The 54,730-nt window shown below is 73.4% G+C and carries 60 protein-coding genes and 4 tRNA genes (1 of these 64 cut by a window edge); 15 read left to right on the top strand and 49 right to left on the bottom strand.

Translation table 11 applies throughout. The features are described 5' to 3' along the window. The 21 genes from secF to ACPOLA_RS13895 all read right to left on the bottom strand — a co-directional run. Positions 1-379, bottom strand: partial view of a protein translocase subunit SecF gene (gene secF, locus ACPOLA_RS13995; RefSeq protein ID WP_435771051.1) — the 5' end (the start) only. Its footprint begins 890 nt before the window's first position; the window shows 379 of its 1,269 coding nt (coding positions 1-379); its start codon is at positions 377-379; its stop codon lies beyond the left edge, outside the window. Further along, on the bottom strand, positions 379-2,169 hold the full coding sequence (gene secD, locus ACPOLA_RS13990) for a protein translocase subunit SecD (RefSeq protein ID WP_435771050.1): 1,791 nt from the start codon (positions 2,167-2,169) through the stop codon (positions 379-381). Before secD ends, secF begins: the two co-directional genes overlap by 1 nt. A 2-nt stretch (positions 2,170-2,171) precedes the next feature. Then, a complete protein-coding gene (gene yajC, locus ACPOLA_RS13985) occupies positions 2,172-2,537 on the bottom strand; it encodes a preprotein translocase subunit YajC (RefSeq protein WP_435771049.1) in 366 nt (121 codons plus the stop codon). 118 nt (positions 2,538-2,655) lie between these two features. Further along, entirely contained in the window at positions 2,656-3,747 is a 1,092-nt protein-coding gene (gene ruvB / locus ACPOLA_RS13980) for a Holliday junction branch migration DNA helicase RuvB (RefSeq protein WP_435771048.1), read from the bottom strand. Between the two features lie 2 nt (positions 3,748-3,749). Then, entirely contained in the window at positions 3,750-4,349 is a 600-nt protein-coding gene (gene ruvA / locus ACPOLA_RS13975) for a Holliday junction branch migration protein RuvA (protein ID WP_435771047.1), read from the bottom strand. Positions 4,350-4,359: 10 nt separating this feature from the next. After that, positions 4,360-4,884 (bottom strand): crossover junction endodeoxyribonuclease RuvC, encoded by a 525-nt coding sequence (gene ruvC, locus ACPOLA_RS13970; protein ID WP_435771046.1) that lies wholly within the window; start codon positions 4,882-4,884, stop codon positions 4,360-4,362. 90 nt (positions 4,885-4,974) lie between these two features. After that, positions 4,975-5,754 (bottom strand): YebC/PmpR family DNA-binding transcriptional regulator, encoded by a 780-nt coding sequence (locus tag ACPOLA_RS13965; RefSeq protein WP_435771045.1) that lies wholly within the window; start codon positions 5,752-5,754, stop codon positions 4,975-4,977. Positions 5,755-5,789: 35 nt separating this feature from the next. Continuing rightward, positions 5,790-6,365, bottom strand: coding sequence for a pyridoxal 5'-phosphate synthase glutaminase subunit PdxT (gene pdxT, locus ACPOLA_RS13960; RefSeq protein ID WP_435771044.1), 576 nt, complete (start codon positions 6,363-6,365; stop codon positions 5,790-5,792). 22 nt (positions 6,366-6,387) lie between these two features. Beyond that, the gene (locus ACPOLA_RS13955) at positions 6,388-7,380 is read right to left on the bottom strand and encodes a signal peptidase I (protein WP_435771043.1); all 993 of its coding nucleotides are present in this window, start codon (positions 7,378-7,380) and stop codon (positions 6,388-6,390) included. Then, positions 7,377-8,051: a SipW-dependent-type signal peptide-containing protein gene (locus ACPOLA_RS13950; protein ID WP_435771042.1), complete on the bottom strand. Its 675-nt coding sequence runs from the start codon at positions 8,049-8,051 to the stop codon at positions 7,377-7,379. Before ACPOLA_RS13950 ends, ACPOLA_RS13955 begins: the two co-directional genes overlap by 4 nt. Further along, positions 8,048-8,656: a hypothetical protein gene (locus tag ACPOLA_RS13945; protein ID WP_435771041.1), complete on the bottom strand. Its 609-nt coding sequence runs from the start codon at positions 8,654-8,656 to the stop codon at positions 8,048-8,050. Before ACPOLA_RS13945 ends, ACPOLA_RS13950 begins: the two co-directional genes overlap by 4 nt. Continuing rightward, positions 8,653-9,189 carry a signal peptidase I gene (locus ACPOLA_RS13940; RefSeq protein ID WP_435771076.1) on the bottom strand — a complete coding sequence of 179 codons (537 nt, stop codon included), beginning with the start codon at positions 9,187-9,189 and terminating at the stop codon, positions 8,653-8,655. The genes ACPOLA_RS13945 and ACPOLA_RS13940 overlap by 4 nt, the downstream gene beginning before the upstream one ends. A 40-nt stretch (positions 9,190-9,229) precedes the next feature. After that, positions 9,230-9,799 (bottom strand): alternate-type signal peptide domain-containing protein, encoded by a 570-nt coding sequence (locus ACPOLA_RS13935; protein WP_435771040.1) that lies wholly within the window; start codon positions 9,797-9,799, stop codon positions 9,230-9,232. Between the two features lie 166 nt (positions 9,800-9,965). Further along, positions 9,966-10,871, bottom strand: a complete 906-nt coding sequence (gene pdxS / locus ACPOLA_RS13930) for a pyridoxal 5'-phosphate synthase lyase subunit PdxS (protein ID WP_435771039.1) — start codon at positions 10,869-10,871, stop codon at positions 9,966-9,968. A 43-nt stretch (positions 10,872-10,914) separates the two neighbouring features. Next, positions 10,915-11,565 carry a phosphatidylinositol phosphate synthase gene (gene pgsA / locus ACPOLA_RS13925; protein ID WP_435771038.1) on the bottom strand — a complete coding sequence of 217 codons (651 nt, stop codon included), beginning with the start codon at positions 11,563-11,565 and terminating at the stop codon, positions 10,915-10,917. Between the two features lie 37 nt (positions 11,566-11,602). Beyond that, a complete protein-coding gene (locus tag ACPOLA_RS13920; protein ID WP_435771037.1) occupies positions 11,603-12,133 on the bottom strand; it encodes an HIT family protein in 531 nt (176 codons plus the stop codon). A 4-nt stretch (positions 12,134-12,137) separates the two neighbouring features. Continuing rightward, the gene (locus ACPOLA_RS13915) at positions 12,138-12,875 is read right to left on the bottom strand and encodes a TetR/AcrR family transcriptional regulator (protein WP_435771036.1); all 738 of its coding nucleotides are present in this window, start codon (positions 12,873-12,875) and stop codon (positions 12,138-12,140) included. A 52-nt stretch (positions 12,876-12,927) separates the two neighbouring features. Beyond that, positions 12,928-13,923: a glycoside hydrolase family 25 domain-containing protein gene (locus tag ACPOLA_RS13910; RefSeq protein ID WP_435771035.1), complete on the bottom strand. Its 996-nt coding sequence runs from the start codon at positions 13,921-13,923 to the stop codon at positions 12,928-12,930. 2 nt (positions 13,924-13,925) lie between these two features. Then, on the bottom strand, positions 13,926-15,911 hold the full coding sequence (thrS, locus tag ACPOLA_RS13905) for a threonine--tRNA ligase (protein ID WP_435771034.1): 1,986 nt from the start codon (positions 15,909-15,911) through the stop codon (positions 13,926-13,928). Between the two features lie 157 nt (positions 15,912-16,068). Then, positions 16,069-16,140, bottom strand: a tRNA-Val gene (locus ACPOLA_RS13900). Positions 16,141-16,213: 73 nt separating this feature from the next. After that, positions 16,214-17,041 carry an aminotransferase class IV gene (locus ACPOLA_RS13895; RefSeq protein ID WP_435771033.1) on the bottom strand — a complete coding sequence of 276 codons (828 nt, stop codon included), beginning with the start codon at positions 17,039-17,041 and terminating at the stop codon, positions 16,214-16,216. Between the two features lie 110 nt (positions 17,042-17,151). Here ACPOLA_RS13895 and ACPOLA_RS13890 point away from each other — a divergent pair. From ACPOLA_RS13890 to ACPOLA_RS13880, 3 genes are all read left to right on the top strand, one after another. Continuing rightward, positions 17,152-17,224 (top strand) — tRNA-Gly (locus tag ACPOLA_RS13890). 71 nt (positions 17,225-17,295) lie between these two features. Continuing rightward, positions 17,296-17,369: transfer RNA gene (locus ACPOLA_RS13885), tRNA-Cys, on the top strand. Between the two features lie 14 nt (positions 17,370-17,383). Further along, a tRNA-Val gene (locus ACPOLA_RS13880) sits at positions 17,384-17,458 on the top strand. A gap of 244 nt (positions 17,459-17,702) precedes the next feature. Here the strand turns inward: ACPOLA_RS13880 and ACPOLA_RS13875 are convergent. Further along, positions 17,703-18,023: a hypothetical protein gene (locus ACPOLA_RS13875; RefSeq protein ID WP_435771032.1), complete on the bottom strand. Its 321-nt coding sequence runs from the start codon at positions 18,021-18,023 to the stop codon at positions 17,703-17,705. After that, positions 18,020-18,445 carry a PadR family transcriptional regulator gene (locus tag ACPOLA_RS13870; RefSeq protein WP_435771031.1) on the bottom strand — a complete coding sequence of 142 codons (426 nt, stop codon included), beginning with the start codon at positions 18,443-18,445 and terminating at the stop codon, positions 18,020-18,022. Before ACPOLA_RS13870 ends, ACPOLA_RS13875 begins: the two co-directional genes overlap by 4 nt. Before the next feature lie 89 nt (positions 18,446-18,534). On the opposite strand from ACPOLA_RS13870, the gene ACPOLA_RS13865 reads away from it, so the two are divergent. The 4 genes from ACPOLA_RS13865 (at position 18,535) to ACPOLA_RS13850 (ending at position 20,952) form a co-directional block, all read left to right on the top strand. After that, complete coding sequence (locus ACPOLA_RS13865) at positions 18,535-19,026, top strand: hypothetical protein (protein ID WP_435771030.1); 492 nt, start codon at positions 18,535-18,537, stop codon at positions 19,024-19,026. Positions 19,027-19,033: 7 nt separating this feature from the next. Continuing rightward, a complete protein-coding gene (locus tag ACPOLA_RS13860; RefSeq protein WP_435771029.1) occupies positions 19,034-19,681 on the top strand; it encodes a hypothetical protein in 648 nt (215 codons plus the stop codon). Positions 19,682-19,837: 156 nt separating this feature from the next. After that, positions 19,838-20,251, top strand: coding sequence for a hypothetical protein (locus ACPOLA_RS13855; protein WP_435771028.1), 414 nt, complete (start codon positions 19,838-19,840; stop codon positions 20,249-20,251). Between the two features lie 152 nt (positions 20,252-20,403). Next, positions 20,404-20,952 (top strand): DUF5994 family protein, encoded by a 549-nt coding sequence (locus ACPOLA_RS13850; RefSeq protein WP_435771027.1) that lies wholly within the window; start codon positions 20,404-20,406, stop codon positions 20,950-20,952. Positions 20,953-20,972: 20 nt separating this feature from the next. On the opposite strand, the gene ACPOLA_RS13845 is transcribed toward ACPOLA_RS13850, so the two are convergent. From ACPOLA_RS13845 to ACPOLA_RS13820, 6 genes are all read right to left on the bottom strand, one after another. Continuing rightward, on the bottom strand, positions 20,973-21,179 hold the full coding sequence (locus tag ACPOLA_RS13845; RefSeq protein WP_435771026.1) for a hypothetical protein: 207 nt from the start codon (positions 21,177-21,179) through the stop codon (positions 20,973-20,975). 56 nt (positions 21,180-21,235) lie between these two features. Next, positions 21,236-21,769, bottom strand: coding sequence for a hypothetical protein (locus ACPOLA_RS13840; RefSeq protein WP_435771025.1), 534 nt, complete (start codon positions 21,767-21,769; stop codon positions 21,236-21,238). 92 nt (positions 21,770-21,861) lie between these two features. Next, a complete protein-coding gene (locus tag ACPOLA_RS13835; protein WP_435771024.1) occupies positions 21,862-22,032 on the bottom strand; it encodes a hypothetical protein in 171 nt (56 codons plus the stop codon). 157 nt (positions 22,033-22,189) lie between these two features. Continuing rightward, entirely contained in the window at positions 22,190-23,305 is a 1,116-nt protein-coding gene (locus ACPOLA_RS13830) for a potassium channel family protein (RefSeq protein ID WP_435771023.1), read from the bottom strand. Positions 23,306-23,315: 10 nt separating this feature from the next. Then, on the bottom strand, positions 23,316-24,299 hold the full coding sequence (locus ACPOLA_RS13825) for a YihY/virulence factor BrkB family protein (RefSeq protein ID WP_435771022.1): 984 nt from the start codon (positions 24,297-24,299) through the stop codon (positions 23,316-23,318). Positions 24,300-24,329: 30 nt separating this feature from the next. After that, positions 24,330-25,790: a glycine hydroxymethyltransferase gene (locus ACPOLA_RS13820; protein WP_435771021.1), complete on the bottom strand. Its 1,461-nt coding sequence runs from the start codon at positions 25,788-25,790 to the stop codon at positions 24,330-24,332. Positions 25,791-26,163: 373 nt separating this feature from the next. Between ACPOLA_RS13820 and ACPOLA_RS13815 the strand changes: the two genes are divergently transcribed. From ACPOLA_RS13815 to ACPOLA_RS13800, 4 genes are read left to right on the top strand one after another with little or no spacing between them, the layout of a single operon-like run. Beyond that, positions 26,164-27,903 carry a nitrite/sulfite reductase gene (locus tag ACPOLA_RS13815; protein WP_435771020.1) on the top strand — a complete coding sequence of 580 codons (1,740 nt, stop codon included), beginning with the start codon at positions 26,164-26,166 and terminating at the stop codon, positions 27,901-27,903. Further along, a complete protein-coding gene (locus ACPOLA_RS13810) occupies positions 27,900-28,079 on the top strand; it encodes a hypothetical protein (protein WP_435771019.1) in 180 nt (59 codons plus the stop codon). Before ACPOLA_RS13815 ends, ACPOLA_RS13810 begins: the two co-directional genes overlap by 4 nt. After that, positions 28,076-28,822 carry a phosphoadenylyl-sulfate reductase gene (locus ACPOLA_RS13805; protein WP_435771018.1) on the top strand — a complete coding sequence of 249 codons (747 nt, stop codon included), beginning with the start codon at positions 28,076-28,078 and terminating at the stop codon, positions 28,820-28,822. The genes ACPOLA_RS13810 and ACPOLA_RS13805 overlap by 4 nt, the downstream gene beginning before the upstream one ends. Positions 28,823-28,853: 31 nt before the next feature. Further along, a complete protein-coding gene (locus ACPOLA_RS13800) occupies positions 28,854-29,597 on the top strand; it encodes a sirohydrochlorin chelatase (RefSeq protein ID WP_435771017.1) in 744 nt (247 codons plus the stop codon). A gap of 115 nt (positions 29,598-29,712) precedes the next feature. On the opposite strand, the gene ACPOLA_RS13795 is transcribed toward ACPOLA_RS13800, so the two are convergent. The 16 genes from ACPOLA_RS13795 to hutH form a co-directional block, all read right to left on the bottom strand. After that, positions 29,713-30,123 carry a DUF3037 domain-containing protein gene (locus tag ACPOLA_RS13795; protein WP_435771016.1) on the bottom strand — a complete coding sequence of 137 codons (411 nt, stop codon included), beginning with the start codon at positions 30,121-30,123 and terminating at the stop codon, positions 29,713-29,715. Then, a complete protein-coding gene (locus tag ACPOLA_RS13790) occupies positions 30,120-30,890 on the bottom strand; it encodes a HipA family kinase (protein ID WP_435771015.1) in 771 nt (256 codons plus the stop codon). Before ACPOLA_RS13790 ends, ACPOLA_RS13795 begins: the two co-directional genes overlap by 4 nt. Before the next feature lie 13 nt (positions 30,891-30,903). Beyond that, positions 30,904-31,770 carry a PPK2 family polyphosphate kinase gene (locus ACPOLA_RS13785; protein WP_435771014.1) on the bottom strand — a complete coding sequence of 289 codons (867 nt, stop codon included), beginning with the start codon at positions 31,768-31,770 and terminating at the stop codon, positions 30,904-30,906. 46 nt (positions 31,771-31,816) lie between these two features. Further along, complete coding sequence (locus ACPOLA_RS13780; protein ID WP_435771013.1) at positions 31,817-32,356, bottom strand: regulatory protein RecX; 540 nt, start codon at positions 32,354-32,356, stop codon at positions 31,817-31,819. Next, the gene (recA, locus tag ACPOLA_RS13775; RefSeq protein ID WP_435771012.1) at positions 32,356-33,405 is read right to left on the bottom strand and encodes a recombinase RecA; all 1,050 of its coding nucleotides are present in this window, start codon (positions 33,403-33,405) and stop codon (positions 32,356-32,358) included. The genes ACPOLA_RS13780 and recA overlap by 1 nt, the downstream gene beginning before the upstream one ends. 230 nt (positions 33,406-33,635) lie before the next feature. Next, positions 33,636-34,169, bottom strand: coding sequence for a hypothetical protein (locus ACPOLA_RS13770; protein ID WP_435771011.1), 534 nt, complete (start codon positions 34,167-34,169; stop codon positions 33,636-33,638). Between the two features lie 65 nt (positions 34,170-34,234). Next, entirely contained in the window at positions 34,235-35,497 is a 1,263-nt protein-coding gene (locus ACPOLA_RS13765) for an MFS transporter (RefSeq protein ID WP_435771010.1), read from the bottom strand. After that, positions 35,494-35,688 carry a DUF3046 domain-containing protein gene (locus tag ACPOLA_RS13760; protein WP_435771009.1) on the bottom strand — a complete coding sequence of 65 codons (195 nt, stop codon included), beginning with the start codon at positions 35,686-35,688 and terminating at the stop codon, positions 35,494-35,496. Before ACPOLA_RS13760 ends, ACPOLA_RS13765 begins: the two co-directional genes overlap by 4 nt. Beyond that, the gene (locus tag ACPOLA_RS13755; protein WP_435771008.1) at positions 35,685-36,233 is read right to left on the bottom strand and encodes a DinB family protein; all 549 of its coding nucleotides are present in this window, start codon (positions 36,231-36,233) and stop codon (positions 35,685-35,687) included. The genes ACPOLA_RS13760 and ACPOLA_RS13755 overlap by 4 nt, the downstream gene beginning before the upstream one ends. 249 nt (positions 36,234-36,482) lie before the next feature. Next, complete coding sequence (locus ACPOLA_RS13750; RefSeq protein WP_435771007.1) at positions 36,483-39,245, bottom strand: AAA family ATPase; 2,763 nt, start codon at positions 39,243-39,245, stop codon at positions 36,483-36,485. Between the two features lie 29 nt (positions 39,246-39,274). Next, positions 39,275-39,838 (bottom strand): DM13 domain-containing protein, encoded by a 564-nt coding sequence (locus ACPOLA_RS13745; RefSeq protein ID WP_435771006.1) that lies wholly within the window; start codon positions 39,836-39,838, stop codon positions 39,275-39,277. A 24-nt stretch (positions 39,839-39,862) separates the two neighbouring features. Beyond that, complete coding sequence (hutI, locus tag ACPOLA_RS13740) at positions 39,863-41,065, bottom strand: imidazolonepropionase (protein ID WP_435771005.1); 1,203 nt, start codon at positions 41,063-41,065, stop codon at positions 39,863-39,865. Further along, positions 41,062-42,366 carry a formimidoylglutamate deiminase gene (locus ACPOLA_RS13735; protein WP_435771004.1) on the bottom strand — a complete coding sequence of 435 codons (1,305 nt, stop codon included), beginning with the start codon at positions 42,364-42,366 and terminating at the stop codon, positions 41,062-41,064. The genes hutI and ACPOLA_RS13735 overlap by 4 nt, the downstream gene beginning before the upstream one ends. Beyond that, on the bottom strand, positions 42,363-43,547 hold the full coding sequence (locus tag ACPOLA_RS13730; protein ID WP_435771003.1) for an allantoate amidohydrolase: 1,185 nt from the start codon (positions 43,545-43,547) through the stop codon (positions 42,363-42,365). Before ACPOLA_RS13730 ends, ACPOLA_RS13735 begins: the two co-directional genes overlap by 4 nt. Beyond that, positions 43,544-45,187 (bottom strand): urocanate hydratase, encoded by a 1,644-nt coding sequence (gene hutU, locus ACPOLA_RS13725; protein WP_435771002.1) that lies wholly within the window; start codon positions 45,185-45,187, stop codon positions 43,544-43,546. The genes ACPOLA_RS13730 and hutU overlap by 4 nt, the downstream gene beginning before the upstream one ends. Continuing rightward, entirely contained in the window at positions 45,184-46,731 is a 1,548-nt protein-coding gene (gene hutH / locus ACPOLA_RS13720; protein ID WP_435771001.1) for a histidine ammonia-lyase, read from the bottom strand. The genes hutU and hutH overlap by 4 nt, the downstream gene beginning before the upstream one ends. A gap of 100 nt (positions 46,732-46,831) precedes the next feature. Here hutH and ACPOLA_RS13715 point away from each other — a divergent pair, with 100 nt between their 5' ends. Continuing rightward, the gene (locus tag ACPOLA_RS13715) at positions 46,832-47,581 is read left to right on the top strand and encodes an IclR family transcriptional regulator (protein ID WP_435771000.1); all 750 of its coding nucleotides are present in this window, start codon (positions 46,832-46,834) and stop codon (positions 47,579-47,581) included. A gap of 20 nt (positions 47,582-47,601) precedes the next feature. Here the strand turns inward: ACPOLA_RS13715 and ACPOLA_RS13710 are convergent, their stop codons facing one another. The 4 genes from ACPOLA_RS13710 to ACPOLA_RS13695 are packed head-to-tail and all read right to left on the bottom strand — an operon-like array spanning position 47,602 to position 51,710. Continuing rightward, positions 47,602-48,420 carry an ABC transporter permease gene (locus ACPOLA_RS13710; RefSeq protein WP_435770999.1) on the bottom strand — a complete coding sequence of 273 codons (819 nt, stop codon included), beginning with the start codon at positions 48,418-48,420 and terminating at the stop codon, positions 47,602-47,604. Continuing rightward, on the bottom strand, positions 48,417-49,271 hold the full coding sequence (locus ACPOLA_RS13705; RefSeq protein WP_435770998.1) for an ABC transporter permease: 855 nt from the start codon (positions 49,269-49,271) through the stop codon (positions 48,417-48,419). The genes ACPOLA_RS13710 and ACPOLA_RS13705 overlap by 4 nt, the downstream gene beginning before the upstream one ends. Beyond that, complete coding sequence (locus ACPOLA_RS13700; protein WP_435770997.1) at positions 49,271-50,209, bottom strand: ABC transporter ATP-binding protein; 939 nt, start codon at positions 50,207-50,209, stop codon at positions 49,271-49,273. The genes ACPOLA_RS13705 and ACPOLA_RS13700 overlap by 1 nt, the downstream gene beginning before the upstream one ends. A 10-nt stretch (positions 50,210-50,219) precedes the next feature. Further along, complete coding sequence (locus ACPOLA_RS13695) at positions 50,220-51,710, bottom strand: HsdM family class I SAM-dependent methyltransferase (RefSeq protein WP_435770996.1); 1,491 nt, start codon at positions 51,708-51,710, stop codon at positions 50,220-50,222. Positions 51,711-51,828: 118 nt separating this feature from the next. Between ACPOLA_RS13695 and ACPOLA_RS13690 the strand changes: the two genes are divergently transcribed. The 3 genes from ACPOLA_RS13690 to ACPOLA_RS13680 form a co-directional block, all read left to right on the top strand. Beyond that, positions 51,829-53,745 (top strand): nicotinate phosphoribosyltransferase, encoded by a 1,917-nt coding sequence (locus ACPOLA_RS13690; protein ID WP_435770995.1) that lies wholly within the window; start codon positions 51,829-51,831, stop codon positions 53,743-53,745. Next, positions 53,742-54,455 carry an NUDIX hydrolase gene (locus ACPOLA_RS13685; RefSeq protein WP_435770994.1) on the top strand — a complete coding sequence of 238 codons (714 nt, stop codon included), beginning with the start codon at positions 53,742-53,744 and terminating at the stop codon, positions 54,453-54,455. Before ACPOLA_RS13690 ends, ACPOLA_RS13685 begins: the two co-directional genes overlap by 4 nt. 70 nt (positions 54,456-54,525) lie before the next feature. Further along, the coding region (locus tag ACPOLA_RS13680; protein ID WP_435770993.1) for an ArsR/SmtB family transcription factor at positions 54,526-54,730 on the top strand (205 nt) is incomplete at its 3' end.

The following is a 54,730-nucleotide window of genomic DNA, read 5'->3' as shown; positions in this document are numbered from 1 at the left end:
CGTCGGGGAACGTCTCCAGGATCACGGCGGTGACCGCGCTCGACTGCTCCGGACTGAGGTCCTCGGTGGTCAACGTGAGGGCACGGTCACCCTCCGTGGTCACGGTCGGGTTCTCGGCGTTCTCGATTGCCGCGTCGCCGACCGCCTCGCGCAGCTCGTCGGCGTTGTCCTGGGTGGCGTTGCCGGCCCCGACAGAGACCGTGAAGGTCGTGCCGCCCGTGAACTCCACACCCATGTTGAGCGGCTTGAGGTACAGGGTGACCATCGCCGCGCCCACGAGGACGGCGGAGATCAGGTACCACAGCCACGGCTTGCCGACGAAGTTGATCGACCGGCGGCCGTGGTAGAGCTCGTTGCCGAGCCGGGACATCCTGCCCATCAGGCGTCACCTCCCGAGGTGGCGGTACGACGCGACGTCGGCAGGTCCATGCCCAGCGTCTCCTTGCTGAGGCCCGACAGCTTGTGGCCGGAGTTGAAGAGCTTGAACTGCGCCAGCCAGGACACCATCGGCTTGGTGAACCAGAACAGCACCGCGAGGTCGATCAGGGTGGTCAGGCCGAGGGCGAACCCGAAGCCCTTCACCGCGCCGGTGGCGAAGATGTAGAGCACGGCGGCGGAGAGCAGCTGCACGGTGTTGGCCGCGACGCGGGTCACCCGCGCCCGGGCCCAGCCCGTCTCGACTGCAACCCGCATCGACTTGCCCTCGCGCATCTCGTCGCGGATCCGCTCGAAGAAGATGACGAACGAGTCGGCCGTGACGCCGACCGCGATGATCAGCCCGGCGATGCCCGGAAGGGTCAGCGCGAACCCGGCCGTCTCGCTGAGCAGCAGCACCATCGCGTAGGTGACCGCCGCGGCGACGAACAGCGAGCTCACCACGACCAGGCCCAACCCGCGGTAGTAGAGGACGCAGTAGAGCATGACCAGGCCGAGCCCGATGCCGCCCGCGAGCAGGCCGGCCGAGAGCTGGTTGCCGGCCAACGACGGGCCGATCTCCTCGACGGAGGTCCCCTCGTCGTCGAACTCGATCGGGAGCGCACCGAACTTCAGGCTGTTGGCCAGGTTGATGGCCTCCTGCTCGGTGAAGTCGCCCTCGATCTGCGAGCGCCCGTCAGTGATGACCGAGGTCATCACCGGGTCTGAGAGCACGACGCCGTCGAGCACGATCGCGAACTGCTCGTCGGTGCCGGCGAAGGCGCGCGAGACGGCCTCGAAGTCGTCACTGGCACCGGCCGAGCCCGGCGGGATCGCCTTGTCCTTGTCGTTGCCCATCTCGATGCTGACGACCCAGCCGACGCCCTGCGGGGGCGTGCCGGCGCTGGCGTCCTCGAGCTCGGTGCCCTCGATGACCGAGCGGCTGAGGAGGTACTTCAGCGACTGCCCCTCCTCGGGCTCGCCGCAGGCCACCAGCGGCTTCTCCGGCACGTCCGGCAGGTCGGCGGGCTCGCCCTCCTGGGTGAGCAGCACGCCCTCGGGGCTGCAGGTGTGGGCGTTGTAGATCGAGATCCACTCCTGGTCGGGGCTGCGCGACCACGCGATGGAGTCCTCGACCGTCCACTTCTTGCCGTTGCCGGCCGGGTCGGCCGGCGTGGGGGCACCGCCCTCGGCGGGGACGTCGGTGCCCTCCTCGGCGGGCGCCTCGGCGCCGTCCTCGGCGGGGGCGTCGGTCGCCGTCTCCTCGCCGGCCGGGCTCTCGCCGTCGGTCGGCTCGGCGGCGAGGTCGAGCGGCGCGCGGCCGAGCCCGCCCTCGAGGCCGGTCGGCGCGGCGCAGGGGCCGCTCGGGTTGCGCTCGGAGCAGGCGACCAGGCGGAAGCGCAGCTGCGCCTGTCGCTTGACGGTCTCCTCGAGCTCGTCGCGGTTGCTCGTGTCGCCGGGGACCTCCACGACGATGTTGCTGTCGCCCTGGGTGGTGACGGCCGCCTCGGCCACACCCGAGCCGTTGACCCGCTGGTCGATGATCCGGCGCGCCTCCTCGAGGTTCTCGGCCGTCGGCTCCTCCTCCGCGCTGAGCGTGATCCGGGTGCCGCCCTGCAGGTCCAGCCCGAGGGTCGGCTTCCAGGTCGAGCCGGTGGCGCCGCCACCGGCGAGGATGACCAGGCCGTAGCAGAGAGCGAGGCCGAGGAAGAAGATGACGAGGGTGCGCCCGGGGCGCGGTCGGCGCGCGGCCATGCTCAGCGCTCCCCGGACGGACCGGACGGACCTGCCGGGTCAGCCGGATCTGCGGGCCCGGCGGGATCGATCCGGTCGGTCCGGTCGACCTCGCCGGCCGTCTCGACCTCGTCGCGACGTACGGAGCCGATCGCACCGCGGACGACACGGATCACGACACCCGGCGCGATCTCGGCCGCGACGTGGTCGTCGGTGAGCTCGGTGATGGTGGCGAACACCCCGGACGTCAGGACGACGTCGTCACCGACGGACAGGGAGCTCTGCAGGGCAGCGATCTCCTTCTGCCGCTTCGACGCGGGGCGGATGATGAGCAGCCAGAAGATCAACGCGATAGCGGCGATCCACAGCCACGGGACGAGCTCCTTCACCGACAAACCTCTCCAGCGAGTGCGGGGTCTGGCACCGCTCAGAATGGGTAGGCGCGGGCCGACGGGCAAGTGTAGCCACGCCAACCCATCATTCCGTGATCGGCGGGCCGCAGTCCCCTCAGGGCACGGGGCCGTCGCCGAACAGCGTCTCGTCCCCGGCGTCGGCGGGTACGGCGGGCGCCGACAGCCCGAGGTGGGTCCAGGCGGCGGCGGTGGCGATCCGGCCGCGCGGAGTGCGCGCCAGGAAGCCGTTGCGCACGAGGAACGGCTCGGCGACCTCCTCGACCGTCTCGCGCTCCTCACCGACGGCGACGGCCAGCGTGGAGACGCCCACGGGACCGCCCCCGAACCGGCGGCAGAGCACGTCGATCACGGCGCGGTCGAGGCGGTCGAGCCCGAGCCGGTCGACCTCGTAGAGGTCGAGGGCGGCCTGGGCGACCTCCCGGGTCACCACGCCGTCCGCCCGGACCTGCGCGTAGTCGCGGACCCGCCGCAGGAGCCGGTTGGCGATCCGAGGCGTTCCGCGCGACCGGCCGGCGATCTCGGCGGACCCCTCGGGCGTGAGCGCCACGTCGAGCAGGCCTGCCGAACGGTGCACGATCAGGTCGAGCTCGTCGGGCTCGTAGAACTCCAGGTGCGCGGTGAAGCCGAACCGGTCGCGCAACGGGCCGGGCAGCAGACCGGCCCGGGTGGTGGCGCCGACGAGCGTGAAGGGCGGGATCTCCAGTGGGATCGCCGTCGCGCCCGGGCCCTTCCCGATCACGACGTCGACCCGGAAGTCCTCCATGGCGAGGTAGAGCATCTCCTCGGCCGGCCGGGACATCCGGTGGATCTCGTCGACGAACAGCACCTCGCCCTCGTTGAGGCCGGAGAGGATGGCCGCGAGGTCCCCCGCGTGGGTGATCGCCGGGCCGCTCGTGAGGCGCAGCGGGACGCCCATCTCGTGGGCGATGATCATCGACAGCGTCGTCTTGCCGAGCCCCGGCGGTCCGGACAGGAGCACGTGGTCGGGCGCGCGTCCGCGCTGACGGGCGGCCTCGAGGACGAGGCCGAGCTGGTCGCGCACCCGCGCCTGACCGACCACCTCGTCGAGGCTCCGCGGGCGGAGCGCTGCCTCGACCGCCCGCTCGTCGCCCTCGGCCTCGGCCGCGGTGAGCGAGCGGAGGTGGCCGTCCTCCGCCGCGTCGAGCTCGTCCTCGTGGAAGGGCATGGCTACGCCTTCGACAGGGTGCGGAGGGCGGCGCGGAGCAGAGCCCCGACGTCGGGAGCGGTGCCGTCGGCCCCGTCGGCGACCGCATCGACGGCCTTCTCGGCGTCCTTCGCGTTGTAGCCCAGACCGACGAGCCCCTGGTGGACCTGGTCGCGCCACGCGGCGGGCGCGGTCGCGACGGCGCCCGCGGTCGCGGCGGTCGGCGCCCCGACCCGGTCCTTGAGCTCCAGGATGATCCGCTGGGCTCCCTTCTGGCCGATGCCGGGCACCTTCGTCAGGGTGCGCACGTCGTCGGCGGCGATCGCACTGCGCACCCCGTCGGGCGACAGGACCGCGAGCATCGCCTGGGCGAGCTTCGGGCCGACGCCGGATGCGGTCTGCACCAGCTCGAACACCGCCTTCTCGTCCTCGTCGGCGAAGCCGTAGAGGGTCAGTGAGTCCTCGCGCACCACCATGCTGGTGGGCAGGGTGGCCTGCCGTCCGGTGCGGAGCTGGGCCAACGTCCCGGGCGTGCACATCAGCTCCAGGCCCACTCCCCCCACCTCGACGACCGCGCTGGACAGGGTCAGGGCAGCGACGTTGCCGCGCACGAACGCGATCATCGCGATCTCCTCATCGGTTCTTCCTCCCGGCGGCGGCGAGCGCGGCGTCGATCCGCGCCTGCGCGCCGCCGCGCCAGATGTGAGTGATGGCCAGGGCGAGCGCGTCGGCGGCGTCGGCGGGCCGCGGCGGGGCGTCCAGACGCAGGATCCGGGTGACCATGGCGCCCACCTGCGCCTTGTCGGCCCGGCCGTTGCCCGACACGGCGGCCTTCACCTCGCTGGGCGTGTGCAGCGCGATCGGCAGGCCACGACGGGCGGCGCACACCATCGCCAGCCCGGCCGCCTGGGCGGTGCCCATGATCGTGCTCACGTCGGAGCGGGCGAAGATCCGCTCCACCGCCACGGCGTCGGGCCGGTGCTCGTCGAGCCAGGCGTCGATGCCGCGCTCGATGGTGACCAGCCGCTCGGGCACCGGGACGTGGGAGGACGTGCGGACCACGCCCACGTCGACCAGCCCGAGGGGCCGGCCGACCGAGCCGTCCACCACGCCCATACCGCAGCGGGTCAGCCCCGGGTCGATCCCGAGCACGCGCACGTCGTACAACCTCTCGTCCGAACAGGTGTTCGGAGCCACGCTAACCGGCGCGCGTCCGGATCGGGCGCGGACACGCCCGGGGACGCCGGGTCAGGCGTCGATCGACTCCATCACGTCGTCGGGGATGTCGGCGTTGGTGAACACGTTCTGCACGTCGTCGAGGTCGTCGACGGCGTCGACGAGCCGGAAGACCTTCGTCGCGGCCTCGGGGTCCGCGACCGGGATGTCCATCGAGGCGACGAACTGCACGTCGGCGGAGTCGTAGTCGATGCCGGCGTCCTGCAGCGAGGTGCGTACGGCGACCACGTCGCCGGCCTCGGCCTGCACCTCGAAGGACTCACCGAGGTCGTTGACCTCCTCGGCCCCGGCGTCGAGCGTCGCCTCGAGCACCATGTCCTCGGTGACCTCGACGGTCGTGCCGTCCTTGTCCTGCTGCTTGGGCACGACCACCACGCCCTTGCGGTTGAACAGCCGCGACACCGAGCCCGGGTCGGCCATGGTGCCGCCGTTGCGGGTGACGGCGGTGCGCACCTCCATCGCGGCGCGGTTGCGGTTGTCGGTGAGGCACTCGACGAGCAGGGCGACGCCCTGGGGCCCGTAGACCTCGTACATGATCGTCTCGTAGTCGACGCCCCCGCCCTCGAGGCCGCCGCCGCGCTTGACCGCGGAGTCGATGTTCTTGTTGGGCACCGACTGCTTCTTCGCCTTCTGGATGGCGTCGTAGAGCGTCGGGTTGCCGGCCGGGTCGGGTCCGCCCATCTTGGCGGCGATCTCGATGTTCTTGATCAGCTTGGCGAACAGCTTGCCGCGCTTGGCGTCGATGACCGCCTTCTTGTGCTTGGTGGTCGCCCACTTGGAGTGGCCAGACATGAGTCCCTCTTCCCGATCGACAACAGCGGCGCAGTTTACCGCTGCACGAGGTCGAGGAAGAGCCGGTGCACCCGGCCGTCGCCGCCGACCTCGGGGTGGAACGACGTCGCCAGCAGCCCGCCCTGCCGTACGGCGACCGGGTGGCCCGCCGCCTCCGCCAGGACCTCGACGCCCGGGCCGGTGCGCTCAACCCACGGTGCGCGGATGAAGACGGCGTGCACCGGGTCGGCCAGACCGTCGAACGGCAGGTCGGCCTCGAAGGAGTCGACCTGGCGGCCGAACGCGTTGCGCCGGACGGTGACGTCGAGGCCGCCGAGGGTCTGCTGGCCCTCGGCTCCGTCGACGATCCGGTCGGCGAGCAGGATCATCCCGGCGCAGGTGCCGAAGGCGGGCATGCCCTCGGCGATCCGCTGGCGGAGCGGGTCGAGCAGGTCGAAGGTGCGGGCGAGCTTGGCCATCGTGGTGGACTCGCCGCCGGGCAGCACGATCGCGTCGCACCGCTCGAGCTCGGACGGGCGGCGTACCGGGATGGCGTGCGCACCCAGCGACGTCAGGGTCTGGAGGTGTTCGCGGACGTCGCCCTGGAGGGCGAAGACACCGATGGCGGGCACGGGTGGAGGGTAGTGGGCCGGGTCAGGCGTGCCCGCACCGGAAGGCCGTGCCGAGGATGAGGATGCTGGCCCGGCGCACGGGGGTGGTCGTGGTGGTGGCGGCGATCCAGCTGGTGGTGCTGGCGAGCCGCGCGCGCACCACGACGTTGTAGTTGGTGTCCACACCGACGAGGCCCGTCCACAGGTCGAGCGTGACCGTGCCGCCCTGGGCGACCCCGGCACCTACGGCCCCTGACGCCGCCAAGAAGCCGTTGTCGGCACGCCGCAGCTCCCAGTGGTACTCGTAGCGGCGGTCGACCTGCGCCCACGTGACCCGGGCGATGTTGCCGAGGATGAGCAGGCCGTTCACGTCCTGGCAGGCGGGCTGCGCCTGGCTGGCCACCAGGTGCGTCTGCAGCGGACCGGCCGTGACCGCGCCCACGTCGGTGAACCAGGCGCCGGTCGTCCCGGCGAGCACGGTCGCCAGTGCCCAGGGCAGCACGGCGGCGGCCCTCGCCACCCGCCTGCCGCCTGCCGCCACTCGGGAGTCGCGACGGAAGGCGAACACGACCAGGCCGCAGGCCCCGGCGCCGAGCAGGAGCAGCCCGCCCGGCGAGGAGAGCCAGGAGACGGGGTGCCCGAGGAGCGGGACGTGACCGCGCACCACCCCTACGGACTCCACGACGTACGGCTCGGGGTCCGGCGTCGCGTTGGCGTCGCCCTTGAGCCGGAGCGCGACCCGGTCGCCGGCGGGCTCGGCTGCGACGACCCGGTGCATCACCCGGCTGCCGTCCGCGCGCAGCACGGTGACCACGTCGCCGACCTCGACCTGGCCCGCGTCGGTGCTCCGGGCCAGCGCGAGGGACCCCGCTGGGATGGCCGGGCTCATCGAACCCGAGACCACGACCATCGGCCGCAGACCGAGGGCGAGGCAGCCTCCGACGAGCAGCAGGGTCGCCGTCCCGAGCACCGCCCCGCCCGTCAGCAGCCGGCTGCGGACCCGCGCCACCGCCGAGCCGTGCGCGCCGCGGCTCACGGTGCCCCCAGCTGCTCGGCGCCGAGGGTGACCTGGACGGACGTCGACCTGCCCTGGAGGCTGGTGGGGGCGGCGGTGTCGAGCCACGCGCGGACGCAGAGGCTGCGGGTGGCACCCGTCGCAGCCAGCGCCACGTCGGAGGGGAACACGTCGGCCGACGCAGTGGTCGAGAGGTAGCCGACGTAGACCTGCGACCCGTTGCACGTCCCACTCCGGTCGGCGCCGGCGAGGGTGCCGGTGTTGGTCGCGGTGGTGCCGTTGTCGTAGATCTGGAGCCGCAGCCCGGTGGAGCCGGCGGTCAGGTCGTTGGACGTGCTCCGCACGGTCGCGTTGAACCGCAGCGGCGCCGAGCCGGAGTTGCGCACCACGAAGGTGGCGGCGACGCTCTCGCCGGGCACCATGCTGCTGACCGCGAGCAGGGTCGACGTCCAGGTGTTCGGTCCCGGTCCGGTGAGCTGCTCGGATCCGGTCGTCGGCCCGGCGGTCAGGTCGAGCGTGCCCGTGGAGATGGTGCCGCCGTCGATCGTCGCCTCGTCGGTCCAGTACGCCGTGGTGCTGGTGACCGCCAGTCCGGCCAGCACGCCGAGGGTCAGCAGGGCGCGCGTGCGGCCGCGGCCGAACCAGCGGCGCGGGCCGTCCGCCCTCCTGCGGGGCACCGGACGGCGGCTCACCGGACCGCCTCCCGCCGCACCGCCATCGCGAGACCGCCGCCGACCAGCGCTGCACCCAGCAGCACCAGCCAGTGCGGCACGACCGAGCCGGCGGGCGGCAGCGACGAGCCGTCCCTGCCGCCGCTGCGGACGGCGGACTCCTCGACGAGGGTCACCTGGAGGTGCAGGGCCAGGCGACGGGCCTGCGAGCGGTTGGTCGCGGCGTCCCGTAGGGAGACGCGCACGTCGACGCCCACCTGCTCCCCCTGGCCGACGGTGCCGACTGGCAGTGCTCCCTCCCGACCGTTGGGGAGCGGCACCCAGCGGCCGCCCGCCACCCGCGCGCGGAGCACCACGGCGCCGGACGCCAGTGCCTGGCGCCCCGCCGCCGCCCGTACGGCCACGGTCAGCGAGGCGTCGCTCGCGCCGCGGTTGAGCACGTAGAAGTTGGCCGTGTCCGCGTCGCCCGGCACCCAGCGACGCTCCGCGGAAAACAGCGGCTCCGAGAGGACGGTCGCCCAGCTCCTGCCGTCCCAGCTCAGCGCGGTCTGGTCGCCCGCACGCGCCGGGGCCGCCGTCGCCGTCACGACGAAGGCGCACAGCACCGGCACCACGGCGCGGATCATGACGAGGCCGCCGGGTCCAGTGCGCGGGCGCGACCGGCCCGGCGGCGGTCGCGGGCCGCGCTGACGAGCGTCGCGCCGGCGTACACGACGAGGGCGCCGCCGACGCCGTAGGTCGCCAGCTGGCGCTGCTCGCCGGTGAGGGCGCTGTTGAGGCGCCCGAGGTGGGGCACCGAGTACCACACCCGACCCCGGACCTGGACCGCCCGCACCGACTCCCGGTCCGGCTGCTCGTTGGCGTCGCCCTGCGTGGTGAACCTCGTCTCGCCCCGCCCGTCGACGGTGACCGCGACAACGCGATGGGTGACCACCGCGCGCTCACCCGACTCCAGCTGGAACGTGACGACGTCGCCGATGCCGATCTCCTCGTGCTCCGCCGGCCGGACGACGACCAGGCTCCCCGGTGCGAGCTCGGGGCGCATCGACCCCGTGAGCACCGTGTACGGCGTCGCGCCGGTCACCCGCGGCACGGCGACAGCCACCACCAGGACCGCGGCCACTGCTAGGACCGCAGCCCAGACCAGCGTCCGTCCCACGACGCCGAGGACCCTGCGGGCGCGCGACACGGGTCCGCGCTCAGTCGTGGACCTGGGTCACCGTCAGCGCGATGTCGGCGAGCGCGCTGGTGATGTCCTGGGTGGTCGCCGGGTCCTGTGCCGCTGCACTGAAGGTGACCGTCGTGGTCACCCGCAGCGTGTCGCCGTCGTTGGCCTCGGTGACCTCCTGGGGCGAGAGCGTCACGAACGGCGTCACCCCGCCGTCCGATGACGCCGCCACCTGGGCGACGGCGAGGGTGAGCCCCGGCGTCGCGGTGAACAGGTCGGTGCTCGTGCCGGGTGTGGCCGTCACCGTCGCCCGCAGGTGCTCTCCGGCGGCCTCCAGCACGACGTCACAGGTCCGGCTGATCACGTCGCCCGGCACGAGGGTGTCGGTGGCCGGGTCGAAGGCCGCGCTCGCGGCGTCCTCGTCGGCGTCGAGCGTCCACCCGCTGCAGGTCTCCGCGTCCGTGATCCGCAGGTGACCGGTGGTGATGTCGCCGCCGTCCACCGTCGTCGTGTCGCTCCAGTAGGCCAGCGTGCCGGCCCCGCCCAGCAGCAGCAGGCCTCCGGCCCCCGCCGCCAGCGCACCCTTCGTCGTCTTCCTCATGGCTGCTCTCCCTCCCGCGCGCACCCACACGCAGGCTCCCCCGAGCCGGCCCCCTCCAGGCCGTACCAGCAGGGTCACACGTCTGCGACCCGGCCGTTCCCGAAATCGGCAAAAGTTGTCGCGGCCCCGCACCGGACGGTGCGGGGCCGCTGACAGCGTGCTGCGGCTACCAGCCGCGCTCGGCGAGCCGGTGGGGCTGCGGGATCTCCTCGACGTTGATGCCGACCATCGCCTCGCCGAGGCCGCGGGAGACCTTGGCGACCACGTCGGGGTCGTCGTAGAAGGTCGTGGCCTTGACGATCGCCTCGGCGCGCTGGGCCGGGTTGCCGGACTTGAAGATGCCGGAGCCGACGAAGACGCCCTCGGCACCGAGCTGCATCATCATCGCCGCGTCGGCCGGGGTGGCGATGCCGCCGGCGGTGAACAGCACGACCGGCAGCCTGCCGCTCCGGGCCACCTCGACGACCAGGTCGTACGGCGCCTGGAGCTCCTTGGCGGCGACGTAGAGCTCGTCGTCGGCGAGTGCACCGAGCCGGCGGATCTCGCCGCGGATGGTGCGCATGTGGGTCACGGCGTTGGAGACGTCGCCGGTGCCGGCCTCGCCCTTGGAGCGGATCATGGCCGCACCCTCGGTGATCCGGCGCAGCGCCTCACCGAGGTTGGTGGCGCCGCAGACGAAGGGCACCGTGAACGCCCACTTGTCGATGTGGTTGGCGTAGTCGGCCGGGGTGAGCACCTCGGACTCGTCGATGTAGTCGACGCCGAGCGACTGCAGCACCTGGGCCTCGGCGAAGTGGCCGATCCGTGCCTTCGCCATGACCGGGATGGACACCGCGTCGATGATGCCGTCGATCATGTCGGGGTCGCTCATCCGGGACACGCCGCCCTGGGCGCGGATGTCGGCGGGGACCCGCTCGAGCGCCATCACGGCCACGGCCCCGGCGTCCTCGGCGATCTTGGCCTGGTCGGGCGTGACGACGTCCATGATCACGCCGCCCTTCAGCATCTCGGCCATGCCGCGCTTGACCCGGGTGGTGCCGTGCACCGAAGTGGACTCAGCCTGCTCGCTCATGACCTCGATCCTAGGCCCGGGAGGCGTCGGCCCAGGCGTCGGCTCAAGCGTCGGGCTGGGCTTCGGTCTGGGCCTCGGGCTGGGCGTCGAGGGCGAGCGCCTGGCGTCGTACCTTCAGGACGCGGAACGCGACGGTGTAGGTGCTCGCCACGGCCAGCGCCCACAGGGTCACGTGCATCAGGACCGGCAGGTCGAACAGGGCGCCGAGACCGGTCATCACCAGGATCGAGACGAGCCGGTCGGCGCGCTCGGCGATGCCGCCCTTGGCGTCCATGCCGAGCGACTCCGCGCGGGCGCGGGCGTAGGAGGTCACCGACCCCATCACCAGGCACCAGAGCGTGACGCAGAGGTAGAGGTAGCTGTCGCCGGGACCGGCGAAGTAGAGCGCGAGACCGCCGAAGATCGCGCCGTCGCCGATCCGGTCGAGCGTGGAGTCCCAGAACGCGCCGAACCGCGACTGCCGGCCGAGCTCGCGCGCCATCCGGCCGTCGATGAGGTCGCTGAAGACGAAGGCGGTGATCACCAGCACCCCGAGGAGCAGCTCGCCGCGCGGGAAGAACGCGAGCGCACCGGCGGCGACGCCGATGGTGCCGACCAGCGTCACGGCGTCGGGGCTGATCCCGAGCCGGAGGAACAGGCGCACGAACGGGTGCAGGACGGTCCCTGCCCAGAACTCCTTGAAGCGGTCCAGCACGGGTCAGGAACCTATCAGCGACCGCCGACGCAGGCGGTCAGCCGGGCCAGGCCGCGGCCAGCAGGTCGCGGGTGTCCGAGAGCAGCTGCGGAAGGGTCTTCGTGCCGCCGACCACGGTCATGAAGTTGGCGTCGCCCGACCAGCGCGGCACCACGTGCTGGTGCAGGTGGCCCGACAGGGACCCGCCCGCCGCACCGCCGAGGTTGATGCCGACGTTGAAGGCGTGCGGCCGCGAGACCGAGCGGATGGTGCGCAGTGCCTGCTTGGTGAGCTCGGCGACCTCCGCGGTCTCCGCGTCGTCCAGATCGCCGTAGTCGGCGACGTGCCGGTAGGGCAGGACCATCAGGTGGCCGGGGTTGTACGGGTAGAGGTTGAGCACGACGTACGCCGTCGCCCCCCGCACGACGAGCAGCTCGTCGTCGGTCGACGTGGCGGGGTCCGCCGTGATCCTGCAGAAGGGACACGCGGGCTGTGGCTCGGCCCGGACCGGCTCCTGGTCGGAGTCGCCGCGCACGTACGCCATCCGGTGCGGCGTCCAGAGCCGCTCCAGGCCGTCGGGGTCGCTCATCGGCTCAGGCCTCCGCGGGACCGAGCGCCTGGAGCAGCTCGGTGAGGGGCAGGTCGGGCAGGTTGATGCCCCGGGAGCGGGCCATGCCGTCGATCTGCATCCACACCGTCGTGGACAGGAAGTCGACGAACGCCTCCGGTCGGGGCCGGCGGTCCGCGCGGCCCAGCCAGCGGCGGGTGGCGCCCATGACGCCCCCGATCATGCCGAACACCCACGGGTCGAGGCCCGCGCGGTCGTCCTCGGTCAGCGGCACACCGATGTGGTCCAGCACGGTCTCCATCAGCCCCTCGATCTGCGAGCCGACCACCTCGAGCGCCTCCCCCAGCGGGCTGGGTCCCCAACCGGCCAGGTCGCGCTCGGCGAACCAGAGCAGCGTCGGGTGTGCGCTCGCCCACGTCACGAACGCCTCGACGATGCCGTGGATGATCTCGTCGGGCCGGCCGTCGTACGACAGCGCGGGCAGCAGGCGACCGCCGAGGTCGGCGCAGATCTGCCACTGCACGGCGCGGTCGAGGTCGCTGCGGTCCGCGAAGTGGCGGTAGATCACCGTGCGGCTCATGGCGGCCTCGTCGGCCACGGCCTGCACCTGGACCTCCTCGCCCGGCGCCTGGCGCTCGAGGACCGCGATCGCGGCGTCGATGATCACCTGTCGCCTGGTCTGGTTGTGCTCCTGCCACCGCCGGCGGCGGCCGTCGAGCAGGTCGGGGCCCTCCTCGGTCGGCATCCCGGCTCCCGTCGTCACAACCCGCTCCTGCTCCACTCTCGCTGGCCCGAGGAAGGGTAGCCAACCGGCCTCAGTCGAAGCGGTGGAACCACAGGCCGAGGTCCTTGGCGATGCCCGGGCAGGTGATGTTCTGGTCGCGGCGTTGCTCGACCCACTGGCCCATCACCGCCTGGCCGCCCTGGATCGACCAGTCGGCACCGCACCGGTCGCGCGCCTCGGCCCGCGACGTCTGCCCGGCGGCCCGCCACTCGGGCACCCCGCCGAGGCTGTAGTCGCCGACCACGGCCTCGTAGAGGCTGGGCGTGGAGTAGACGCCGATCTTGAAGCCGGCGTCGACGTAGCCACGGGCCACCCCCTCGATGACCGCGGCGTTGGCCTTGACGTCGTCGCTCCACTCGAACACCGGCACCGGCTCGACGTCGATCCAGATGATCGGGCTGAGCAGGCCGACCTTGCCCATGGTGCCGATGTTGTAGCGGGCCTGCTGGTAGCCGACGTTCTTCAGCTGCCCGAGCCGGGAGGACGCGTCGTAGGGGCCGTCGGCGCCGTACTTCCGGAGCGTCCTGCTGTCGGGGAAGCTGCTCACGGCGTACACCGCGACGAGCACGTCGTTCTCCTTGGCCCAGGCCACCTGGTCGGCCAGGCACGGGTTGGGCGTGAACCCCGGGCCGTTGGTCAGGCCGATCACGACGTACTCCGCCTGCGGGAGCGGCATCGGCATGCCCTGCCCCTGCTTCTCGGGGATGCCCATGCCCTTCGGGCACTGGGGCCAGCTGATGTCGCCGCCGAGCACCTCGCCGTCGCGGGGCGCGATGTCGCTCTTCGGCTCGCCCAGCTGCCGGGCCTCCTTCTCGGCCTGTCGGGCGAGGTCGTCGACGTCGGCACCGAGGTCGCCCTCGTCGCCGCCGGGGGTCGCGCCGTCGGACACGTCCTCCGGCGCCGCCAGCGTGGTCGCCTCCGACGTGGGCTCGGCGGGGCCGGCGCCACTGCTGCCGCCGTCACCGGCGCACCCGGCGACGAGCAGCGCAAGCACGACGCCGGCGACCGCGGCGGCCCGGGCCCCCATGGTCAGACCTGTTCCCGGGCAGCGACCGCCGCGGCCACCCGCTCGATCGCCTCCGCCACCGGCACGCCGTTGTCCTGGCGCCCGTCGCGGTAGCGGAAGCTCACCGCGCCCGCCTCGACGTCCTGGTCGCCGGCGATCACCATGAACGGCACCTTCTGCAGCTGGGCGTTGCGGATCTTCTTCTGCATCCGGTCGTCGGAGACGTCGACCTCGACCCGGATGCCCCTCGCCCGCAGCTGCGCCGCCACGTCGAACAGGTAGTCGTGGTGACGCTCGGCGATCGGGATCGCCTGGACCTGCACGGGCGCGAGCCAGGGAGGGAAGGCGCCGGCGTAGTGCTCGGTGAGGACGCCCAGGAAGCGCTCGATGGACCCGAACTTCGCCGAGTGGATCATCACCGGCTGCTGCTTGGAGCCGTCGGCGGCGACGTACTCGAGGTTGAACCGGTCGGGCGAGGGCTGGTTGAAGTCGTACTGGACGGTGCCCATCTGCCAGGTGCGGCCGATGGCGTCGCGGGCCTGCACCGAGATCTTGGGGCCGTAGTACGCCGCGCCGCCGGGGTCGGGGACCAGCTCGAGCCCGGTCTCCTGCGCCACCTGCTCGAGCACCGCCGTCGCGGTGGCCCAGTCCTCGTCGGAGCCGATGAACTTGTCCTTGGACTCGTCGCGGGTCGACAGCTCGAGGTAGAAGTCGTCGAGACCGAAGTCGCGGAGCACGCTGAGCATGAAGCTCAGCAGGTGCTTGACCTCCTCCGGCGCCTGCTCGGGGGTGCAGTAGGAGTGCGAGTCGTCCTGTGCGAAGCCGCGCACGCGGGTGAGGCCGTGGACCACGCCCGACTTCTCGTGGCGGTAGACGCTGCCGAACTCGAAGAGCCGCAGCGGCAGCTCCCGGTAGGAGCGCTGCCGGGAGCGGTAGATGAGGTTGTGCATGGGGCAGTTCATCGCCTTGAGGCGGTAGTCCATGCCGTCGACGTCCAGCGCCGGGAACATCCCCTCGCCGTAGTAGGGCAGGTGGCCGGAGGTGTAGAACAGCCCCTCCTTGGCGATGTGCGGCGTGCCGACGTACTCGAAGCCCTCCTCGATGTGGCGCCGGCGGACGTAGTCCTCCATCTCCCGCTTGATCACCCCGCCCCTGGGGTGGAAGACGGGCAGGCCGGAGCCGATCTCGTCGGGGAAGCTGAACAGGTCGAGCTCGCGACCCAGCTTGCGGTGGTCGCGGCGCTCGGCCTCCTCCAGCCGGTGGAGGTAGTCGTCGAGCTCCTCCTTCGACGGCCAGGCGGTGCCGTAGATCCGCTGGAGCTGCTTGTTCTTCTCGTCGCCGCGCCAGTACGCCGCCGCGCTGCGCATCAGCTTGAAGGCGGGGATCCGCTTGGTGGTGGGCACGTGGGGGCCGCGGCACAGGTCCTTCCACGCCACCTCGCCGTTGCGGTTGAGGTTGTCGTAGATCGTCAGCTCGCCGGCGCCGACCTCGGCGGACGCGCCCTCGGCGGCCTCCCCCGCGTTGCCCTTCAGCCCGATCAGCTCGACCTTGTACGGCTCGTCGGCGAGCTCCTCGAGGGCGTCCTCGTCGGTGGTGACCCGGCGGGAGAACCGCTGGTTCTCCTTGATGATCTTGCGCATCGCCGTCTCGAGCCGCGCGAGGTCCTCGGGCACGAACGGCGTCGGCACGTCGAAGTCGTAGTAGAAGCCGTCGTTGATCGGCGGGCCGATCCCGAGCTTCGCCTCCGGGAACAGCTGCTGCACGGCCTGCGCGAGCACGTGGGCCGTGGAGTGCCGGAGGATGTCGAGCCCGTCCTGGCTGGACATGGCGACCGGCTCGACCTCGTCGCCGTCGGCGAGCTCGTAGGACAGGTCGCGGAGCTGCCCGCGGACGCGGGCCGCGATGACGTCCGGCTGCTCCTTGAACAGCTCCCACGCCTTGGTGCCCGTGGTGACGGTCGTGTCCTGGCGCGCGTCGGCGGACAGTACGACGACCTTGATGTCGGACACGAAGGGCTCCTCTGGTGGGGGTCGGCGGGCCGGATGGCCCGCGGCGGCGCGGAACCTCGATCGTACCGAGGGGGCCGGGCGGGCGCCGTACCTGCGTGGCGGGGTGGAAAACGTGACCGAGGCCGGCCCGTGCGGGCCGGCCTCGGTGCAGTCCGGGTGGGCGATACTGGGTTCGAACCAGTGACCTCTTCGGTGTGAACGAAGCGCGCTACCACTGCGCCAATCGCCCGGAGCGGCCTCGACGACCGCGGTCAGAGACTGTAACGCAACATGCCGCGGCATTCACATCGGGGCGGCGCCCCTCAGTGGTCGAGGCCGAGCAGGTCGGGCTCGCGCTCCTTCCAGGCCTGCATGGCGGCCTGGGTGACCGGGCCGGGTGCGGGGAGCTCACGGTCGTCCCAGCGGTGCACGCCCTGCACGTCGCGCGTGGTGGAGACGAGGAAGATCTCCTCGGCCGCGGCGCAGATCCCGATCGGCTCGTCGACCTCCCGGGCGCCGTACCACTCCAGGAGGAGGTCGCGGGTGACGCCGGCGAGGCACCCGCTCGCGAGCGTCGGGGTGCGCAGCTCGCCGTCGACGACGTAGAAGACGTTGGAGCCGGTGCCCTCGCAGAGGTGGCCGGCCAGGTTGGCGAAGACCGCCTCGGTCGCGCCGCGCTCCCGCGCCCTGGCGAGCGCCACCACGTTCTCGGCGTACGACGTCGTCTTGAGCCCAGCCAGCAGCCCCCGCTCGTTGCGCGGCCACTCCACCGTGACCACGGCCGTCGTCGCCGCAGCCGGCTCCATCGGGGCCGCGACCACGATCGAGGTGAGCGGCGAGTCGCCGCGACCCGAGCCGAGCGGCGCGTTGCCGCCGGTCACCGTGATCCGGAGCCGGCCCAGCGGGAGGTGCTCGGCCTCCAGCACGGCCGCGACGCCGCGTCGTACGTGGTCGACGTCGAGGCCGTCCAAACCCAGGCCAGCGGCCGACCGCTCGAGGCGAGCGAGGTGGCGGCCGAGCGCGAACGGCCTGCCGTCGACGACCTTGACCGCCTCGAACACCGCGTCGCCGACGGTGAGACCGTGGTCGGTGACCGGGACCGCCGGGGCAGTCGGGTCGGGCAGCAGCTGACCGTCGATCCACACGCGCATGCGCCCAGCCTAGGCCGCCCCGACCTGGGATCGCCGGGGGTGGTTTTGGTGCTGGTGAGGCGATCCGTTAGTGTTCTCACCGCGCCACAGGCCACGGCCGGAAGCGCAGTGCGGACATAGCTCAGTTGGTAGAGCGCAACCTTGCCAAGGTTGAGGTCGCGAGTTCGAGTCTCGTTGTCCGCTCGGAGAGGCCACGCCAGACCCACTGGCTGACCAGGTCAGGCCAGGCTGATCGGTTCTGGTCAGGCCTTCACGGTGGGTTGGCCGAGAGGCGAGGCAACGGACTGCAAATCCGTGTACACGGGTTCAAATCCCGTACCCACCTCCACCACAACTCCACACGGGCGATTGGCGCAGCGGTAGCGCGCTTCCTTGACACGGAAGAGGTCACTGGTTCAAACCCAGTATCGCCCACCACACCTGCGAGTAGCCCCACCTGCGGGAGGGTGCCTCGCCGAGCTCATCGTCGCCGAGGCCTCTGCCGAGTACCGGACACGCTCCCCCGCCTGACCGGTGCTCGTGTCGCCTACTGGCTGGAGGCTCAAGCCAACGGCCCGGGCTCGACCACGTCCGTTCCCTCGTCGTCGACCACTCCCCAAGGAGTGCCTCGGCTGGAGAGATACGTCGCCCAGCACGCGGTCGACAGGACGCAGTGGCCCTGTCACATGACGAGGAGCCCGACTCCGATAGCCAGCAGCATGGTCGCCAGCACGGCGACGATGACCACCTGGCGCTGGCTGGCGTTCGTGTGCTTCAGGGCGATGGCGAGTGGTCCGATGGGCCTGATGGGCATGCGGGCTCCTCCGTGGGGATGGATCGATGGGACGGCGCGCAACGCGCCGAAGGCAACGCCCGAGGGGGCGATGCCGGCCTCTGCCGCGCCTTCCAGGTCGGCGAGCCACTGCTCGCGCAGGCGCGGGCGGCTCTCGGCAGCGACGAGCAACGATGCCGCGAGGATCAACAGCCGCCAGATCCGGTTCATGCGAGGCGTCCGTGCGTTCGGGGAGCAGCGCGCTTGCGTGGCGTCCGTCGAGCGTCGCGTTCGGCGAGCAGCTCGACGGCCGCACGCGCACCGTCAGGGGTGAACTCGTAAAGACGCCGACGGGGTCCTGGGCGCGCATCGTCGCTCTCCCATGCAGACGTGATCCACCCCGCCCGCTCCAGGCGTTCGAGCACCGGGTACACGGTGCCGGGAGCTCGTCCGGACCTCTTGACGACCTGCAAGCCCCAGACGTGGCGGCCACTCTCGCGCAACGCGCGAAGGACATCGACGGTTGCGTCGGTGACACGTGACAAGGGCTCCACGGCGCTTACTCTAGCTATATCGAGATAGGCGGAGCAAGCGCCGGCAGGCGCGACCTGACCACTCCGTCGTCCACGTCGCAACCGTTGCTGGAGACCCATATCACGAGATCACGGGGAGTCATCCGCCACCGATCGGGCACCGCAATTGCATGACCAACGACAAAGCAACGGAAGCCCGAGAGGGACTGATGGGCAGCGTCGCAGGCAAGGCCAAGGAGGCCGTCGGCGCCGTGACCGGCAAGGACGACCTGGTGGAGGAGGGACAGATCCAGCAGGCGGAGGCGAAGCGGCGCAAGGAGGCCGTCGCCGACGAGGCGGTGGCTGACGCCAAGCGCGAGGAAGCCGCGCAGGAGATGCACGAGGCCAACAGGGAGGCCGCGCAGCAGAAGCGCGAGGCCCGCGCCCGAGCGCAGCGCGACGAGTCCGCCATCCAGCGGGAGCGAGCCACCGAGCACGCCGCCGCCGAGCGACAGGCCGACACCGTCGAGGCGGCGGGCGAGGCGGCCGCCGAGCAGCAGGCCGACGCTGTCGCGCAGTCCCGGCTGAACGAGGCCGCAGGTCTCGCCGAGGACGCCGGCAGCACCGAGCGGGAGGCCGCCGCCGAGCGGCTCCGTCTCGAGCGCGAGGCCGCTGCCGCCGAACAACGAGCCGCGCAGCTGCGCGCCGACGCCGAGAAGTGAGGACACCATGTTGAACACACTGATCACGCTCCCCTACAAGGTCGCCCGACTGCCCCTGACGGTCGTCGACAAGACGGTGGCCGGCCGGCTGCCCGAGAGCTCGCTGCCGCGGGTCGCTCTCGACCGGACGATCGGCTCGGCCGACAAGCTTGCCGGCACGCTGCTCGGCGACGCCGACATCACCCAGCGCGGCAGCGAGCGCGTGGAGCGCTCGCACAAGGTGGCCGGCGCCTCTCGGCTCGAGCAGGAGGCGGAGGCGCGCCGGAAGCAGGCAGCGCAGACGACCGCCTCGGCGCGCCAGGAGGCTGCCCGCAAGCGCGACGCCGCCGCGGAGCGCGCCGCCGCGGGAGTCGTCGAGGCCGAAGCCACGGAGGTGCGCGGCAAGCGGCAGGCCGAGGCCCAGGCCGAGCGCACCGAGTCGGCCAAGAAGGCCGCGGCCGACCAGCGGGCCGGCAGCCGCACGGCGACGGTCGAGCAGCGCAAGGACCGGGTGGAGTCCACCGCCGAGGCCCGCCGGAAGGGTACGGCGCGCGCCGCGAAGTCCGAGCTCGACGACGCCCGGGAGACGCGGCAGTCGGCCGCCGAGGCTCGCGCTGACGCCGAGCGCCTCGGCGACCTGACCGAGGCCAAGAAGCAGGGTCGCAAGCAGGACTGACCTCGCGCGCCATCGCTCGGGTCACCCTCGGCGCCCCGCCCCCGACACCCGTCGTGGGCGGGGCATGCCGCGTCGAAGACGCCCGACTGCCGGAGGCAGTGCCCAGCCACCGGATTTAACCTCGGCGCAGGGGGGCGTCGCGCGATACTGCCCGACATGTCCCCGACCGAGCTGCGCGCCGACGACCTGCCGCCGCCGCGCCGGGTGACGCCCGCGACCACGGTGACCGGGCACCGGATCACGGTCGACCCCGACGGCAGCGCCTGGTGCACCTGCCGCGCCGAGCCCGCCGCGGGCCAGGACCCCGAGGCGTGGCGCGACGAGCACCTCGCCCACGTCTGGCCGATCTTCGTCCCGCGCTCCCCCGACGAGTCCCTCGCGGAGTGGATCGCCCGGATCACCGCGGAGCTGCAGCGGGCGCAGAGCTACGAGGGCGACCTCGGCGGCCCGATGGTGGCGATCAGCGCCGATGGCGAGGACCTCGGCGTGAGCGTGGAGAGCCTGCTCATCGCCGGCCGGATCGCCGGCCTCCGGCGCGAGCTGGTCCTGGCGATGACCGCGCTGCACTGAGCGCTCGCCGCCGACCGCGCCCCGGGCCGGGCGCGCCGGGACATCGTGCCGCGAACCTCACTCCACGCCCGTCCGGTGTTACCGTGACCGGACAGTCGTCTCCAGCACGCCTCCTCAGGCACCGCGGTCGATCGGCGACTGGGAAGGCCGACATGGCCGTCACCGCATCACCGCCCCCTTCCCCCACAGCAGCGTCGTCGACGAGCCTGCGGCTCTCCACGAGCGGCGAGCCCGGCGCCGGCCGGCTCGACGGCGGGTGGTGGCCGCACAGCCGCGACCTCGCCGCCGAGCTCCGCCAGCTGGTCGAGGGCTTCCCGCCGGAGCTCGGACGCATCGTCCGCGCGCTCTACTCGCCGCCGGACTGGGACACGCCCGCACGCCGGATCCCGCTGCGCAACGGGTTCCTCAAGGTCGGCAGCTTCCCCGACGACGACACCCACGTCATCGTCCTCACCACCGCCGACCGCACCGTCCTCCGCTTCCTGGTGGTCCCGGCCGACTTCAACGATGCTCAAGGGGCGGAGGCGCTCCTCGCTGCGGCGACCCCGCGCTACGCCCATTCGGCGACCGAGCTGCTCCGGACGGTGACCGACGCCCACGCCGCCGATCCCGACGACGTCTGGCCCACCGACGGTGGCGAGTCGGCCGCCCGGATCCCACGGACGCGCGGCCGGCGGACGACTGCGGCCGGCAACCAGTAGCCCACATGCCGAAGACCGGCTCAGCCGTAGGCCGAGCCGGTCTGGGGCGTTGACTTGACCGGGCGCAGGTTGCCTGCGGGCAACCACTCGGTGACGATGCGGCCGTCCCGGTCGACATAGTTGACCAGGCCCTGCCAGCCCTCGTCGGTCGAGCGCCAGTCGAGGACGAGGCCGGGGAGCTCGACCGGCACGAACGCCGGTCTCACCCACACGTGCCGCACCCCCATGACGCCAGACTAGAACATACGTTCGAACCCGCGCCACGGGGCGGCGCGTGCAGGTGTCAGCTCATCCGGCCGTTCACGTGCGGCTCGGTGAGCGGGTCGGACGGGTCGCCGCCCTGCTGGGGGGTCTCGCTGGTCGGCGTGGTCATGCCGGACCCGGCGGTCGTCGTACCACCGCCGGTGCCGCCACCCGTGCCGGCGGAGCCGGACGTCGAGGCCTGGTGGCTGCCGCCGGATCCACCGAGCATCCCGGAGCGCCGGGCGGCGACGGCGATGACCGCGCCGAGCAGGCCGAGCAGCAGGAACTTCTTCTTGCCGCCCCGCCGCCGCTTGCCGGGCATCCGCTCGACGACGCTGTCGGGCATCCGGTCGAGGACGTCGTCGGGGATCCGCTCCGCGAGCAGCGTGCCCTTCTCCATCGCGACGGTCCGCCCGCGGTGGGCGACGTCACTGGCGACGGTGCGGCCCTTGTCGATCAGCGGCGGGGCCTTCTCGGCCACCGTGTTGACGGCGGACTCGACCCGGGGGGCGACGGCGTCGACCATCTGGTGCAGGTCGCGCTGCAGGTCGTGCTTTCCGCGCTTGTGGTGCATCTCGGCCTCCTCCTGGGAAACAGGTACGCCAAGTTCGGTACCCGATCGCCGGAAAGCAACCCGCATTCGCCGTCACGGTTTGTGCGGGAACCTCAGCTCGCTGCCTTGGTGAGGTCGCTGGCGCACTCGTTGCACTGGATCCGGTGCTCGCCGTGGTCGCTCGGACCGCCGAACAGGCGGTGCAGCCAGCGCGTCTGCTCGGTCCGCTTCGAGCAGCGCGGGCACCAGTCGTGTCGGACCCACGGTCCGTAGTCCTTCCCCATGGGCGGAATCCTGCCTGCTCCCCCGCCCCTTGTCCCGCACGGAACCGGTGTTTCGACCCGCCTGGGCGCAGGTCCGACCGATCGAGGAAGGCGCGGGTGGCTCCGACGGGCCAGCAGTCCCGGCACGGGTCCCAAGGCGGCGGGCAGGGGCCGGGCGTTAGTCCTCGTCGGCCGCGAACTCCTCGTTATGGGTGCCGGGACGCGGCGCCCACGGCAGCTCCTTGGCGGGCCGTACGACGATCAGCCGGTCGCCCCGCGCCAGCAGCGTCACCACGGGGTCGAAGTAGCGGTAGACCTTCTCGTCGCGGACCACCGCGATCACCTGGTCCGGCAGCGACTGGGGCGGCCGGCCGACCTCGCTGACCAGCAGCTCCCGCTCGGCGACCTCGAGCCCGTCGCCGTACGTCAGCAGGTCCTCCATCACCGTGCCGAGCGTCGGCGACAGCGTCGAGAGGCCCAGCAGCCGGCCGACGGCGTCGGAGGAGGTGATCACCGAGTCGGCGCCCGACTGCCGCATCAGCGGGGCGTTCTCCTGCTCGCTGACCGCCGCGACGATCCAGGCGTCGGGGTTCAGCTGGCGCACCGTCAGCGCGGCGAGCACGTTGGAGTCGTCGCGGTCGGTGGTGATGATGACCTGGTCGGCGTCGGCGACGCCGGCGCGGCGCAGCACGCCGCGGCGGGTCGCGTCGCCGGTGATCACCGCGAGCTGGTCGGCGTGCGCGTCGGCCAGGGCGACCGGACTGGGGTCGACCACCACGATGTTCTCGCGGTCCAGGCCGTTGTTCACGAGGGTCTCGACCGCGCTGCGGCCCTTGGTGCCGTAGCCGACGACCACCACGTGGTGTGCCATGTTCTTCCTCCATCGGGCGATCCGGAACATCTCGCGGCCGCGCTGGGCCAGCACCTCGAGCGTGGTGCCGATGAGCAGCACGAGGAAGGCGATGCGGGCGGGGGTGATGACGAACGCGTTGATCAACCTGGCGCCGTCGCTGACCGGCGAGATGTCGCCGTAGCCGGTGGTGCTCAGGGTGACGGTCGTGTAGTAGATCGCGTCGATCAGGGAGACGGTGCCGAGGGGGTTCTCCGCCGTCGCGTCGGCGGAGTCGCGGTAGCCCTCGCGGTCGAGGTAGACGAGCAGCACGGTGCCGACGAGGATCCCGAGCGCGGCCAGCACCCGGCGGCCGAGCTCCCACCACGGCGACCGCACCCGCTCGGGCAGCGCGACCCGCCCGGCGGACGGTGAGCTCGGCGGCCCTGCTGGAGTGTCGTCCACGCCGGCGAATCTAGTCGACCGGCTTGGGCGTACGGCGCAACAGGCGGGTCATCAGCTCCCGGCGCGCCCGCTGGGTGGTCTCCTGCGGGAACACCTCGTCGAACGCCGCGTTCACCCCGGCCCCGATCAGCACGGCGAGCGCGGCGATGTAGAGCCAGATCAGGATGGCAATCGGCGCCGCGAGCGGGCCGTAGATCGAGTGGGAGTCCTGGGCGGTCACCGTGAGCACCCAGCGCAGCAGGTAGGAGCCGAAGATCCAGGCCACGAGCGAGAACGCCGCACCCGGGAGGTTGAAGCTCCAGTTGGTCCGCACCGGCACGGAGACGTGGTAGAGCGTGGCGAGGAAGCAGATGCAGACCACGATCACCAGCGGCCAGTAGAAGCCGATGAGGAAGTCTGCGCGGTTCGGCAGCCAGGTGCGGACCAGGCGCGGGCCGGCGACGATGAGCGGCAAGGTGATCGCGCCGGTCACCACGGCGAGGATGTAGAGCACGAACGACAGCGCCCGGGTCTTCACGATCCCGCGGTGGCCGCCGAGTCCGTGCATGATCGTGATGGTGTCGACGAACACGTTCAGCGCCCGGGAGCCCGACCACAGGGCCAGCACGAAGCCGAGCGAGATCACGTCGAACCGACCGCCGCGCAGCACGTCGTTCATCGTCGGGCGGATCACGTTGTCGACCGCGGTGTCGGTGAGGAACCGCGAGGACAGGTCGAGCACGGCGCGTCGTACCTCCTCGACCTGCGCGGCGGTGAAGTGGTCGGTGACGTAGCCGACCCCGCCGGCCAGGGCGAAGATCAGCGGCGGCACCGACAGCACCGCGAAGAACGCGCCCTCTGCGGCGAGGCCGGTGACGCGGTAGCGCAGGCACGAGCTGACCGTCGTGACGAACAGCCGCCAGACCAGGTGGGCGGAGTGCCGGAACCGCTGCGGGAGCCGGTCACGCAGCGAGCGGCGGGTGGCCACGGACTCCTCCCCCGGTTGCTCCGCCATGCGCCCACGCTATCGGGCGGGCGCCCCGCCTCAGGCCAGGTCGAGACCGGGGTAGAGCGGGTGCTTGTCCAGCAGCTCCGCCGAGGCGTCCTTGACCTTGTCGGCCACGCCGTCGGCCAGGGTGTAGCTGGCCTTGGACGGCTCCCCCGCCTTCGTGGTGCCGGCCGAGGTGTTCTGCAGGACGTGGACGATGAGCTCGGCGACCGCGTCGAACTCCTCGGCCCCGAAGCCGCGGGAGGTCAGCGCCGGCGTACCGATCCGGATGCCGGAGGTGTACCAGGCGCCGTTGGGGTCCGAGGGCACCGAGTTGCGGTTGGTCACCACGCCGGCGTCGAGCAGCGCCGACTCCGCCTGGCGACCGGTGAGGCCGAAGGAGGTGACGTCGATGAGCACGATGTGGTTGTCGGTGCCGTCGGTCACCAGCTTCGCGCCCCGGCGCATCAGGCCCTCCGCGAGCGACTTGGCGTTGTCGGCGATCGCCTGCGCGTAGGTCTGGAACTCGGAGGTGCGGGCCTCGGCGAACGCCACCGCCTTGGCGGCCATCACGTGGGAGAGCGGACCGCCCAGCACCATCGGGCATCCGCGGTCGACGCTGGGGGCGTACTCCTCGGTGGCGAGGATGAAGCCGCCGCGCGGGCCGCGCAGCGACTTGTGCGAGGTGCTGGTGACGACGTGGGCGTGCGGCACCGGGTCCTCGTCGCCGGTGAAGACCTTGCCGGCCACCAGGCCGGCGAAGTGCGCCATGTCGACCATGAGGGTGGCGCCCACCTCGTCGGCGATCTCGCGCATCTTCGCGAAGTTCACCCGGCGCGGGTAGGCGGAGTAGCCGGCCACGATGATGAGCGGCTTGAACTCCCGGGCCTTGGCGCGGAGCGCGTCGTAGTCGAGCAGGCCGGTCTCGGGGTCGGTGCCGTACTGCTGCTGGTGGAACATCTTGCCGCTGATGTTGGGCCGGAAGCCGTGGGTGAGGTGGCCACCGGCGTCGAGGCTCATGCCGAGCAGGCGCTGGTTGCCCAGCTCCTTGCGCAGCCTCTCCCAGTCCGCGTCGGAGAGGTCGTTCATGTTCCGCACACCGGCGTCGGCGAGCCACGGCCCCTCGACGCGGTGCGCGAGGATCGCCCAGTACGCCGTGAGGTTGGCGTCGATGCCAGAGTGCGGCTGCACGTAGGCGTACTCGGCGCCGAACAGCTCGCGCGCGTGCTCGGCCGCGAGCGACTCGACCGTGTCGACGTTCTGGCAGCCGGCGTAGAAGCGGTGGCCGACCGTGCCCTCGGCGTACTTGTCGGAGAACCAGGTGCCCATGGTGAGCAGCACGGCGGGCGAGGCGTAGTTCTCGCTGGCGATCAGCTTGAGCGACGCGCGCTGGTCGGCGAGCTCCTGGCGGGTGGCCTCCGCGATCCGGGGCTCGACGGTGGAGATGACGTCGAGCGCCTGACGGTAGGCGCTGCTGACGAGCTCGCTGGAGGGGGCCTGCGCGGCGTTGTCGCTCATGGCGCCCAGCCTAGTGCCGCCGCCGGGTCCGAGGGTCGGAGCGCGTGCCCCCGGCCCTGAGCAGTCTCGAGACGGCCGTGGTCGGTTGTGACGTGCGTCGCAGGCCGACCGGTTCTGCGCGGGCTGGACCGGCTGACCGTCCGAACTGCGAGACGTCCGTCCGCATCATGAGATTGCGATTTGTGGTCGCCCGTCCGAGGAATGAGACTCGCCGCCATGGTCACTGCTGCAACCCATGCGCACCTCGTGGTACGTCGCCACGTGGACTTCGGGCGCACCCGCAGCATGATGTGTTGGCCCCGCTGATCGACGCCGACCACCTTTCGAGCCGCGCGCCGCTGCGCGCCCCATCAGCGAAGGACCTGCTCTCCGCATGCCCGATCTGCGCTTCAAGTCGAACCCGCCCCAGTTCACCGACGTCCCCCGGCCGCGCCGCGCCGAGGGCCAGTGGGCGTTCGGCTACACCGAGCCGCTCAACAAGAACGAGCAGTCCAAGAAGGACGACGACCCGCTGAACGTGCGGGACCGGATCCTCTACACCTACTCCAAGCGCGGCTTCGACTCCATCGACCCCGCCGACCTGCGCGGCCGGTTCCGCTGGATGGGCCTCTACACGCAGCGCAAGCCCGGCATCGACGGCGGCCGGACCGGAGCGCTCGAGGAGGAGGAGCTCGACGACCGCTACTTCATGATGCGGGTCCGCTCCGACGGCAAGCTGCTCTCCGCCGACGCCGTGCGGACGCTGGGCCGGATCGGCGTCGACTTCGCGCGGGACACCGCCGACATCACCGACCGGCAGAACATTCAGTACCACTGGATCGAGATCGAGAACGTGCCCGAGATCTGGGAGCGCCTCGAGGCGGTGGGCCTGCACTCCACGGAGGCCTGCGGCGACTCGCCGCGGCCGTTCCTCGGCTCGCCGGTCGCCGGCATCGCCGCCGACGAGATCATCGACGGCACGTCCGCGCTGGAGGAGATCGAGCGCCGCTACATCGGCGACAAGGCCTTCTCCAACCTGCCCCGCAAGTTCAAGACGGCCGTGACCGGGCACCCCAGCCACGACGTCTCCCCCGAGACCAACGACGTGTCCTTCGTCGGCACCGTCCACCCCGAGCACGGCCCCGGCTTCGACGTCTGGGTCGGCGGCGGCCTCTCCACCAACCCGATGTTCGCCCAGAAGTTCGGCGTATGGGTGCCGCTCGACAAGGTCCCGGACGTGTGGGCCGGCGTCGCCGGGATCTTCCGCGACTACGGCTACCGGCGGCTCCGCTCCCGCGCCCGGCTGAAGTTCCTGGTCGCCGACTGGGGCGCCGAGAAGTTCCGCGAGGTCCTCGAGAACGAGTACCTCGGCGAGAAGCTGGTGACCAACCCGTCGCCAGAGACGCCGGTCGCCCACCGCGACCACGTCGGCGTGCACGCCCAGAAGGACGGCCGGTTCTACATCGGCGTCGCGCCCACCGTCGGTCGGGTCTCCGGGACGCTGCTCACCCGGCTCGGCGACCTGATGGAGGAGTACGACGTCGCCGGCGCCCGGCTCACCGCCTACCAGAAGCTGGTGCTCATCGGCGTCGACGGCGAGCAGGTCGAGCCGCTCGTCGCCCGGCTGGACGAGATCGGCCTGGCGGCCCGGCCGTCGAACTGGCGGCAGAACACGATGGCCTGCACCGGCATCGAGTTCTGCAAGCTGGCGATCGTCGACACCAAGGAGCGGTCGCGCCGCCTCGTCGCGGAGCTCGAGCGCCGGTTCCCCGACCTCGACACCCCGATCACCGTCAATGTGAACGGCTGCCCCAACGCCTGCGCCCGCACGCAGGTCGCCGACTTCGGCCTCAAGGGCCAGCTCGTCACCGACGCCGCGGGCAACCAGGTCGAGGGCTTCCAGGTGCACCTCGGCGGGGCGACCGGCCTGCACGCCAACTTCGGTCGCAAGCTCCGCGCCCACAAGGTCACCAGCGCCGGCCTCGACGACTACGTCAGCAGCGTGGTGAGCAACTTCCTCGCCGACCGCACCGAGGGCGAGGCCTTCGTGGAGTGGGTGCACCGCGCCGACGAGGAGCTCCTCCGCGGCGAGAAGACGCTCGACGGCGACCGTCCGCTGGTGGGTGCGCCGTGACCGACGACGAGGGCGGAGCGGGCCGCGCGGCGCCGTACCACTGCCCGTACTGCAGCGAGACCGACCTCTGGCCGCACGAGCCCACCGGCTGGGAGTGCCGGGCGTGCCGCCGGGCGTTCACCGTCAAGCTGCTGGGCCTCGTCGACCGGACGCCCGGACCGGGTGGTGCGTCGTGACCGCCCCGGCCACCGCTCGCGCTCGGAGCTTCCGCGGCGCGCAGACCGAGGGCCGCTCCCCCGAGGAGCTGCGCGAGATCGTGTCCCACTGGGGCGCCGAGCTCGAGCTGGCGCCGGCCGAGGTGATCATCGAGTGGGCCGCCGCCACGTTCGGCGACCGCTTCTGCGTGACCTCCTCGATGGGTGACGCCGTCCTCGCCCACCTGGCCGCGAAGGTGGTCCCCGGCGTCGACGTGGTGTTCCTCGACACCGGCTACCACTTCGTGGAGACCATCGGCACGCGCGACGCCGTGGCGGCCACGATGGACGTCAACCTGATCACGATCACGCCGACCCAGAGCGTGGCCGAGCAGGACGCGGAGCACGGCAAGGACCTCTACAAGAGGGACCCCGACCTGTGCTGCGCGCTGCGCAAGGTGAAGCCGCTCGCCGAGTCGCTCGCCGGGTACGACGCGTGGGCGACCGGCCTGCGTCGTGCCGAGACCCACAATCGGGTGATCGCCCCGGTGATCGGCTGGGACGCCAAGAAGCAGAAGGTGAAGGTCTCCCCCATCGCCCGGTGGAGCGACGAGCAGGTCGAGCGCTACATCGCCGACAACGGCGTGCTCGTCAACCCGCTGGTGTACGACGGCTACCCGTCCATCGGCTGCGCCCCCTGCACCCGCCGGGTCGCGCCCGGCGAGGACCCGCGCAGCGGGCGCTGGGCCGGCACGGGCAAGACCGAGTGCGGGATCCACTCATGACCGACCAGACCGCCGAGAGGAGAAAGTCCTGATGCCCGCTCCGGCACTCATCGCCCTGGCTCACGGCAGCCGCGACCGGCGCTCCGCCGCGACCGTCACGGCCCTCGTCGAGGAGACGAAGGCGCTGCGCCCCGACCTCCGCATCGAGAAGGCGTTCCTCGAGCTCGCCAAGCCCGGGTTCCAGACCGTCGTCGACAAGCTGGTGCGGGCCGGCCACGACGAGATCGTGGTCGTACCGCTCCTGCTCGTCGAGGCGTTCCACGCCCAGGTCGACGTACCGCAGGCGATCGCGGAGGCGACCGCCCGGCACCCCGGCCTGCAGATCCGCACCACCGACGTGCTCGGCCTCGAGCCGCGGTTCCTCGAGGTGCTCGACGAGCGGATGCGCGACGCGCTGCGCGCCGCCCGCGTCCGCGAGCTCGACGCGCTGGTGCTCGCCGCGGCGGGCTCCTCCGACCCGCTGGCCAACCAGGCCGTGGCCCGGCTGGCGCGGCTGTGGGGCGCCCACCACAAGCTGCCCGTCACGGCGGCGTACGCCACGAGCGCGCCGCCGGCCACCGGCGAGGCGGTGCGGGCTTTCCGGGCGGAGGGCCGGCGGCACATCGCGGTGGCCTCGCTGTTCCTCGCCCCCGGCGAGCTGCCCGACCGGGCCGCCGAGCTGGCGCGGGAGGCCGGCGCGATCGCGGTCTCCGCACCGCTGGGCGCGCACCCGGAGATCGCTCGGACCGTGCTCGCGCGGTACGCCGTGGGCGCGGTCGAGCTGGTGCCCGTCTGACCGGATCCCGCCACCTCGTGGTGCGAGACGTGCCACCTCGTGGTGCGGAACCTCCCACTTCGTGGTGCAGAACCTGCCACCTCGTGGTGCAGAACCTGCCACCTCGTGGGGTGGGTCAGAGGACGAGGCGCTCCAGCAGGTGCTCGAGGGTGCGGGCGGGGTCGCCGGTGACGCCGCCGTGGACCGGGCCGGGCTGGAGGACGGTGCTGCGGGGAGCCTTGAGGAAGCCGAACCGGGTGCTGACGTCGTCGCGCGACTCGCGCACGCCGTAGGCGGTGGCGCGCAGCGCGGGGCCGAAGTCGGCGTGCGCCTCGCCCCGGCAGACCCGGTCGACGGCGTCGAGCGCGTGCTGCACGGCCGCGATGTCGACGGCCGGGTCGAGGGCCCGGAGCCGCGCCTCGTCGACGGCGCTGCGCACGCCGAGGAACTGCTCGTCGGGGCAGTAGAGCACCACGCCGACGTTGACGAACTCCTCGCGCTCGACGCGGGGGACGCAGCGGAGGGTGACGTACTGGTAGGGGTTCACGCCGGTCCCTCTCGCGGGAGCCAGGGCCGGCCGCCGTCGCGCCGGGCCCGGAGGAAGGCCAGGTAGCGCTCACGGAGAGCGGCGGGATCCTCCGCGCCCGGCACCGGGTCCAGCCAGTGGTCGGGCACGTCGTCCACGACGGCCCGCAGCGCGTCGTCGTCGAGCCGCGCGGCGAGTGCCGCGTCCTGCGCCCGTGCCTGGGCGGCATGGCCGCGGAGGATGTGCTCCGAGGCGTCGTACGGCTGGGCCGCGAAGCGCGCCGGATCTCCGGGTCCGCCCGGCCAGGAGTGGTGGAAGTAGAGCGACGCACCGTGGTCGATGGCGTAGAGCACTCCGCGCCAGACCAGCAGGTTGGGGTTGCGCCAGCTGCGGTCGACGTTGGCCGTGAACGCGTCCAGCCACAGCACCCGACCGGCCAGCTCGGGGTCCGGGTCTGTGGTGGGGTCGTAGCCGAAGGCGCCCGGCAGGAAGTCGATGCCGAGGTTGAGGCCGGCGCTCGCGTTGAGCAGGTCCTGGACCTCCTCGTCGGCCTCGTAGCGGGCGATCGCCGGGTCGACGTCGAGGACGACCTGGTCGGGCGTGGGGACGTCGAGCAGCCGGGCGAGGCCGGCGACCACGACCTCGGCCACCAGCACCCGCGGCCCTTGGCCGGCGCCGTGGAACTTGCACACGTAGGTGCCGAGGTCCTCGGCCTCCACCACGCCCGGCAGGCTGCCGCCCTCACGGAGCGGCGTGACGTAGCGGGTCACCCGAACCGTCGGCATCATGCGACCGATCCTGTCAGACCGGCGGGGTCTCCTCGGTCAGCAGGCGCTTCTGCTCCTCGACGTCGAAGTCGGCGGCGGGCCAGCCGAGATCCAGCGAGCTGAGCGCGTCGTGCAGCAGGGTGCCGACGGCGAGGTTGCGGTACCACTTCCTGTTCGCCGGTACGACGTGCCACGGGGCGACGTCGGTGTTGGTGCGCTCGATCGCGATCCGGTAGGCCTCCTGGTAGGCCGGCCAGCGCCTCCGCTCCGCGAGGTCGCCGGTGTTGTACTTCCAGTGCTTCTCCGGCTTCTCCAGCCGCGCGAGCAGCCGCTTCCTCTGCTCCTCCGCCGAGATGTGCAGCATGCACTTGACGATCGTGGTGCCGCTCGCCGCGAGGTCGGCCTCGAACTCGTTGATCGCGTCGTAGCGCCGCTCGATCTCCTCCGCTGGCGCGAGGTCGCGGACCCGGGCGATCAGCACGTCCTCGTAGTGCGAGCGGTCGAAGACGCCGACGAACCCGACGGGCGGCAGTGCCCGGGCGATCCGCCACAGGAAGTCCTGGGCGAGCTCCTCCTCGGTCGGCGCCTTGAACGAGGTGATTCGCACGCCCTGCGGGTCGACCAGGCCGACCGTCGAGCGGAGGGTGCCTCCCTTGCCCGAGGTGTCCATGCCCTGGAGCACCAGAAGGAGGTTGCGGGTGCCTCCGGCGACGCCCTCGGCGAAGAGACGCTCCTGGAGGTCGGCCAGCTCGGGCCCCATCGCGTACAGCGCCGCCTTCCCCGTCGCCTTGTCGCCGTCGAAGCCGGGCGTCGCGTCGGTGTCGATCGAGGCCAGGTCGACCGGCCCCTGCGGGACCCGGAGCAGGGAGGTGAGGTGGGAGGTCGGGAAGGGCGAGCTCATCCGGCCAGTGTGCCTGCCGGCGGATGCGGGCGGCCGGCGCGCCCGCTCAGGCCAGGTCGGTGGAGCCGGAGTCGTCGTCGACCATGCGGAGCTCGTCCTTCACCACCGCGAACGCCATCCCGGACGGGTAGCCCTTGCGGGCGAGCATGCCGACGAGTCGCCGTGCGGCGACCTGCTCCTCGAGGCCGCGCATGGAGCGGAGCTTCTTGCGCACCAGCCGTCGGGCGGCGGCCTCCTCGTCGCCGGGGTCGACCTCGGCGAGCACCGCGCGGGCCGTCTCGTCGGCGATGCCCTTGCGGCGCAGCTCCACGGCCAGGGCCGGGCGCGCGAGGCCGCGGGTGCGCTGCCGGCTGTCGACCCAGGCCCGGGCGAAGGCCTCGTCGTCGACCAGACCGACCTCCTCGAACCGGTCGAGCAGGGGGCCCGCCACGTCGTCGGGGACGTTGCGGCGGGCCAGCCGCTCCGCCAGCTCCTTGCGGCTGCGCGCCTGGCGGCTGAGCTGGTCGAGGAGGATGGTGCGGGCCACCGACTCGGGGTCGGCGTCCTCGGTCCAGCCGTCGTCGTCCGGCGGCTCAGCGCTGGGCATCAGAAGCTGTCGACGCCGATCGGCTCGTCGGAGAGGTCGTCGTCGCCGTCGACCTGCGGGGTGACGCCGAGCTTCTCGAGGATCTTCTTCTCGAGCTCGTTGGCGAGGTCGGGGTTGTCGCGGAGGAAGCCGCGCGCGTTCTCCTTGCCCTGGCCGAGCTGGTCGCCCTCGTAGGTGTACCAGGCGCCGGCCTTGCGGACGAGGCCCGCCTCGACGCCGACGTCGATCAGGCCGCCCTCGCGGCTGATGCCCTTGCCGTACATGATGTCGAACTCGGCCTGCTTGAACGGCGGGGCGACCTTGTTCTTCACGACCTTGACCCGGGTGCGGTTGCCGACCATGTCGGTACCGTCCTTGAGGGTCTCGATCCGGCGCACGTCGAGGCGCACCGAGGAGTAGAACTTCAGCGCCCGACCACCGGTGGTCGTCTCGGGCGAGCCGAACATCACGCCGATCTTCTCGCGGAGCTGGTTGATGAAGATCGCGGTCGTCTTGGAGTTGTTGAGCGCACCGGTCATCTTGCGCAGCGCCTGGCTCATCAGTCGCGCCTGGAGGCCGACGTGGCTGTCGCCCATCTCGCCCTCGATCTCGGCGCGCGGCACGAGCGCGGCCACCGAGTCGATGACGATCAGGTCGAGCGCGCCGGAGCGGATCAGCATGTCGGCGATCTCGAGGGCCTGCTCGCCGGAGTCGGGCTGGGAGACGAGCAGCGCGTCAGTGTCGACGCCGAGGGCCTTGGCGTACTCCGGGTCGAGGGCGTGCTCGGCGTCGACGAACGCCACGATCCCGCCCGCCGCCTGGGCGTTGGCCACGGCGTGCAGGGCGACGGTGGTCTTGCCGCTGGACTCCGGGCCGTAGACCTCCACCACCCGGCCCCGGGGCAGCCCGCCGATGCCGAGCGCCACGTCGAGGGCGATCGAGCCGGTCGGGATCACGTCGAGGGGCGCCCGGGTGTCGTCACCGAGCCTCATCACCGAGCCCTTGCCGTACTGCTTCTCGATGGTGAGCAGTGCGGCGTCGAGCGCCTTCATCCGGTCATCGCCAGCCATGTGCCTCAGTCCTTGTGTCGGGGTGGAGCCAGGTACATCGGCGACGCTAGGGCGAGGCTCCGACACAGCCTGGTCAGCCGTGTCGCCGTTGTGGACAGCCCGCCCCGGCGTCGTACCTGTGGACGGCCGGTGGCTTCCCCGGTCCGCCGTGGGCACCACCCTAGACGAACACGTGTTCGAAGTGCGCCACGCCGCGTCGGCGTGTCGGAGACGTCCCGCGCCGGTCCGGCTCAGGCCGGTCCGCAGGTGATGGCGTTGTCGCGCACCGCGACGTCCTCGTAGAGCCCGCCGGCGTTCGCGCCCGCCTCGCCGTAGGCGACGATCGTCCCGTGGCAGCGGACGCCGTTGGTGTCGGCCTCGATGGTGCAGGTCCACTCCGGCGCCCGCGCGTTGAGGTTCGTCCCGTCCTCACCCGGCGCCGAGCACGTCACGTCCTCGCCGTCGGCGAAGAAGAGGTCGCTGCCCTCCACGTCCTCCGCGACGATCATCGCCTGGCGGGCCGCCTCGCCCTCGGCGTCGACCAGGGTGATCTCGAGGCCGCCGCCGGCCGACGTCTCGCCGAGGCCGGGACTCGACGAGGAGGTCCCGGTCGGCGCGGTGGAGGTCGCCGGGTCGGGCTCCGGCGCCGAGCTCGACGCGCCGGCGGTGGTGTCGGCGCCCTCGTCCTCGTCGCCGCCACCGCACGCGGTCAGCACCGCGGCCAGGAGCAGGACCGGAACGGCACTGGCGAGCCTTGTGACCTGGCGCACTGGAACGACCCCCACGACGAGCACTGGATCTGTCACCCGAGGACCGGATCCTGCCACGTCGCGGCCCCTGCCGCGACCGATCAGGACGGCTGGGGGCGCAGCCCGGCCCGGGCGGCCGCGCCGATCACGCCGGCGACGAGGGCCAGGCTGACCAGTGCCAGCGCCGGGTAGTCCGCGAGACCCACCACCACGCCGGCCAGCGCGCCGGCCGCGGCGGCGGTCAACCCCATGACGAGGTCCGCCACCCCCTGCACGTCGGTACGGGCGGCGATCGGCGCGTGCTCGGCGACCATGGTGGAGGACGACACCATGGCCAGCGACCAGCCGACGCCGAGCAGGAACAGCCCGCCGGTCACCTGCCACGACATCCCGGTCGGCGCGGAGGCGCACAGCAGGAGCGCGACCAGCAGGACCGCTCCCCCACCGCCGAGGACCTGCGGGCGGCCCACCCGGTCGGCGAGCCAGCCGACCACGGGCGAGAACGCGAACATGCCGAGCACGTGCACGCTGATCACGATGCCGATGACCTCCAGGCCGGCGCCGCCGTGCTCCATGTGGAGCGGCGTCATCACCATCACCCCGATCATCGTGGCGTGGGCCAGGGCCAGGCCGGCGATGGCATAGCCGAGCACCGGCCGGTCGCGCACCGCCTGCCGGGCGCGCGACCACGCCGTGCCGGTCGGTGGGCCGGTCGGCGCCCTCCCGTCGCCGGCCGCGTGCCGCTGGGCGACGAGCAGCGGGTCGGGCCGCAGCAGCACACCGACGAGCAGCGCGGCCAGCACCATCCCTACGGCACCCAGCGCGAAGGGGCCCGTCAGCTCGGGGATGTCGACGGCGTCCGCGAGCGCTCCGGCGGGCCCGGTGAGGTTGGGGCCGGCGACGGCGCCGATCGTGGTGGCCCAGACCACCATCGACAGCGAGCGGCCACGGGTGGTGTCGGACGCGAGGTCGGTCGCGGCGTAGCGCGACGCGTTGTTGGCGGAGGTGCCGGCTCCGAGCATCACCGCGCCGACCAGCAGCAGGGCCATGGACCCGACGACGCCGGACAGCACGGCGAGTCCACCGCCGGCCCCGCCGACGAGGTACGCCGTCACCAGGCCGGCCCGGCGTCCCCGCCGCGCCATGAGCGGCGCGAGGAGGAAGGAGATCACCGCCGCGCCGAGCACCTGCGCCGTCTGGGCGAGCCCGGACATCGCCTCGGAGCCGGAGAGGTCGCGCGCGAGCAGGGAGGCGGTGGCGATGCCGATCGTGATCCCGACCGCGCCGACCGCCTGGGTCAGCACGAGGACGCGGACGGTACGACGCTGGACCGAGGCGACGTCCGGCGCGAGCACCGCCGTCATCGCTCGCTCGCCGGCAGCTCCAGCACCCGCCAGACGGCCTCCCACACCTGCTTGGGCGGTACGCCGGCGGCCAGCGCCTCCTCGGCCGTGCGGTGGTCGAGGTCGCCGATCACGAACTGCTCCGCCCAGACCCGCGCGTAGGCGGTGCCGAGGTGCTGCTCCATCCGTGCCCAGAACTCGGTGTGCCTCACCCGGCCATCATCCACCGGACGTCCCACTGGTGGTGCACCGCGTCGTGCAGGTGGTAGCGACCGAGCGAGGCCACCGTGAAGACACTCCCGTTGCTGCGCCGGCCGGGACGGCTCCACGACTCCGGCGGCACCGAGTCGTAGATCGCCGCCACCCGGTCGGCCGCGGACTCGAGCGCCGGTGCGACGTCGACCGCACGCTGCAGGTCGTAGCGCTGGACCCGCGCGGTCTCGTCCTGGTCCCAGTTGGCGAAGAGCGGGTCGTCCTCGGTGAGCATCTGCCCGAGCCGCTGCGCGAAGAGCACGTGGACGTCGCGCACGTGGCAGGCGTACTCGGTGGGCGACCACACGGCAGGGGCCGGCCGTCGCTCCGCCTCGGGCCGGGCCAGGGCGGAGACCCAGAAGCGGGCGTTCGCGCGGACGGCGGCGCCGAGGTCGCCCGGCTCGACCGACGCCGCGTCCAGGCCGCAGTCGGGGCACGGCCGCTCGAGGACCCAGGTCCAGTCCTTGGTGTCGGGCTCGGTCGCCGGCGCGGGCTCGGTGGTCACGCGGCAGATCCTCGCGGTGGCGGCATGTGGTGCGCCAGCGGTTTCCTGCCACCGACCGGGCATCCCCTGCCAGGTGCGCCGCGGTCCCGGCGGACAGGCCGCGGATCCCCACACACCCCGACCTGTCCCCCGGCTGGCCCCACGTTCGGGTCGTCGTGGGCACGACCGGACAAGTCTGGACCACCCGCGGCCGCGGAACGACGGGTTCGCACCCCAGAAAACCCCGGACCGACCCCAGAGTTCACCGGCTCAGGAGCCCGGAACGACGGCGGCGAGGTCGCGACGGCCCCGGATCCCGAGCTTGCGGTAGACGGAGGAGAGGTGCCACTCGACGGCCTTCACGGTGACGAAGAGCTCCTCCGCCACCTGGCGGTTGGTCCTCCCGGCGAGCACCAGGTCGACCACGCGTCGCTCGGCGGGGGTGAGCGAGGCCCGGCGGTCGCCGACCGGGCCCGGCCCGGCACCGAGCCCGGAGAGGATCGCGCCGGAGCGCGCGACGAGCGGAGCCAGGCCCTCCGCGGACGCGCGGGTGTGCGCGGAGCGCGCAAGCGCCGCCGCCTCCTCCGCGGCGACCGACCGGTCCCGCCGGACGAGCAGCTCGGCCAGGGCCACCTCGGCCGCCGTCCGCTCTACGGTACGACGCAGGGCCGGCCGCTCGAGGAGCGCGAGCGCCTCGCGGAGGAGTGCCTCCGGCTCGTCCCCCGCGCCGACCTCCGCAGCGAACGTCAGCGCCTCGGCGGCGGCGCGGGGGGCGCCCCACCCGCGGGCCAGCCGGACGTCCTCGGCGGCTGCCGCACGGGCCTCGTCGACACGACCCTGCAGGAGCCGGGCGCGGGCCAGCCGCCGTCGGGGGCTGAGCATCGCCGGGTTGTCCGCCGCGCCCAGCACGCCGGCGACCTCCTCGACGAGCCGGGCGGCGTCGTCGGCGCGCCCCTCGACCAGCGCGAGGTCGGCGAGCGCCACGGCCGCGAACTCCGCCAGCGACCCCGGCTCGCGGGTGCACTCCTCGAGCGCGGGGCCGAGCGCCGCTGCGGACGCGACGTCACCCCGGGCCAGGTGGGCGGCCACCGTCATCTGCAGCAGCACCGGCGTGTAGGCGGACCAGCCGAAGCGCCGGAGGTCGTCGGCGAGGGTGAGGTCGTCGAGCGCGCCGGTGACCGCACCGGAGCGGAGCAGGGCGCAGCCACGGCAGAACAGGGCCGTCGCCAGGCCCAGGGCCGACCGCAGCTCGCGCGCGTCGGCGACGGCGCGATCGAGCACGTCCAGCGCCACGTCGAGGGTGTCGGTCCAGGTGAGCACGCCGCTGACGACGTACACCGGGGCGCCGACCGCGCTCGCCTCGTCGAGCAGCCGGCCGCCTCCCCACGCCCGCACGGCCAGCTGCGCCGCCCGATCGGCCGTCTCCCCCCGCTGGAAGACCAGACCGGCCGCCGCGGCGGCGAGCAGCAGCCGGTCGCCGTGGGTGTCGGCGTGGGCGGGCTGGGCGCTGACGCGGCGCAGCTCGGCCTCGAACTCCCCGGGAGTGGCGCTCAGCGTGAGCGCGTTCATCGCCACCCGGACCATGAGCACCTTGCGCTCCTCGGTGGCCTCGGGCGGGGTCCGCTCGAGCCAGGTGCGCCACAGGTCGAGCGCCTCCTGGTGGCGACCCGCCGCGGTCAGCGCGTCCCCCGCCTCGGCCATCACCAGCGCGGCCTCGGCGGCCGAGGACGCCGAGGCGGCCGCGCGCCGCCACGCGGTCAGTGCCTGGTCGACCGCGCCGAAGCCGGCCAGGGCGCGGGCGGCCTCCTGGAGGATCGGAAGCAGCTCCGAGTGGGGCGGGTCGGCCAGCTCGTCGACGGCGCGCAGCAGGTAGCGCGACGCCAGCTCCGCCGCACCGGCCACCAGCGCGCGCCGTCCCGCCGCCAGGAGGAGGTCCCGCGCCTCCCGGCGCCCCGAGGGCAGGGTGTGCAGGAGGTGGCCGGCCACCTCGTCGTCCGCCGCGCCCTGCCTGCGGAGCACCGCCGCGAGGTCGGCGTGCAGCTCCGCACGGCCGGCCGGTCCGAGGTCGTCGAGGATGGCGTCGCCGATCAGGGCGTGGCCGACGGCCGCCGCGGGTGGCTCGGCCTCCTCCCACACCACGACGTCCGCCTCGGCCAGGCCGTCGAGCAGCCGCAGCGCCTCCGCGGCGGGCCGCCGGGCGACCGCCGCGACGACCGCTGCGGTCACCGGCCGGGCGGCCAGCGCCACCACGCGGGCGATGTCGAGCGACCCCTCGGGCAGTCGGGCCAGGGTCGACCGCACGACGTCCACCACCCCGCGCGGTGTACCGGTCTCCCCGGAGCCGTGCGCCTCGGACAGCTCGCGCACGAAGAGCGGGACGCCCTCGCTGCGGCGCACCACCTCGGCCGCGGCCTCCGCCGGGAGGTGCGCCACCAGCCGCGCGGCGGCCGCCGCCGACAGCGGGGGCAGCGGGTGCCGCCGGGCGCGGCGTGCCACCCGCGCGAGGTGCTCCGGCGCCGTGACCGGCTCGGCGCTCCGCCTGCCGAGCAGCACGACGACCGGCTGGCCGGCGATCGCGGCGGTCAGGTGGTCGAGGACCGCGAGGCTGACCGGGTCGCTCCAGTGCACGTCGTCGACGACCGCGAGGACCGGGCCGTCGGTGGTCAGGTCCTCGACTGCCCATTGCACGGCGTAGGCCAGCTCGAGCGGTGGCGCGGACGCGTCGGACAGCACGACCGCCGGGCCGTCGAACGGGGCCGAGCCGAGCGGGACCGTGCGGAGCAGCGGCGCGAACCACGCCCGGACCACGCTGCCCGGCACGGTGGCCGACAGCGGGCTGCAGCGCGCGTGGAGGACCCGCCGGGCGTCGGGCTCGAGCGAGCGCACGAACGCCTCGATCACGGTCGTCTTCCCGATGCCGGCGGGGCCCTGGAGGAGGTGCACGGAGCCGCGCGCGGCAGCGGCGTCGGTCCACGCCGCCCGCAGCGACGCGAGGACGCCGTCGCGCTCGAGGAGCGGGGAGGGGTCCGGCACCGGACCAGCCTAGGCGGCCACGGGCCGCGTCAAGCGATGGCAGCGCTGCCGAACGCGACGTTGAACCGGTCGCACCAGATGACCACCGAGCGCATCCCGGCGAGGTCGGCGTCGGCGGGGATCTCGTAGGTCTGGTTGCCCTGGTTGCCCTTGAGCTCGCCGAGCCGCACGTAGTCGCCGTCGTCGTAGATGCCCCACGAGTCCCGACAGCCCTCGCAGTCACCGCCCGACGGCTGGTCGGTGACCCAGACGTGGAGGTCGGGCCCGTTGGAGGTGTCGAGCCCCTCGATCCGCAGGTACCGGCTGCCGTCGCTGCGGCGGAAGATGGTCGCCTCCCCCGACGTGCCGTGCTCGGCGTCGATGAAGGCGCCCGACGCGAGCTGGACCCGGGTCTGCTGGTCGGCCGACGCGCTCGGCACCACGGTGTCGGTGAGCCCGGCGGTGGCGGTGCCGACCACCGCGCTGGGGTCGTCGCCCTCGTCGACCGACTCGTCGACGAGGAGCAGCCACGGCTGGAACACCGCGGCACCGACGACGAGGACGACGAGCAGGACCCCGCCGACCGACAGCCCGATCACTCGCTTGCGACTCATTGCACCTCCCGGGTCGGGACCAGCCTAGGAGGCCGACCGCCTGGAGGGGACCGTTCCGTCGACGCCGCCGACCCAAACCCGGCGCACCAGCGGCACACCCGGCCGGTAGGGCAGGTGCCGATGGCTCGGCGCGTCCAGCAGCACGACGTCGGCCCGCATGCCCGGCGCCAGCGCGCCGACGTCGGCGCGTGCCAGCGCCCGCGCTCCTCCCGCCGTCGCCGCGTGCACGGCCTCGCCCGGGGTCAGCCCCATCTCGCGCACCGCCAGGGCGATGCAGAGCGGGATGGAGCTGGTGAAGCTCGAACCCGGGTTGCAGTCGCTCGCCAGGGCCACGCGCACGCCCGCGTCCAGCAGGGCCCGCGCGTCGGGATAGGGCTGTCGGGTCGAGAACTCCACGCCGGGCAGCAGGGTGGCGACCGTCCCGGACTCCCGCAGGGCGTGGACGTCCTCGCGCGAGAGATAGGTGCAGTGGTCGACCGCCGCCAGGCCGAGCTCGGCGGCGAGCCGCACCCCCGGCCCGGGACCGAGCTGGTTGGCGTGCAGCCGGCCGGACAGGCCGGCGGCCGCACCCGCCCGCAGGACGGCTCGCGCCTGCTCGTCGTCGAACGCACCGCGCTCGCAGAACGCGTCGACCCACCGCGCGTGCGGAGCGGCGGCAGCGAGCATCTCCCCCGTCACCAGCGCGACGTAGCCGGCCGGGTCGGCGTCGTACTCCGGCGGCACGACGTGCGCGCCCAGGAACGTGGTCTCCTCGGTCACCTCCCGGGCGATCCGCAGCGACCGGGCCTCGTCGGCGACGGTGAGGCCGTAGCCGGACTTGATCTCGACCGTCGTGGTGCCCTGGCGTCGCATCTCCGCGACGAGACGGCCGACCCCGGCAGCGAGCTCGGCGTCGCTCGCCGCCCGGGTCGCGGCGACGGTGGACCGGATGCCACCGGCGGCGTAGCGCTCGCCCGCCATCCGCGCCTCGAACTCGGCGGCGCGGTCGCCCGCGAAGACCAGGTGGCTGTGGCTGTCGACGAAGCCGGGCAGCGCCGCGCGGCCGCCTGCGTCGACGACCTCGTCGGCGGCCGGGGCGTCGGCGGCCCGTCCGACCCACGCGACGACGCCGTCCGCCATGACCAGCGCGGCGTCCCGCCGGAGGCCGAGGAGGTCGCTGGCGGCCGGGTCGTTGGTGACCAGCTCGCCGATGTTGGTGAGCAGGGTGGACGCCGGCGCGCTGCTCATGCCCACAGCCTGCCGACGGCGGCGTCGAGGTCGCGACCGACACGCTCGTGGTCGCCGTCGAAGACGACGCGTCCGTCGACCACCACCAGGCGCACGTCGGCGGCGGTGGCGGCGAAGACGGCGGTGTGCTCGTCGGCCCCGGTCCCGGCGGTGCGGGGCGTGCAGGTGTCGATGGTGACCAGGTCGGCACGGCGCCCGACGGCGATCTCGCCGGCGTCGTCGAACCCGAGGCACGCATGGGCGGTGCCGGCGGCCAGCAGCTCCGCGGCGGCGAACCGGCCGCGCTGCTGCGAGGCGAGCCGTTCGTCGGCCTCGACCGCCCGCATCTCCTCGAACGGGTCGACCACCGCGTGGCTGTCGCTGCCGATCGCCAGGCGGACGCCCGCGTCGGCGAGCCGGCGCGCCGGTCCGATGCCGTCGCCGAGGTCGCGCTCCGTGGTCGGGCACAGGCTCACGGCGGTGCCGCTGGCAGCGAGCAGCGCGACGTCGTCGCCGGACAGGTGGGTGGCGTGCACGGCGGTGGCGGCCGGCCCGAGCACGCCGGCGTCGGCCAGCAGCGCCGTCGGCGTCATGCCGTACGACGCCAGGCAGCCCTCGTTCTCCGCGACCTGCTCGGACAGGTGGACGTGGAGCGGCGCGGCGTGGGCAGCGCTCCAGCCGGCGACGACGCCGAGTGCCTCGCGCGGCACCGCTCGGACCGAGTGGACCGCGGCGCCCAGGACCGCGCCGGGACCGGCCGCCACGCGGGCGGAGGCCCGCGCCGCCCAGGCGTCGGCGTCGGCGTCGCCGAAGCGTCGCTGGGGCGCGGTCAGCGGCTCGCCGTACCCGCCGGCGAGGTAGCAGGTGTCGAGCAGGCAGATCCGGATCCCGGCGTCGCGTGCTGCCGCGAGCAGCGCCTGGCTCATCACGGTGGGGTCGGCGTAGGGCCGGCCGTCCGGCTGGTGGTGGACGTAGTGGAACTCCCCCACCGACGTGAAGCCCGCAGCGACCATCTCCCCGTAGGCGGCCCGGGCCAGCGCGTAGTAGGTCTCCGGGTCGAGCCGGCTCGCGGCGGCGTACATCTGCTCCCGCCAGGTCCAGAAGGTGCCGCGCTCGCGCTGCGTCCGGCCGCGCAGGGCCCGGTGGAACGCGTGGCTGTGGGTGTTGGCGAGGCCCGGCAGGGTCAGTCCGCGCACGGGGACACCGGGCCGGTGGGCGTCCGGCTCCACGGCGGTGAAGCGGCCGTCGGCGACCTCGACCCGCACCGCGTCGCGGACCACGCCGCCGACCCAGGCCCGCTCCAGCAGGTAGGCCGTGGTCACCGCAGCAGCCTCGCGAGGGCGTCGGCGAGCGCCGTCACGCCGTCGAGGCAGTCACCGGTCTCGGCGTGCTCCTCCGGCGAGTGGGACACGCCGGTCGGGTTGCGCACGAAGAGCATCGCCGACGGGATGCCCGCCACCTGGAGGACCCCGGCGTCGTGCCCGGCCTGCGTCGGGAGGACCGGGGCGGCACCGCCGACGGCCTCGCGCAGGGCCCGGTCGAAGGCGACGTGCCCGGTCACCGACTCGGCGGTCACCTGGACACCGGTCCCGTCCCGGGTTGCTCGCTCCGTCGCCTGCTTGGCGATGCCCCCGACGAGAGCCTTGAGGTCGTCGTCGGACTCCGCGCGGGCGTCCAGCCACGCCGTCACCCGGGCGGGGATCGCGTTGGTGCCGTTGGGGTGGACGTCGAGGCGTCCGAAGGTCGCGCGCTGGCCGCCCAGCCGCGCCTGCTTGTTGGCGGCGAGCGCCGTCATCGCATAGGTCAGCATCGGGTCCGCCCGGTCCTCCATCCGGGTCGTGCCGGCGTGGTCGGCTCGGCCGGTGACGTCGAAGCGCCAGCGCCCGTGCGGCCAGATCCCGCTCGCGACGCCGACGGGCGCGTCGTGGTCGACCAGTCCGCGGCCCTGCTCGACGTGCAGCTCGACGTAGCTGCCGACGCCCTCGAGGAGCCGCGAGGCGCCGCCCTCGACGAGGTCGCCGAGCCGTACGCCGTCGCGGTCGGTCAGCTGCTGCGCCTCCTCCCAGGAGGTGGCGCCGACGGCGAGCCGGGAGCCGAGGCAGGCGCGGCCGAAGCGCGAGCCCTCCTCCTCCACGAACACCGCGATGCCGAGGGCGCGTCGCGGCCGGACGCCGCGCTCGCGCATCAGGTCGACGGCACCGAGCGCGGCGACCACGCCGAGCGGGCCGTCGTAGGCACCGCCGTCGAGGACCGAGTCGAGGTGCGAACCGGTGAGGACGGCGCCGTCCGGCACGGCCTCCTCCGGCTGCGGGTCCGGGCGCCACCAGGCGACGAGGTTGCCGAAGCCGTCCTCCGCCAGCTCCAGGTCGCGCGCGGCCGCCTGCTCACGGAACCACAGCCTGAGCTCGAGCTCCGCGGACGTCCAGGGCTGCCGGAAGTAGCCGCCCGACACGGCCGAGCGCCCCACCGGCGCGAGGTCGCGCCACATCTCCTCGAACGTCATCGCGGCACGCGCACCCCGCGCTCGGCGGCGACCTCGGCCGCCCGGTCGTAGCCGGCGTCGACGTGGCGGATCACGCCCATGGCGGGGTCGTTGGTGAGCACGCGCTCGATCTTCTCAGCCGCCAGCGCGGTGCCGTCGGCGACGACGACCTGGCCGGCGTGGAGCGAGCGGCCCATGCCGACGCCGCCGCCGTGGTGGAGCGAGACCCAGGTGGCCCCGGAGGCGGTGTTGACGAGCGCGTTGAGCAGCGGCCAGTCGGCGATCGCGTCGGAGCCGTCGGCCATCGCCTCGGTCTCCCGGTACGGCGAGGCGACCGACCCGCAGTCCAGGTGGTCGCGGCCTATCACGACGGGGGCCTTGAGCTCACCGGACGCGACCATCTCGTTGAACCGCAGGCCGGCTCGGTGGCGCTCGCCGTACCCCAGCCAGCAGATCCGGGCCGGCAGTCCCTGGAAGGCGACCCGCTCCGACGCCATGGTGATCCACCTGCGCAGCCGCTCGTTGTCGGGGAACAGCTCGAGGATCGCCCGGTCGGTCGCTGCGATGTCGGCCGGGTCGCCGGAGAGCGCGGCCCACCGGAACGGTCCCTTGCCCTCGCAGAACAGCGGACGGATGTAGGCGGGCACGAAGCCCGGGAACTCGAAGGCCCGGTCGAAGCCGCCCTTGCGGGCCTCGTCGCGGATGGAGTTGCCGTAGTCGAAGACCTCCGCCCCGCGGTCCTGGAACCCCACCATCGCCCGGACGTGCGCGGCCATCGACTCCTGCGCGCGCTTGGTGAAGCCCGCCGGATCGGCCGTGCGCTGCTCGGCCCACTCCTCGACCGGCACGCCGATCGGCAGGTAGGCGAGCGGGTCGTGCGCCGAGGTCTGGTCGGTCACCACGTCGATGGGGGCCTCGCGCTCCAGCAGCGCCGGCACCAGCTCCGCCGCGTTGCCGAGCACGCCGATCGAGAGCGGGCGGCGCTCGTCGCGCGCCTGCACCGCGAGCTCGAGGGCGTGCTCGAGCGAGTCGGCGCGCACGTCGAGGTAGCGGTGCTCGATCCGGCGGTCGATCCGCGAGGCGTCGCACTCGATGCAGAGCGCGACGCCGTCGTTCATCGTCACCGCGAGCGGCTGGGCCCCGCCCATGCCACCGAGCCCGGCGGTCAGCGTGATGGTGCCGGCCAGGGTGCCGCCGAACCGCTGGTCGGCCACCGCTGCGAACGTCTCGAAGGTGCCCTGGAGGATCCCCTGGGTGCCGATGTAGATCCACGACCCGGCCGTCATCTGGCCGTACATCGTCAGTCCCAGCTCCTCCAGCCGCCGGAACTCCTCCCAGTTCGCCCAGTCACCGACCAGGTTGGAGTTGGCGATCAGGACCCGAGGCGCCCACGCGTGGGTGCGCAGGACGCCGACCGGCTTGCCGGACTGCACGAGGAGCGTCTCGTCGTCGCGGAGGTCGCGGAGCGTGCGCACCAGGGCGTCGTAGGCCTCCCAGCTGCGCGCCGCCCTGCCGGTGCCGCCGTAGACGACCAGGTCCTCGGGCCGCTCGGCGACCTCCGGGTCGAGGTTGTTCATCAGCATCCGCAGCGGAGCCTCGGTCTGCCAGGACCGGGCGGTCAGCTCGGACCCTCGGGGGGACCGCACCTGGGGGTGGTTCATCGCAGCTCTCCGATCGTCGACTCGGCGGCGGCGACGACGGAGCCGTCGCGCACCAGGGCGTGGGTGGCCTCGATCTCCGGGGCCAGGTGGCGGTCAGGGCCGGGCCCCGGGATGCCGGCGTCGCGCAGCAGCCGGACGACGGCCCCGGTGGCCGGGCTCGGCTCGAGGGGCGCCCGCAGGTCCAGCGCGCGGGCGGCCGTGAGCACCTCGACCGCCAGCACCTGCGCCAGGCCGTCGACGGAGCGGCGCAGCTTGCGTGCCGCGCCCCATCCCATCGACACGTGGTCCTCCTGCATCGCGCTCGAGGGGATCGAGTCCACCGAGGCCGGCACCGCGAGCCGCTTCAGCTCCGAGACGATCCCGGCCTGGGTGTACTGCGCGATCATGTGCCCGCTGTCGACGCCCGGGTCGTGCGCCAGGAACGCCGGCAGGCCGTGGCTCCGGTTGACGTCGAGGAAGCGGTCGGTACGACGCTCGCTGATGCTCGCCACGTCGGCCGCGGCGATCGCGAGGAAGTCGAGCGCGTAGCCCACCGGTGCGCCGTGGAAGTTGCCGTTGGACTCGACCCGGCCGTCGCCCGGCAGCACGACGGGGTTGTCGATCGCCGCGGAGAGCTCGCGGTCGGCGACGGCGGCGGCGTGGTCGAGCGTGTCCCGCGCGGCACCGTGCACCTGGGGCGAGCAGCGCAGGGAGTAGGCGTCCTGCACGCGGTTGCAGTCGGGGCCACGGTGCGAGGCGACGATCCCGGAGCCGTCGAGCAGGGCCACCAGGTTGTGTGCGGAGTCGGCCTGGCCGGGGTGCGGGCGCAGCGCCATCAGCTCGGCGGCGAACACCCGGTCGGTCGCGAGCTGCGCCTCCACCGACATCGCGGCGGCGACGTCGGCGGTGCGGAGCAGGACCCGAAGGTCGTGGAGCGCCAGCACCAGCATGCCGAGCATGCCGTCGGTGCCGTTGATCAGCGCGAGGCCCTCCTTGGGCCCGAGCTCCACGGGCGTGAGCCGCGCGGCCTTCAGCGCCCGGGCCGCCGGACGCAGCTCGCCGTCGGCGTCGCGCACGTCGCCCTCCCCCATCAGGGCGAGGGCGCAGTGGGCGAGCGGCGCCAGGTCGCCCGAGCAGCCGAGCGAGCCGTGCTCACGCACGACCGGGGTGAGGCCGCGGTCGATGAGGTCGGCCAGCAGGGTCGCGGTCTCCCGTCGTACTCCGGTGTGGCCGGTGGCCATCGTCGAGAGCCGCAGCAGCATCAGCGCCCGCACCACCTCCCGCTCCACCTCGGGCCCGGAGCCCGCGGCGTGCGAGCGCACGAGCGAGCGCTGGAGCTGGGCCCGCTGGTCGCCGAGGATGTGCTTGGTCGCCAGCGCGCCGAACCCGGTGGAGACGCCGTAGGCCGGCCGCGGCCCGGCCGCGAGCTCCTCGATCACCTCCCGGGAGCGGTCGATCGCCGTCAGTGCCTCGTCCGAGAGCCGCACGCCCACCCCGTGCCGGGCGACCGCCACGACCTCGGCGAAGGTGAGCGGCCCGGTCCCGACTGTCACCACGTCCGTCATGGCCCCATTGCACTGCGTCGGCGCCCCGGGCGCCATCCGCGCGGACGGCGGATCGTCTCGGATACGAGACTCGTGCGGCGCGCTGTGGGAGGATCCGCCGATGAGCAACGTGCCTGCGGCCACGCGGGCGCTGCGCGTGCTCAGGTTCCTCGCCACGCAGGCCGACCCGGTGCCGCTCGAGCGGATCGCCCGGGCGTGCGACCTGCCGCGCAGCACCGCCTACCACCTGGTCGGCGCCATGATCGAGGAGGGCTTCGTCGTGCACCTCGCCGACGAGCGCCGCTACGGGCTCGGGATCGCGGCCTTCGAGGTCGGCACCGGCTTCACCCGGCAGGGACCGCTCCAGCGGATCGCCCGCCGCCCGCTGGCCCGGCTCGTCGACCGGACCGGCCACAGCGCCCACCTCGCCGTCCTGCACGGCCGCGACGTGCTCTACGTCGTCGAGGAGCGGGCCCCGGGACGGCCGCCGCTGGTGACCGACGTCGGGGTCCGGCTCCCCGCACACCTGACCGCGAGCGGCCGGGCGATCCTTGCCCACCTCCCGGCGACGCAGGTGCGGGCGCTCCACCCGGACCGCTCGACGTTCGTCGACCGCACCGGCCTCGGTCCCCGGTCGCCGACGGCGCTGCGTGCCGTGCTCGCCGAGACACGGCAGCGCGGCCACGCCGTCGAGGACGGCGAGGTCACCACCGGCCTGTCGAGCGTGGCAGCGCCGGTGCTCGACCACAACGGCCACCCGGTCGCCGGCATCGCCGTCACCTACCCCGCGGGCGAGGCCGACGCCGCCCTGCTGGCCGGCGAGGCCGCCGCGACGGCGGCGCTGCTCGGACGGCGGCTCGGCGGCCGGTGACCCCGGCCGGGCCGGGCCGGTCAGGTCAGGAGCAGCCGGTCCAGCCGGCGCCGCACGATCCACATGCCGACCACGCCCATCACCAGCAGGTAGCCCACGGAGACCAGCGACGCCCAGGACACGGTGCCGGTGGTCAGCTCGCGGCACAGGACCACGCCGCGGTAGAGCGGCGTGCACTCGACCACCCACCGGACCGGCCCGGCGTAGGTGTCGACCGGGAAGAACGTCGCGGAGAAGAGGAACAGCGGGACCTGGAAGAGGGTGATCTTGTCGAAGTCCTGGAACGACGTCATCCACGTCGTCGCCGCCATGCAGACGGCACTGAAGGCGAAGCCGATCAGCAGCACCGCCGGCAGCGCGAGGACCGCCCACCACGACTCGATGAGCCCCAGGGCGAGCATCACCAGCAGGAACGCGGCGGCGTAGGTCGATCCGCGGAGCTGGCCCCACGCGATCTCGCCGCGGGCGACGTCGGCGGTGGTCAGCGGCGTCGCCAGCATCTGGTCGTAGAGGCGGGTGTACTTCAGCTTGAAGAAGACGTTGTAGGTGCTGTCCAGGAGGGCGCCGTTGAACGCCGAGGCCGCCAGCATGCCGGGCGCGACGAACGCGGCGTAGGAGATCTCCCGGCCGGACACCTCGAAGCCGTCGACGAGGGCGCCGACGCCGATGCCGATCGACAGCAGGTAGAAGACGGGCTCGAGGAAGCCGGTCACGAAGAGCTTCCAGGCGTTGCGATAGCTGATGTAGTTGCGGAGCAGCACCATCCGCAGCGCCTCCGCGGGGCGCAGCGGCTCCACGGGCGCCGCGGCCTCGGGCGCCGCCCCGGTCGCGGCGGTCACGTCAGCATCCGCTTCGTCAGGCCCGAGACCGACCAGAACCATCCGGTGACGGCGAGCACCACCAGGACCGCGGCGTTGACCGCGGCGAGCCACCAGGTGACGTTGTCGAGCGCCAGCATCCGCGACAGGTTCACGCCGTGCCACAGCGGCGTCAGCCGGGCGAGCCACGCCCCGACGTCGCCGAGGTTGGTCACCGGGAAGAACGCGCCCGAGAACAGGAACAGCGGGAACACCCCCAGCCGGAAGATCAGCCCGAACGCCTGCTCCGAGCGCAGCCGCGTGCTCAGGCCGTAGACCCAGGTGGCGAAGGCCAGCCCGACCAGGACCTGCGCGGCGAAGGCCGCGAACGGCCCCCACCACGACTCGTAGACGCCGAACGGGGCGATCACCAGGTTGTAGACGCCGCAGGTCGCGACGAGGTGCAGGGCGACCGAGGAGAGATGCGCGCCGACGACGTGGCGGGGCTCGAGCGGGGTGGCCAGCATGCCCTCGTAGATCCGCTGCCACTTGATCATGCCCATCACCGGGTAGGTGGTCTCCCCCACGGCGGTCTGCATCGCGTGGGCCGCGATCAGGCCCGGCACGACGAACGCCAGGTACGACGAGGCTCCCTCGAGCTCCTCGGGCCCGGCGTCCACGAAGCCGCCCAGCAGCACGCCCATCGCCAGGACGTAGAGGAAGGGGGTCAGGAACGACGAGGCCACCACACCGCGCCAGGTGCGCCGCCACAGGGTCGCCCAGTAGTCCACCTGGCGCCCGACGCCGTCGGCGAGCGACAGTCCTGAGGTGGTCGTCGGCGGTGCGACCGGGCCGGTCGCGGACGCTCGGGACGCCGGGTGCGGTGCGGCCATCAGTCGACCAGCGTCCGTCCGGTGAGGTGCAGGAAGACGTCCTCGAGGGTGGACCGGCGGACCAGGCTGGCGACCGGCTCGAGGCCGCGCTCGTGGACCTTGGCGAGCACCTCCTCGCCGTCGGCGGAGTAGACGAGCAGCCGGTCGGGCAGCACCTCGACCCGCTCCCCGAGGTCGGCGACCTTCTCCGCGAGGGCGGCGTGCTCGCCGACCCCGAACCGCAGCTCCGTCACCTCGCGCGTGGAGTGCTGGCGGATCAGGTCGAGCGGCGCACCCTCCGCCACGATGACGCCCTTGTCCATCACGACCAGGCGGTCGCACAGCTGCTCCGCCTCGTCCATGTAGTGCGTGGTCAGCACCAGCGTCACGCCGGCCTGCTTGAGCCGGAACAGCTGGTCCCACAGCAGGTGGCGGGCCTGCGGGTCCAGCCCGGTCGTCGGCTCGTCGAGGAGCAGCAGGTCGGGCCGGTTGACCAGGGAGCGGGCGATGGTGAGCCGCCGCTTCATGCCGCCGGAGAGCTCGTCGACCTTCGCCCGCGCCTTGTCGGTCAGCTGCACGAACTCCAGCAGCTCGCCGGCCCGCTCGCGGACCACGGCCCGCGGAAGCCCGAAGTAGCGCCCGTAGACGTAGAGGTTGTCGAAGACGTTGAGCTCGGTGTCGAGGTTGTCCTCCTGCGGGCAGACCCCGAGCCGGCCGCGGATCGCGGGGCCGTCGACCGCCGGGTCCATGCCGAGGATCCGCAGCTCCCCGCCGGAGACGGGCGAGACGGCCGCGATCATCCGCATGGTCGAGGACTTGCCGGCGCCGTTGGGCCCCAGGAAGCCGAACGCCTCGCCCTTGCGCACGTCGAGGTCGATGCCCCTGACCGCCTCGAACGGTGCGGCGCCCTTGTCGAAGGTCTTGCGCAGGCCCCGGGCGCGGATCATGGCGTCGGTCACCCGGTCGATCCTAGGGAGCCGCGCTGACGGCGCTCGACGGGTTATCGGTGTCGAGCCGGGCGCGGTCGCGCCACCACCGGACGGCCGGGCCGGTCGCCGGCTCCCCGTAGGCGACCGCCATCACCGCGGCCGCCTCCCCCAGCGCGGCGCGCCGCTGCGCCGGGAGCTCGGCGCGCTGGGCCCGCTCCGCGAGCGCCGCGCCCGCCGCCCACGCCTCCGGGTCGGCCGGCAGCGGGAGCGCCGCCACCTGCCGTGCGCTCAGCTTCACCGACCCCGGCGTCAGGCCGGTGCCGAGGTAGCGGGCGGCGGCGGTGGCCACCAGCGGCGGGGCCAGGGTCAGCGCGAGGAGGCGCCACAGGTCGGCCGGGTCGTGGGGAGCGACCGTCACCACCGGCACCGAGGGGAGCCACGCACCGTCGGCGTCGACGACCGCCTCGACCACCCGCCCCTGCCCGGCCACCAGCAGCTTCGGCACCAGCCGAGCGTCGGCCCACGGCGCGAGCCGCCCCTCGGCACGCAGGGCCGCCAGGTCGACCGACGGGGCGTCGTACACCTGGCGCGCGAAGCGGGTCGGGACCCGCCCCCACCGGCACTCCGCCGGCTCGATCAGGCCGCTCGTGACCAGCGGCGCGTGGCCCGGGTGCCTGCCGTCGCGGACGAACGGCCGCAGCCCGTAGTACTGGTCGCGGAAGTCCGCCGTGCACGCCGCGAGGTCGCCGACCGTCCCCCGCGCCGTGCGCAGCCGCGCCTCCGGCACGCCGAAGTACGGCGCCGCGAGCGCCCCCCACGCATCGGGGTCGGTGGGCGGACCGGCGCCGATCCGCACCACCGGCACGCAGGTCAGCACCGGGGTGCCGGCGAAGACCGGTCGGTCGGCGCACCAGAAGTCGCTCACCGCCCCGCGCTCGGCGACCGCGGCGCGGACCGGGCCGGCGTCGCGCGCGGCGAGCACCGACAGCGGCTGGACGAGAGCGATGGTCCCGCCCTCGGCGACGAGGTCCAGCGCGTGCCGGAGGAACACGGCACTGACGTCGGTGTAGGCCCCGAGCCCCCGGCGCTGCGCGGTGGCGGTCCCGGCCGTGCGCCGGCGCAGCTGGCCGAGGAACGGCGGGTTCCCGACGACGGCGTCGAACGTGCGGCCGGCCCAGGCCGTCAGGCCGTCGGCGACGACGACCTGGCGGGCGACCTCCTCGTCGGTGAGGGTCGGGTCCTCGGCCTGCAGCCGCAGGCGTGCGATCCGCACGGCCTCGGGGTCGAGGTCCGACCCGTGCACGGCACGGGCGCCGATCCGGCGGGCGGCCGCGGCGAGGAAGTGCCCCGTGCCGCAGGCCGGGTCGAGCACCTGCCCGGAGGCGGGCAGCGCGCGGTCCAGCACCCACTCCACCAGCGCCGCCGGGGTGTAGAACGCGCCCCGGGCCCGGCGCCCGGCGGGGTCGTCGCGGGCGAGCCGCTCCTCGTGACGGTCGGCGAGGGCTGCCGTGCGCTCGCGCTCGCCCACCATGGTGGGAGGCTAGCGAGAGCGCTGCGCCACGGCCCGCTCCCGCGCGCAGCCGCACCACGATCTCCACCCCACCCTGTTATAGTCACAGTGACTAGAACCCGAACGGGAGGAATCCGCGATGATCCACACCACCGGCACCGGGCTCCTCACGGACCGCTACGAGCTCACGATGCTCGACTCCTTCGTCCGCGACGGGAGTGCCGGGCGCCCGGCCGTCTTCGAGGCCTTCGCGCGACGCCTGCCCGAGGGACGCCGCTACGGCGTGCTCGCCGGGCTCGGCCGACTGCTGGAGCTCGTCGCCGACTTCACGTTCCCGGCGGCGGAGGTCGCGTGGCTGCAGGAGCAGGGCGTCGTCGGCGAGGAGGCCGCGGCCTACCTGGCCGACTTCCGGTTCCGCGGCGACATCGACGGCTACCGCGAGGGTGACCTCTACTTCCCCGGCAGCCCGGTGCTGACGGTGACCGGCACGCTCGGTGAGTGCGTGGTCCTCGAGACCCTCGTGCTCAGCGTGCTCAACCACGACACCGCCATCGCCAGCGCCGCGTCCCGGATGGTCGACGCCGCCGCCGGCCGGTCGCTGATCGAGATGGGCGGGCGCCGTACCCACGAGCAGGCCGCGGTCGCCACCGCCCGCGCGGCCTGGCTCGCCGGGTTCGACTCCACGAGCAACCTCGCCGCGGGCCGGCTGCACGGCATCCCCACGGCCGGCACGGCGGCCCATGCGTTCACCCTCGCCCACGACACCGAGGAGGACGCCTTCCGCAGCCAGGTCGAGGCGCTCGGGACCGGCACCACCCTGCTGGTGGACACCTACGACATCGCCGAGGGCATCCGCACGGCCGTGCGGGTCGCGGGGCCCGGGCTCGGCGGGGTCCGGATCGACTCCGGCGACCTCGCGGAGGAGGCGGCGCGGGCCCGGGAGCTGCTCGACTCCCTGGGCGCGACGCGGACGCGCATCGTCGCGACCAGCGATCTCGACGAGTTCGTGATCGCCGCGCTCGCCGACGCGCCCATCGACGGCTACGGCGTCGGCACCCGCGTCGCCACCGGCTCGGGCCACCCGACGGCCAGCATGGTCTACAAGCTGGTGGCCATCGGCTCCAGCGGCTCCGGCGACGGCGGCCCGGAGCGGCTCACGCCGGTCGCCAAGAAGTCCAAGGACAAGGCGTCGACCGGCGGGCGCAAGCGCGCCTACCGGCGGTACGACGCCGCAGGCACCCTCGTCGCGGAGTTCTTCACCGGCCAGGACGACGCGCTCCCCTACGGCGACGCGCGGCCGGTGCAGGTGCCGCTGGTGCGGGCCGGCGAGGTCGTGCACAGGCCGACACTGCAGGAGGTCCGCGCCTTCGCCGCCGCCACGCGGGGCACGCTCCCCGCCGAGGCCCGCGGCGTGGCCGCGGGGGCGCCGTACCTGACCGTCACCCACCGAGAGGAGCAGGCAATGGCAGCAACCGACACCAGGACCGCGATGATCGTGGTGGACGTCCAGAACGACTTCGTGGAGGGCGGGTCGCTCGGCGTCACCGGGGGCCGGGAGGTCGCCGGCCGGATCAGCGAGCACCTCGCACGGCACGCCGGCGACTACGCCCTCGTCGCCGCCTCCCGCGACTGGCACCGGCCGGGCGAGACCAACGGCGGCCACTTCCACGAACCCGGCGAGGCGCCCGACTTCGTCACCACCTGGCCGGTGCACTGCGTCCAGGGCGAGGCCGGGTCGGACTACGCCCCCGAGCTGGTGACCGACGCGGTGACCCACCACGTCGTGAAGGGCATGGGCGAGCCGGCGTACTCCGCCTTCGAGGGCGTCACCGAGGACGGCGCCCGGCTGGTCGACCTGCTGCGGGACGCCGGCGTGGAGAGCGTCGACCTGGGCGGCATCGCGACCGACTACTGCGTCCGCGCGACGGCGCTGGACGCGGTGCGGGCCGGCTTCCGCGTCCGGCTGCTGCCCGGCCTCCACGCCGGAGTCGCGGAGGAGTCGTCGCAGCGGGCGCTCGAGGAGCTGCGCGCCGCCGGGGTGGAGGTGCCGTCGTGAGCGGCCACCCACCGTTCGCCGTCGCGGTGGACCTGGCGATCTTCACCATCCGCGACGGCGCGCTGGCCGTGCTGCTCGTCGAGCGCGGCGAGGAGCCGTTCAAGGGCGCCTGGGCGCTCCCCGGTGGCTTCGTCGAGCCCGACGAGGACGCCGAGCAGGCGGCCTGGCGGGAGCTCGCCGAGGAGACGGGCGTCGAGCGGTTCCGCGGGCACCTCGAGCAGCTGCGCACCTACTCCGCTCCCGACCGGGACCCGCGGATGCGCGTGGTGTCGGTCGCGCACGTGGCGCTGGCGCCGGACCTGCCCGAGCCGACGGCGGGGACCGACGCCGCCGACGCCCGCTGGTGGGTGGTCGACGACCTGATCGGCGCCGACGGCGAGCCGCCCGAGGAGGCGCCGGCCCTGGCGTTCGACCACCGCCGGATCCTCGTCGACGCGCGGGAGCGGGTGCGGGCGAAGCTCGAATACACCACGCTGGCGACCGAGTTCGTGGCCGAGCCGTTCACGCTCCCCGAGCTGCGCCGGGTGTACGCCGCGGTCTGGGGCACTCCCCCCGACCTGGGCAACTTCCGTCGCAAGGTGCTGGGCACCGAGGGCTTCGTCGTGCCCACCGACACCCTGGGCAGCCCGACCGGCAGCGGCGGCCGGCGCGCCCTCCTCTACCGGCGGGGGCCGGCCACCGCGATCTCGCCGCCGATGGCCCGCGGGTGACCCCGAGGCCATCCGCCCGAGTTCAACCGAACGGTTGACAAACACCCCGCCGAACGGTGTACTCAACCACGTGGTTGATCACGACGACCGGCTCTCGCGGGTCTTCGCCGCGCTCGCCGACCCCACCCGTCGCGACATGGTCGCGCGACTGGCGGCCGGGGATGCGACGGTCGGCGACCTCGCGGCGCCGTACGACGTGTCGCTCCAGGCGGTCTCCAAGCACCTGAAGGTGCTGGAGGAGGCCGGCCTGGTGCGGCGCAGCCGGGACGCGCAGC

This window comes from Nocardioides proteolyticus (assembly GCF_051280635.3).
Lineage (GTDB): Bacteria > Actinomycetota > Actinomycetes > Propionibacteriales > Nocardioidaceae > Nocardioides.
Note: the sequence above shows the minus strand (reverse complement) of the source record. Positions and strands in the feature narration are given on the sequence as shown.

Excerpts from the sequence above, each read along its gene's own strand:
- secD (WP_435771050.1), bottom strand. The coding sequence starts at position 2,169 with ATGGCCGCGCGCCGACCGCGCCCCGGGCGCACCCTCGTCATCTTCTTC.
- ruvB (WP_435771048.1), bottom strand. The coding sequence starts at position 3,747 with ATGCCCTTCCACGAGGACGAGCTCGACGCGGCGGAGGACGGCCACCTC.
- ruvA (WP_435771047.1), bottom strand. The coding sequence starts at position 4,349 with ATGATCGCGTTCGTGCGCGGCAACGTCGCTGCCCTGACCCTGTCCAGC.
- ACPOLA_RS13965 (WP_435771045.1), bottom strand. The coding sequence starts at position 5,754 with ATGTCTGGCCACTCCAAGTGGGCGACCACCAAGCACAAGAAGGCGGTC.
- ACPOLA_RS13945 (WP_435771041.1), bottom strand. The coding sequence starts at position 8,656 with ATGATCCGCGCCGTGGTGCCGGTGCTGTGCGCCTTCGTCGTGACGGCG.
- ACPOLA_RS13935 (WP_435771040.1), bottom strand. The coding sequence starts at position 9,799 with ATGAGGAAGACGACGAAGGGTGCGCTGGCGGCGGGGGCCGGAGGCCTG.
- pdxS (WP_435771039.1), bottom strand. The coding sequence starts at position 10,871 with ATGAGCGAGCAGGCTGAGTCCACTTCGGTGCACGGCACCACCCGGGTC.
- ACPOLA_RS13920 (WP_435771037.1), bottom strand. The coding sequence starts at position 12,133 with ATGAGCGACCCCGACGGCCTGGAGCGGCTCTGGACGCCGCACCGGATG.
- ACPOLA_RS13910 (WP_435771035.1), bottom strand. The coding sequence starts at position 13,923 with ATGGGGGCCCGGGCCGCCGCGGTCGCCGGCGTCGTGCTTGCGCTGCTC.
- ACPOLA_RS13895 (WP_435771033.1), bottom strand. The coding sequence starts at position 17,041 with ATGCGCGTGTGGATCGACGGTCAGCTGCTGCCCGACCCGACTGCCCCG.
- ACPOLA_RS13875 (WP_435771032.1), bottom strand. The coding sequence starts at position 18,023 with ATGAACCGGATCTGGCGGCTGTTGATCCTCGCGGCATCGTTGCTCGTC.
- ACPOLA_RS13870 (WP_435771031.1), bottom strand. The coding sequence starts at position 18,445 with ATGGGTCTCCAGCAACGGTTGCGACGTGGACGACGGAGTGGTCAGGTC.
- ACPOLA_RS13865 (WP_435771030.1), top strand. The coding sequence starts at position 18,535 with ATGGGCAGCGTCGCAGGCAAGGCCAAGGAGGCCGTCGGCGCCGTGACC.
- ACPOLA_RS13860 (WP_435771029.1), top strand. The coding sequence starts at position 19,034 with ATGTTGAACACACTGATCACGCTCCCCTACAAGGTCGCCCGACTGCCC.
- ACPOLA_RS13855 (WP_435771028.1), top strand. The coding sequence starts at position 19,838 with ATGTCCCCGACCGAGCTGCGCGCCGACGACCTGCCGCCGCCGCGCCGG.
- ACPOLA_RS13850 (WP_435771027.1), top strand. The coding sequence starts at position 20,404 with ATGGCCGTCACCGCATCACCGCCCCCTTCCCCCACAGCAGCGTCGTCG.
- ACPOLA_RS13845 (WP_435771026.1), bottom strand. The coding sequence starts at position 21,179 with ATGGGGGTGCGGCACGTGTGGGTGAGACCGGCGTTCGTGCCGGTCGAG.
- ACPOLA_RS13840 (WP_435771025.1), bottom strand. The coding sequence starts at position 21,769 with ATGCACCACAAGCGCGGAAAGCACGACCTGCAGCGCGACCTGCACCAG.
- ACPOLA_RS13835 (WP_435771024.1), bottom strand. The coding sequence starts at position 22,032 with ATGGGGAAGGACTACGGACCGTGGGTCCGACACGACTGGTGCCCGCGC.
- ACPOLA_RS13825 (WP_435771022.1), bottom strand. The coding sequence starts at position 24,299 with ATGGCGGAGCAACCGGGGGAGGAGTCCGTGGCCACCCGCCGCTCGCTG.
- ACPOLA_RS13820 (WP_435771021.1), bottom strand. The coding sequence starts at position 25,790 with ATGAGCGACAACGCCGCGCAGGCCCCCTCCAGCGAGCTCGTCAGCAGC.
- ACPOLA_RS13815 (WP_435771020.1), top strand. The coding sequence starts at position 26,164 with ATGCCCGATCTGCGCTTCAAGTCGAACCCGCCCCAGTTCACCGACGTC.
- ACPOLA_RS13800 (WP_435771017.1), top strand. The coding sequence starts at position 28,854 with ATGCCCGCTCCGGCACTCATCGCCCTGGCTCACGGCAGCCGCGACCGG.
- ACPOLA_RS13790 (WP_435771015.1), bottom strand. The coding sequence starts at position 30,890 with ATGATGCCGACGGTTCGGGTGACCCGCTACGTCACGCCGCTCCGTGAG.
- ACPOLA_RS13785 (WP_435771014.1), bottom strand. The coding sequence starts at position 31,770 with ATGAGCTCGCCCTTCCCGACCTCCCACCTCACCTCCCTGCTCCGGGTC.
- ACPOLA_RS13780 (WP_435771013.1), bottom strand. The coding sequence starts at position 32,356 with ATGCCCAGCGCTGAGCCGCCGGACGACGACGGCTGGACCGAGGACGCC.
- recA (WP_435771012.1), bottom strand. The coding sequence starts at position 33,405 with ATGGCTGGCGATGACCGGATGAAGGCGCTCGACGCCGCACTGCTCACC.
- ACPOLA_RS13765 (WP_435771010.1), bottom strand. The coding sequence starts at position 35,497 with ATGACGGCGGTGCTCGCGCCGGACGTCGCCTCGGTCCAGCGTCGTACC.
- ACPOLA_RS13745 (WP_435771006.1), bottom strand. The coding sequence starts at position 39,838 with ATGAGTCGCAAGCGAGTGATCGGGCTGTCGGTCGGCGGGGTCCTGCTC.
- hutI (WP_435771005.1), bottom strand. The coding sequence starts at position 41,065 with ATGAGCAGCGCGCCGGCGTCCACCCTGCTCACCAACATCGGCGAGCTG.
- ACPOLA_RS13730 (WP_435771003.1), bottom strand. The coding sequence starts at position 43,547 with ATGACGTTCGAGGAGATGTGGCGCGACCTCGCGCCGGTGGGGCGCTCG.
- hutU (WP_435771002.1), bottom strand. The coding sequence starts at position 45,187 with ATGAACCACCCCCAGGTGCGGTCCCCCCGAGGGTCCGAGCTGACCGCC.
- hutH (WP_435771001.1), bottom strand. The coding sequence starts at position 46,731 with ATGACGGACGTGGTGACAGTCGGGACCGGGCCGCTCACCTTCGCCGAG.
- ACPOLA_RS13715 (WP_435771000.1), top strand. The coding sequence starts at position 46,832 with ATGAGCAACGTGCCTGCGGCCACGCGGGCGCTGCGCGTGCTCAGGTTC.
- ACPOLA_RS13705 (WP_435770998.1), bottom strand. The coding sequence starts at position 49,271 with ATGGCCGCACCGCACCCGGCGTCCCGAGCGTCCGCGACCGGCCCGGTC.
- ACPOLA_RS13695 (WP_435770996.1), bottom strand. The coding sequence starts at position 51,710 with ATGGTGGGCGAGCGCGAGCGCACGGCAGCCCTCGCCGACCGTCACGAG.
- ACPOLA_RS13690 (WP_435770995.1), top strand. The coding sequence starts at position 51,829 with ATGATCCACACCACCGGCACCGGGCTCCTCACGGACCGCTACGAGCTC.